Annotated in this window: 54 protein-coding genes (2 of these 54 running past the window's edge); 27 read left to right on the top strand and 27 right to left on the bottom strand. The window is 65.8% G+C overall.

The window, feature by feature from the left end:
• Together AAFG50_RS18890 and AAFG50_RS18885 are read right to left on the bottom strand one after the other, a co-directional pair.
• Positions 1-380, bottom strand: the 5' end (the start) of a protein-coding gene (locus AAFG50_RS18890) for an AraC family transcriptional regulator (RefSeq protein WP_028171022.1). Its footprint begins 502 nt before the window's first position; only the first 380 of its 882 coding nucleotides appear in the window; the start codon lies at positions 378-380; its stop codon lies off the left edge, out of view.
• 173 nt (positions 381-553) lie between these two features.
• On the bottom strand, positions 554-1,813 hold the full coding sequence (locus AAFG50_RS18885) for a serine hydrolase (protein WP_028171021.1): 1,260 nt from the start codon (positions 1,811-1,813) through the stop codon (positions 554-556).
• 278 nt (positions 1,814-2,091) lie between these two features.
• On the opposite strand from AAFG50_RS18885, the gene AAFG50_RS18880 reads away from it, so the two are divergent.
• Positions 2,092-3,483 carry an NAD-dependent succinate-semialdehyde dehydrogenase gene (locus tag AAFG50_RS18880; protein ID WP_028171020.1) on the top strand — a complete coding sequence of 464 codons (1,392 nt, stop codon included), beginning with the start codon at positions 2,092-2,094 and terminating at the stop codon, positions 3,481-3,483.
• A 91-nt stretch (positions 3,484-3,574) separates the two neighbouring features.
• On the opposite strand, the gene AAFG50_RS18875 is transcribed toward AAFG50_RS18880, so the two are convergent.
• From AAFG50_RS18875 to AAFG50_RS18860, 4 genes are all read right to left on the bottom strand, one after another.
• On the bottom strand, positions 3,575-5,797 hold the full coding sequence (locus tag AAFG50_RS18875) for a hypothetical protein (protein ID WP_166466016.1): 2,223 nt from the start codon (positions 5,795-5,797) through the stop codon (positions 3,575-3,577).
• 147 nt (positions 5,798-5,944) lie between these two features.
• Positions 5,945-6,241: a hypothetical protein gene (locus tag AAFG50_RS18870; RefSeq protein WP_028171018.1), complete on the bottom strand. Its 297-nt coding sequence runs from the start codon at positions 6,239-6,241 to the stop codon at positions 5,945-5,947.
• 239 nt (positions 6,242-6,480) lie between these two features.
• Positions 6,481-6,864 (bottom strand): glyoxalase, encoded by a 384-nt coding sequence (locus tag AAFG50_RS18865; RefSeq protein ID WP_028171017.1) that lies wholly within the window; start codon positions 6,862-6,864, stop codon positions 6,481-6,483.
• A 132-nt stretch (positions 6,865-6,996) separates the two neighbouring features.
• Entirely contained in the window at positions 6,997-7,224 is a 228-nt protein-coding gene (locus AAFG50_RS18860; protein ID WP_028171016.1) for a hypothetical protein, read from the bottom strand.
• 149 nt (positions 7,225-7,373) lie between these two features.
• On the opposite strand from AAFG50_RS18860, the gene AAFG50_RS18855 reads away from it, so the two are divergent.
• The gene (locus tag AAFG50_RS18855; RefSeq protein WP_342714206.1) at positions 7,374-7,835 is read left to right on the top strand and encodes a hypothetical protein; all 462 of its coding nucleotides are present in this window, start codon (positions 7,374-7,376) and stop codon (positions 7,833-7,835) included.
• A 63-nt stretch (positions 7,836-7,898) separates the two neighbouring features.
• Positions 7,899-8,582 carry an isoprenylcysteine carboxylmethyltransferase family protein gene (locus tag AAFG50_RS18850; RefSeq protein ID WP_028171014.1) on the top strand — a complete coding sequence of 228 codons (684 nt, stop codon included), beginning with the start codon at positions 7,899-7,901 and terminating at the stop codon, positions 8,580-8,582.
• 78 nt (positions 8,583-8,660) lie between these two features.
• Here AAFG50_RS18850 and AAFG50_RS18845 read toward each other — a convergent pair whose 3' ends face one another.
• Positions 8,661-9,557 (bottom strand): LysR family transcriptional regulator, encoded by an 897-nt coding sequence (locus AAFG50_RS18845; RefSeq protein ID WP_028171013.1) that lies wholly within the window; start codon positions 9,555-9,557, stop codon positions 8,661-8,663.
• Between the two features lie 284 nt (positions 9,558-9,841).
• On the opposite strand from AAFG50_RS18845, the gene AAFG50_RS18840 reads away from it, so the two are divergent.
• Both AAFG50_RS18840 and AAFG50_RS18835 read left to right on the top strand, forming a co-directional pair.
• Positions 9,842-10,576, top strand: a complete 735-nt coding sequence (locus AAFG50_RS18840; RefSeq protein WP_028171012.1) for an SDR family oxidoreductase — start codon at positions 9,842-9,844, stop codon at positions 10,574-10,576.
• Between the two features lie 16 nt (positions 10,577-10,592).
• Positions 10,593-11,186 carry an NAD(P)-binding domain-containing protein gene (locus AAFG50_RS18835; RefSeq protein WP_028171011.1) on the top strand — a complete coding sequence of 198 codons (594 nt, stop codon included), beginning with the start codon at positions 10,593-10,595 and terminating at the stop codon, positions 11,184-11,186.
• Positions 11,187-11,505: 319 nt separating this feature from the next.
• Here the strand turns inward: AAFG50_RS18835 and guaA are convergent, their stop codons facing one another.
• Positions 11,506-13,104: a glutamine-hydrolyzing GMP synthase gene (guaA, locus tag AAFG50_RS18830; protein WP_028171010.1), complete on the bottom strand. Its 1,599-nt coding sequence runs from the start codon at positions 13,102-13,104 to the stop codon at positions 11,506-11,508.
• Between the two features lie 150 nt (positions 13,105-13,254).
• Between guaA and AAFG50_RS18825 the strand changes: the two genes are divergently transcribed.
• From AAFG50_RS18825 to AAFG50_RS18815, 3 genes are all read left to right on the top strand, one after another.
• Positions 13,255-13,626: a nuclear transport factor 2 family protein gene (locus AAFG50_RS18825; RefSeq protein ID WP_028171009.1), complete on the top strand. Its 372-nt coding sequence runs from the start codon at positions 13,255-13,257 to the stop codon at positions 13,624-13,626.
• Between the two features lie 369 nt (positions 13,627-13,995).
• Positions 13,996-14,328: a DHCW motif cupin fold protein gene (locus AAFG50_RS18820; protein ID WP_011086763.1), complete on the top strand. Its 333-nt coding sequence runs from the start codon at positions 13,996-13,998 to the stop codon at positions 14,326-14,328.
• A gap of 267 nt (positions 14,329-14,595) precedes the next feature.
• A complete protein-coding gene (locus AAFG50_RS18815; protein ID WP_008141931.1) occupies positions 14,596-14,805 on the top strand; it encodes a cold-shock protein in 210 nt (69 codons plus the stop codon).
• A gap of 224 nt (positions 14,806-15,029) precedes the next feature.
• Here the strand turns inward: AAFG50_RS18815 and AAFG50_RS18810 are convergent, their stop codons facing one another.
• Both AAFG50_RS18810 and AAFG50_RS18805 read right to left on the bottom strand, forming a co-directional pair.
• A complete protein-coding gene (locus tag AAFG50_RS18810; RefSeq protein WP_011086762.1) occupies positions 15,030-16,331 on the bottom strand; it encodes an RsmB/NOP family class I SAM-dependent RNA methyltransferase in 1,302 nt (433 codons plus the stop codon).
• Between the two features lie 35 nt (positions 16,332-16,366).
• Positions 16,367-16,789 carry an MAPEG family protein gene (locus AAFG50_RS18805; protein WP_028171008.1) on the bottom strand — a complete coding sequence of 141 codons (423 nt, stop codon included), beginning with the start codon at positions 16,787-16,789 and terminating at the stop codon, positions 16,367-16,369.
• Positions 16,790-16,946: 157 nt separating this feature from the next.
• Between AAFG50_RS18805 and AAFG50_RS18800 the strand changes: the two genes are divergently transcribed.
• The 10 genes from AAFG50_RS18800 to AAFG50_RS18755 all read left to right on the top strand — a co-directional run bounded on the left by AAFG50_RS18800 (position 16,947) and on the right by AAFG50_RS18755 (position 25,406).
• A complete protein-coding gene (locus AAFG50_RS18800; RefSeq protein WP_028171007.1) occupies positions 16,947-17,582 on the top strand; it encodes a hypothetical protein in 636 nt (211 codons plus the stop codon).
• Positions 17,583-17,652: 70 nt separating this feature from the next.
• Complete coding sequence (locus AAFG50_RS18795) at positions 17,653-18,492, top strand: metallophosphoesterase (RefSeq protein WP_028171006.1); 840 nt, start codon at positions 17,653-17,655, stop codon at positions 18,490-18,492.
• Positions 18,493-18,634: 142 nt separating this feature from the next.
• A complete protein-coding gene (locus AAFG50_RS18790; RefSeq protein ID WP_028171005.1) occupies positions 18,635-19,930 on the top strand; it encodes an amino acid deaminase in 1,296 nt (431 codons plus the stop codon).
• Between the two features lie 11 nt (positions 19,931-19,941).
• On the top strand, positions 19,942-20,601 hold the full coding sequence (locus tag AAFG50_RS18785; RefSeq protein ID WP_028171004.1) for an amino acid ABC transporter permease: 660 nt from the start codon (positions 19,942-19,944) through the stop codon (positions 20,599-20,601).
• 10 nt (positions 20,602-20,611) lie between these two features.
• Positions 20,612-21,262, top strand: coding sequence for an amino acid ABC transporter permease (locus AAFG50_RS18780; RefSeq protein WP_028171003.1), 651 nt, complete (start codon positions 20,612-20,614; stop codon positions 21,260-21,262).
• Entirely contained in the window at positions 21,249-21,977 is a 729-nt protein-coding gene (locus tag AAFG50_RS18775; RefSeq protein ID WP_028171002.1) for an amino acid ABC transporter ATP-binding protein, read from the top strand. The genes AAFG50_RS18780 and AAFG50_RS18775 overlap by 14 nt, the downstream gene beginning before the upstream one ends.
• Before the next feature lie 31 nt (positions 21,978-22,008).
• Complete coding sequence (locus tag AAFG50_RS18770; protein WP_028171001.1) at positions 22,009-22,806, top strand: transporter substrate-binding domain-containing protein; 798 nt, start codon at positions 22,009-22,011, stop codon at positions 22,804-22,806.
• 57 nt (positions 22,807-22,863) lie between these two features.
• Positions 22,864-23,208: a RidA family protein gene (locus AAFG50_RS18765; protein ID WP_011086753.1), complete on the top strand. Its 345-nt coding sequence runs from the start codon at positions 22,864-22,866 to the stop codon at positions 23,206-23,208.
• A 63-nt stretch (positions 23,209-23,271) separates the two neighbouring features.
• The gene (locus AAFG50_RS18760; RefSeq protein WP_028171000.1) at positions 23,272-24,300 is read left to right on the top strand and encodes a succinylglutamate desuccinylase/aspartoacylase family protein; all 1,029 of its coding nucleotides are present in this window, start codon (positions 23,272-23,274) and stop codon (positions 24,298-24,300) included.
• Between the two features lie 41 nt (positions 24,301-24,341).
• Entirely contained in the window at positions 24,342-25,406 is a 1,065-nt protein-coding gene (locus tag AAFG50_RS18755) for a LacI family DNA-binding transcriptional regulator (protein WP_028170999.1), read from the top strand.
• A 10-nt stretch (positions 25,407-25,416) separates the two neighbouring features.
• Here the strand turns inward: AAFG50_RS18755 and AAFG50_RS18750 are convergent, their stop codons facing one another.
• From AAFG50_RS18750 to guaB, 3 genes are all read right to left on the bottom strand, one after another.
• A complete protein-coding gene (locus tag AAFG50_RS18750) occupies positions 25,417-25,725 on the bottom strand; it encodes a hypothetical protein (RefSeq protein ID WP_028170998.1) in 309 nt (102 codons plus the stop codon).
• Between the two features lie 163 nt (positions 25,726-25,888).
• Positions 25,889-26,911 (bottom strand): NADP-dependent oxidoreductase, encoded by a 1,023-nt coding sequence (locus AAFG50_RS18745; RefSeq protein ID WP_162185863.1) that lies wholly within the window; start codon positions 26,909-26,911, stop codon positions 25,889-25,891.
• A gap of 290 nt (positions 26,912-27,201) precedes the next feature.
• Positions 27,202-28,695 carry an IMP dehydrogenase gene (gene guaB / locus AAFG50_RS18740; RefSeq protein ID WP_011086749.1) on the bottom strand — a complete coding sequence of 498 codons (1,494 nt, stop codon included), beginning with the start codon at positions 28,693-28,695 and terminating at the stop codon, positions 27,202-27,204.
• Between the two features lie 407 nt (positions 28,696-29,102).
• On the opposite strand from guaB, the gene AAFG50_RS18735 reads away from it, so the two are divergent.
• Positions 29,103-30,593, top strand: coding sequence for an MFS transporter (locus tag AAFG50_RS18735; protein ID WP_011086748.1), 1,491 nt, complete (start codon positions 29,103-29,105; stop codon positions 30,591-30,593).
• Between the two features lie 153 nt (positions 30,594-30,746).
• Here AAFG50_RS18735 and AAFG50_RS18730 read toward each other — a convergent pair whose 3' ends face one another.
• Complete coding sequence (locus AAFG50_RS18730; RefSeq protein WP_011086747.1) at positions 30,747-31,433, bottom strand: RlmE family RNA methyltransferase; 687 nt, start codon at positions 31,431-31,433, stop codon at positions 30,747-30,749.
• Position 31,434: 1 nt separating this feature from the next.
• A complete protein-coding gene (locus AAFG50_RS18725) occupies positions 31,435-32,508 on the bottom strand; it encodes a Ppx/GppA phosphatase family protein (RefSeq protein WP_011086746.1) in 1,074 nt (357 codons plus the stop codon).
• Between the two features lie 216 nt (positions 32,509-32,724).
• Here AAFG50_RS18725 and AAFG50_RS18720 point away from each other — a divergent pair, with 216 nt between their 5' ends.
• Positions 32,725-35,097 carry a xanthine dehydrogenase family protein molybdopterin-binding subunit gene (locus AAFG50_RS18720; protein ID WP_028170996.1) on the top strand — a complete coding sequence of 791 codons (2,373 nt, stop codon included), beginning with the start codon at positions 32,725-32,727 and terminating at the stop codon, positions 35,095-35,097.
• Positions 35,098-35,197: 100 nt separating this feature from the next.
• Here the strand turns inward: AAFG50_RS18720 and AAFG50_RS18715 are convergent, their stop codons facing one another.
• Positions 35,198-35,998 carry a hypothetical protein gene (locus AAFG50_RS18715; RefSeq protein ID WP_028170995.1) on the bottom strand — a complete coding sequence of 267 codons (801 nt, stop codon included), beginning with the start codon at positions 35,996-35,998 and terminating at the stop codon, positions 35,198-35,200.
• A gap of 106 nt (positions 35,999-36,104) precedes the next feature.
• Here AAFG50_RS18715 and AAFG50_RS18710 point away from each other — a divergent pair, with 106 nt between their 5' ends.
• From AAFG50_RS18710 to AAFG50_RS18700, 3 genes are all read left to right on the top strand, one after another.
• Positions 36,105-36,608, top strand: a complete 504-nt coding sequence (locus AAFG50_RS18710) for a YaiI/YqxD family protein (RefSeq protein WP_028170994.1) — start codon at positions 36,105-36,107, stop codon at positions 36,606-36,608.
• A gap of 2 nt (positions 36,609-36,610) precedes the next feature.
• Positions 36,611-38,422, top strand: a complete 1,812-nt coding sequence (locus AAFG50_RS18705) for an ATP-binding cassette domain-containing protein (RefSeq protein ID WP_028170993.1) — start codon at positions 36,611-36,613, stop codon at positions 38,420-38,422.
• 112 nt (positions 38,423-38,534) lie between these two features.
• Positions 38,535-39,614, top strand: a complete 1,080-nt coding sequence (locus AAFG50_RS18700; protein ID WP_028170992.1) for a D-TA family PLP-dependent enzyme — start codon at positions 38,535-38,537, stop codon at positions 39,612-39,614.
• On the opposite strand, the gene AAFG50_RS18695 is transcribed toward AAFG50_RS18700, so the two are convergent.
• The gene (locus AAFG50_RS18695; protein ID WP_028170991.1) at positions 39,611-40,513 is read right to left on the bottom strand and encodes a LysR family transcriptional regulator; all 903 of its coding nucleotides are present in this window, start codon (positions 40,511-40,513) and stop codon (positions 39,611-39,613) included. The two genes, AAFG50_RS18700 and AAFG50_RS18695, sit on opposite strands and share 4 nt — an antisense overlap.
• Before the next feature lie 92 nt (positions 40,514-40,605).
• Here AAFG50_RS18695 and AAFG50_RS18690 point away from each other — a divergent pair, with 92 nt between their 5' ends.
• Positions 40,606-41,823, top strand: coding sequence for an MFS transporter (locus AAFG50_RS18690; protein WP_028170990.1), 1,218 nt, complete (start codon positions 40,606-40,608; stop codon positions 41,821-41,823).
• Between the two features lie 30 nt (positions 41,824-41,853).
• Here the strand turns inward: AAFG50_RS18690 and AAFG50_RS18685 are convergent, their stop codons facing one another.
• The 8 genes from AAFG50_RS18685 to AAFG50_RS18650 form a co-directional block, all read right to left on the bottom strand.
• Positions 41,854-43,086, bottom strand: a complete 1,233-nt coding sequence (locus AAFG50_RS18685; RefSeq protein WP_028170989.1) for an NAD(P)/FAD-dependent oxidoreductase — start codon at positions 43,084-43,086, stop codon at positions 41,854-41,856.
• 144 nt (positions 43,087-43,230) lie between these two features.
• The gene (locus tag AAFG50_RS18680; protein WP_011086737.1) at positions 43,231-44,148 is read right to left on the bottom strand and encodes an SDR family NAD(P)-dependent oxidoreductase; all 918 of its coding nucleotides are present in this window, start codon (positions 44,146-44,148) and stop codon (positions 43,231-43,233) included.
• A gap of 144 nt (positions 44,149-44,292) precedes the next feature.
• On the bottom strand, positions 44,293-44,772 hold the full coding sequence (locus AAFG50_RS18675; RefSeq protein ID WP_011086736.1) for a MaoC family dehydratase: 480 nt from the start codon (positions 44,770-44,772) through the stop codon (positions 44,293-44,295).
• Between the two features lie 132 nt (positions 44,773-44,904).
• Positions 44,905-46,623: an AMP-binding protein gene (locus tag AAFG50_RS18670; protein WP_028170988.1), complete on the bottom strand. Its 1,719-nt coding sequence runs from the start codon at positions 46,621-46,623 to the stop codon at positions 44,905-44,907.
• Between the two features lie 132 nt (positions 46,624-46,755).
• Positions 46,756-47,643: a 3-hydroxyisobutyrate dehydrogenase gene (gene mmsB / locus AAFG50_RS18665; RefSeq protein WP_011086734.1), complete on the bottom strand. Its 888-nt coding sequence runs from the start codon at positions 47,641-47,643 to the stop codon at positions 46,756-46,758.
• A 27-nt stretch (positions 47,644-47,670) separates the two neighbouring features.
• Positions 47,671-48,738 (bottom strand): enoyl-CoA hydratase/isomerase family protein, encoded by a 1,068-nt coding sequence (locus tag AAFG50_RS18660; RefSeq protein WP_011086733.1) that lies wholly within the window; start codon positions 48,736-48,738, stop codon positions 47,671-47,673.
• Positions 48,735-49,880: an isobutyryl-CoA dehydrogenase gene (locus AAFG50_RS18655; RefSeq protein ID WP_011086732.1), complete on the bottom strand. Its 1,146-nt coding sequence runs from the start codon at positions 49,878-49,880 to the stop codon at positions 48,735-48,737. The genes AAFG50_RS18660 and AAFG50_RS18655 overlap by 4 nt, the downstream gene beginning before the upstream one ends.
• Positions 49,881-49,902: 22 nt before the next feature.
• Positions 49,903-51,399 (bottom strand): CoA-acylating methylmalonate-semialdehyde dehydrogenase, encoded by a 1,497-nt coding sequence (locus tag AAFG50_RS18650; protein WP_028170987.1) that lies wholly within the window; start codon positions 51,397-51,399, stop codon positions 49,903-49,905.
• Between the two features lie 101 nt (positions 51,400-51,500).
• On the opposite strand from AAFG50_RS18650, the gene AAFG50_RS18645 reads away from it, so the two are divergent.
• Complete coding sequence (locus AAFG50_RS18645) at positions 51,501-52,409, top strand: LysR family transcriptional regulator (RefSeq protein ID WP_028170986.1); 909 nt, start codon at positions 51,501-51,503, stop codon at positions 52,407-52,409.
• Positions 52,410-52,523: 114 nt separating this feature from the next.
• Here AAFG50_RS18645 and AAFG50_RS18640 read toward each other — a convergent pair whose 3' ends face one another.
• On the bottom strand, positions 52,524-53,144 hold the full coding sequence (locus AAFG50_RS18640) for a TetR/AcrR family transcriptional regulator (RefSeq protein ID WP_028170985.1): 621 nt from the start codon (positions 53,142-53,144) through the stop codon (positions 52,524-52,526).
• A 64-nt stretch (positions 53,145-53,208) separates the two neighbouring features.
• Entirely contained in the window at positions 53,209-53,742 is a 534-nt protein-coding gene (locus AAFG50_RS18635) for a PaaI family thioesterase (RefSeq protein WP_028170984.1), read from the bottom strand.
• A 154-nt stretch (positions 53,743-53,896) separates the two neighbouring features.
• On the opposite strand from AAFG50_RS18635, the gene AAFG50_RS18630 reads away from it, so the two are divergent.
• Together AAFG50_RS18630 and AAFG50_RS18625 are read left to right on the top strand one after the other, a co-directional pair.
• Positions 53,897-54,667, top strand: a complete 771-nt coding sequence (locus tag AAFG50_RS18630; protein ID WP_028170983.1) for an enoyl-CoA hydratase — start codon at positions 53,897-53,899, stop codon at positions 54,665-54,667.
• Between the two features lie 306 nt (positions 54,668-54,973).
• A protein-coding gene (locus AAFG50_RS18625) for an acetyl-CoA C-acyltransferase (protein WP_028170982.1) crosses the window boundary here: on the top strand, positions 54,974-55,519 show its 5' end (the start). Its footprint extends 651 nt past the window's final position; the window shows 546 of its 1,197 coding nt (coding positions 1-546); it begins with the start codon at positions 54,974-54,976; its stop codon lies off the right edge, out of view.

Here is a 55,519-nt window from a genome sequence, read left to right as displayed (position 1 = left end):
TTGTCGAGAGGCCCGAAGGCCGCAAGCCACGGCTCCCAGTCGGGAGATTTCCGGAACGACGACGGCGATTGCCCGAACCGTTGCCGAAAGGCGCGGGCGAAGGCGTCCGGTGCGTCGTAGCCGGCATCCATCGCGATGTCGGTGACGCTTTCGTCGTCCCTGTAGGCCAGCCGATGCGAAGCGCGCTTCATACGGGCAAGCTGAACATAGCGATGCACGGACAGCCCGAAGGTCGCCGTGAACTGCCGGTGGAAATGAAATTTCGAGAAGGCCGCAACAGCGCTCAGCGTGTCGAGGTCCAGATCAGCGTCAAGATGCCGGTCGATATGCTCCAGCACCCGCCGCATCCGATCCTGATAATTTTGCAGCGCCGCCTTCATCGTCCCTCCTCCGTGGCGGCTCCAGTTAGTCGCTGACGGCTGCGACGTGCTCGACCGATCTTGCGCTTTGGGGACTCGTAGGATGGGTAGAGCGCAGCGAAACCCATCATCGCTGGTGCTCCGCGAGAGAAGCCGATGGGTTTCGCTATCTCTACCCATCCTACAACCTCACCTCATCCGCCCGCAATCAGCGCCTTTGCCAGCGCCATGTAGGCCGGCAGCGTCACGGGATCGTTGGCGGCGTTGCCCGCGACAGGGTGCGAGGCGTAGCGCGCGATCACCATCTCGGCCTTGGGATCGACGTAGATGCCCTGGCCGTGGACGCCGCGCGCCATGTAGGCACCGTGGGGGTTGTGCGTCACCCACCATTGATTGCGATAGGAGGCACCTGGCAACGTGGTGTAGCCGGCGGGCTTGAATTTCTCGGGATCGCCGCCGCGCGAAATGTCCTCGACAACGGACGACGGCACGATCTGGCGGCCATTAAAACGGCCGTGATTGCGCATGGTCTCGCCGAAGCGGGCGAGATCGCGCAAAGTGGTCGAGAGACCGCCGCCGCCGCTCTCGGTGCCGATGCGGTCGACGTGATAATGCGCGTCCTCCTCCGCGCCGATTTGCGTCCAGATCCGCTCGGAGAGAAGATCGGACAGCGTCAGGCCGCTGGCGCGCCGGCAGATCCAGGCCAGCACGTCGGTGTTGACGGTCTTGTAGGCGAAGGCCTTGCCGTGCTCGCCCTGCTTCTTCTGCGCGACGAGGAAATCGAAAATGGTGGTCGGGCCGTCATAATCAGGCGGGATCGGCGCCATGCCGTTGGCGCGCCGCAAGCCCCAAACATGCGAATTCCTGTCGGTGTAGACTTCGGTGTATTCGAGGCCGGTCGTCATATCCATGACCTCGTGCACGCGCGCATCGCCAAATGCGCTCGCCTTCAGCTCCGGTACATAGTCCGTGACCGGTGCCTGCGGATCGATCTTGCCCTCGGTGACCAGAATGCCCGCGAGCACGCCGGTGAAGGATTTCGTTACCGACATTCCGATATGCGGCTTGTGCGGCTTCAACGCACCGAAGTAGCGCTCGTAGATCAGCTTGCCCCGATGCAGCACGGCGATGCCGTCGGTGTAGGTCTCCTCCAGCACTTTCGCGAAGGTCATGGGACGGCCGTCCATCGTGGTCGAGGCGACCGCGCCGATGTCGTGGTCCTCGCGCGGCAGCGGCGATGCCGGTCCCGCCCCGCGCCAGACGTTCACGGTCGGCACCAATTGGCGGATATTGCTCCAGGCCCAGCGCAGCTCGGGGAAGCTGCGGAACGAGCCGTCCTGGAAGGTGATCGTCCGCTCCGGCGCCGGCGGGAAGCCCTTCATCCAGCCGAGCGTTTCGGGATCGGTCTCAGCGGCGGTTGCGGGGGCGTGATTGGCGGTGGTCGCGACGGACATGAAGGCAGGCTCCGGAGAGGACGATGTGGCTGGCGTATCATGAGACAGCGCAACCCACATCCCGCGTTTGTGCCGGGGTGCTGTGCAGTGCCCCCTGATGACGACAGGTCCGACCACCGCCCGCTCGCAGTCTCGTGAACGGCGCTGAGGCATCTCGATTGACCTGTCTCAAAGTGACGAATTGGGTTGTGATCCATCCTTTCATCAGCAGTCCCGTCGGAAGCGCATGAAGGCAGCCGGCACCAAGCACTGCACGATGCCTGGAGCGAGAACGACACATGGCCTACGCAACCACCTACCCCTACACGGGTGAAGTCCTCGAGACATTCCCCACCGCCACCGATGCCGAGGTCGCCCGCGCGATCGACGCGGCGCATGCGGCCTTCCTTGCCTGGCGCGAGACGTCCTTTGCCGCGCGCGGCGCGATCCTGCAAAAGGCAGCCGACCTGCTGCGCAAGGACGCCGACGCCTACGCAAAGCTCCTGACGCTCGAGATGGGCAAGCTGTTCACCGAAGCGAAGGCCGAGGTCGAATTGTCCGCGAAGATCTTCGAATATTACGTCCAGAATGCCGAAAGCCTGCTCCGGCCGGAGAAATTGACTGTCGCCGATCCCGCCGAGGGCGAGGCCGTCATCGTCTGCGAGCCGCTCGGCGTGCTGCTCGCCATCGAACCCTGGAACTTCCCTTACTACCAGATCGCCCGCATCATCGCCCCGCAGCTTTCGGCCGGCAACACCATGCTGCTGAAGCACGCCTCCAACGTGCCGCAGAGCGCGGCGGCGTTCGAACGGCTGATGCGCGAAGCGGGGCTGCCCGAGGGCGCCTTCATCAATCTCTACGCGACCCGCTCGCAGGTCGAGACGATCATCAACGATCCGCGCGTCCATGGCGTGGCGCTCACGGGCTCGGAAGATGCCGGCGCGGTCGTCGCCGCGCAGGCCGGCAAGGCGCTGAAGAAGTCGACCATGGAGCTCGGCGGCGCCGACGCGTTCGTCGTGCTCGCCGACGCCGACATGGCCAAGACGATCAAATGGGCGGTGTTCGGCCGTCACTGGAACGGCGGTCAGGTCTGCGTCTCATCCAAGCGCATGATCATCGTCGATGCAGTCTATGACGAATTTCTTGCGCGCTACCGCGAGGGCGTGGCCGGCCTCAGGGCGGGCGACCCCTTCGCCCCCGAAACCACGCTCGCGCCGCTCTCTTCGCAGGCCGCGGCCGACGAGATCAAGGAGAAGATCCGCCAGGCCGTTGCGCATGGCGCCAAGGCCGAGCAGGTCGGCCCGCCCGTCCCCAACCAGGGCGCCTTCGTGCAGCCGACGATCCTGACCGATGTCGCCGACGACAATCCGGCGCGCTACTGGGAATTCTTCGGCCCCGTCTCGATGCTATTTCGCGCCAGGGACGAGAATGATGCCGTGCGCATCGCCAATGATTCCCCGTTCGGCCTCGGCGGCTCGGTGTTCACCTCCGACACGAAGCACGGCGCGGACGTCGCCAGGAAGATCTCGACCGGCATGGTGTTCGTCAACCATCCGACCAAGGTCGAGGCCGACCTGCCCTTCGGCGGCATCCGCCGCTCCGGCTACGGACGCGAATTGCTGGGGCTCGGCCTCAAGGAGTTCGTCAATCACAAGCTGATCGACGTCGTCGACATCGACGCCCGGTTCTGACGGCGCGTCGTGCGTCACCCGCGCCGTGCGTGGCGCGGGTGACGTGCGATGGATGGGTCGGGCGATGGATACCCGTCGCTCCGGCTGCGGCTTACCCCTTTCGCCCCGTGCGCTTCTTTGCCTTCGCCGCGCGCTTGCGCCCCGGGGCTGCTCGCGCGGGACCGCGTTCCGCGCGGCCGCCCGTGTCGGCGGTCAGCTCGGGACGCAGCCTCGCAAGCTTGGCGCGGTCCGGCAGCAGGTCCGCGAAGCCGTCGAGCACCCGCGGCGCGGGCGCACCGTCGCCGGCGACGGCCAGTGCACCTGCCGGCGCCGCGGTCTGGCTGAGCGCCTGCAAGCGCCGGCACGCCTCGCCGAGGTGATAGGCATCGCCGCCGAGCGCCACCCATTTGCCGACCTCGGGATGCAGCACGAGATTGGCCGAATGGTTGTCGCTGGCGCTGGACGGATAGTCGACGAACACGTCGATCCCCGACTGCACGCCCACCATCACGCCCTGCGCCGACCACGACACGGCGACGTCGACGCGGTAGCGGCCCGGTCGCTCGAAGGCAAAGCCCGCCGTGCTCCAGAACACCTTCGCCGAGGCCGTGACGCTCTTGCCGGGCTCGAGCTCGCTCAATTTTGCGTGCTCGCACAGGATCACGAAGGGCCTCACCGGGCGCTCGCGCCCCTCGGCATCGGTGACCGTGATCGACGCGAACAGGGCCTCGATGCCGACGTCGTTCGGCGCGCGCAGCGACACGCCGCTGGTGTTCGTCATCGTCCAGGTCAGATCCAGCGGCTGGCCGAGCGCGACGCGGTCGGTCGTAGCCGTCACCGCAAGCGTCAGCTCGGAAGGTTCGAAGTCGTGCCGGTCGGCGGCCTGCGGCGCGCCGGTCGGGAACCAGCTTGCGAACGGCCATCCGCCCGGACGAATGACCGGATCCGGCATGTGGTTCAGGTGATGACGGACGTTGGTGTTGTGCGCGAGCTTGATCTGATCCGGGAACACGCCGGGCTCGCCGGTCGCGGGACCTCCGAGCACGTCCGCCACGCTCGGCGTCGTGGTCATGATCGAGTTGTCGGCCGCCGTCTCCTGCTCCTGGTGGATCTGGTTCAGCGTGTGCGTCAGCTCGTGGGTCGCACTGCGCAGGAACGCACGCGGCACGTCGCGCTGCTTCCTGTTCGCGGCGAGACCAAAGTTCGACGAGTCCGAGGTGGGATAGCCGTCATCGGAGAAGCTCGCGCAGCCCTCGCGGGGAACGCCGATCTGGTCGTACATGATGCCGCGCGAGCAGCCGAGCTTCGCAGGCACGACGATCATGTGCACGCGCCATTCGGCGTCCAGATTCGTCGCCGGATTGCGCACGGTCGTCATCAGCGCGTGCAGATCCGCAGAGCTCCAGCAGTTGGTCGGCACCACGCCTGATGGCACCGGGACGTTGAGCTGGTCCTGCACCACCGTGAGCTGCCAGCCGGTCCTGGCGAAGATCGTGTCGAAGAACTCCGTGCCGCCGGCGCCGTCGGGCACCGGCGCGGGCCGCACGGCGCCGACCAGCGTATCGATTTCCAGCGTCGCTCTGCGGAAGAATTTCGACACCCAGGCGAGCGTGACGCTGCCCTTGTCCACACCGCCCTCGAACAGCCGGCCCTCGTAGAACGGTCCGCCGGTCAGGGAGAACGGAAACGGCGCCGGCACCTTCGCAAGCTTCATCGTCACGGTGCGCGACGGCGTCGCCGGGAACGTGCCCTTGAACTGGCCGACCGGCGGCTGCGTGTAATTGAACTGCTCGGCGACGATGGTGAGCTCGCACTTCTTCGGCAGCGGGACCGCGACCGGCGCGGACACGCTGGTCACCCTGAGATAGGAGTGATAGCGCGCGCAGGGGAAGATGGGGATCCTCGGCCTGCGGATCGGGAACGGAATAGCCGGCTCGTCGACCGCGCTGAGCGAACCGGCGAGGCTCGTCAGCCCCGCGTCCGCTGTGGCTGCATCTCCGTCCTTGTTCCCCACCGGCGGCAACGGATGGGGGATAGGACCGATCACCGGCCGCTTCGAGTAGAGATCGCCGCTGACGATCAGATGATCCGCGCCGCCGTCTGGCGCCGAGCGATCGACGCGCAGCGTGCCTTCGAAGGACACGAAGCCGGCCGTCGGCCTGAAGTTGATCTGGTAGCAGCCTTCGCGAAAGTCGAGCCTGCATAGTCTGAACGGCGGAAACGGCTGCAGATCGGTCGCGGCCGGCTGGTCGCCGGAATCGTCGTCGCTGATGCTGATCTGACGCGACAGCGGCACCTGCGGCTTCATCGCCGGCTCGACCGATGCTCCGGTCATCTTCGCAAGGCTGCCACTCGATTCATGCTCTGAGCAATTGCACATGTCGTAATCTCCTCGTTGAAATGACGAGGCGATCGACGTGAGCATCGGGCTCGTTCGCGGGTACGCCCGCGTTATCTCAAGTCAGCTGTGGCGTGCGCAGTCCTACGCGCGCCGATAGGTCACGACACAGCCCTCGGAATCCGTAAACTCAAACCGGTCGGCCTCGAGTGAAATGCGATAGGTCACAAGTTCATCGCTGGCCGTCCCGACGACGAGTGTGTTGGAATCCTCGAGACGGTAGATTCCCGCGTCCCACCACACCATGCCCTGCCCCTCGCCGCGCATGCCGCGGTAGGTGCCGGTCGAGAATGTGAGGGTGGCGGGATATTTGTCCGCACACGCAGCCGCCGTGGTTTTGGTCCACGTACCAACCATGCTCTGTTCGTGTTTGTCAGCCATAGTGTCTCCATAGCTCTCATGAACCGACGCAATCGGCCGGTTGATGGCTATTTCAACATGTCGTTCTGGCGTGTGCAGCTCATTTCAGCTGATGTGGCGGCGGGCATCTCAATAAACCCAATTCACCACGTACAATCACAGCAGGTGTTCTGTCGCATGATTGACGCAAGCGTGCGTGTGAGATGCTTCACATGAGGGTGCGACAATTGAGCGCCGAGAGGCTTGCGTCAACGCTAGACCTACTCCGTCATCAACCGGCTCGGCCAGCCCACGCGGACGAGCAGGTCGTCGGGGCCATTTAGCGCGAATTCATACATGCCCCACGGCTTGTGCTCGGCCGCGCGGCTCGGCTCGACGATCTCCGGGCACATCGCCGCGGCAAGGCCGCGGACCCGGGGCGTATAGACGTAGACGCCAAACGGGTTGCTCCCCGGAATGAGCCAGCCTTCCACCGCCTGCTGCAAATGCACCTCGCCACCAACACCATCTGACAGCATCCGATAGTCTTCGTAGCCTTGATCGACCGGCCTGAAGAAGCCGAGCCTGTTCCACCACCGTTCCGCTGCATCGAGGTCGTTGCAGGGAATGATTGCGACTACGCTCGACGTCTGCCGCTCGTCCATGGCGCTGCTCCGTTGAATATCATGCAATGATTGCACCCTAGCAGGCGTCGATGAACTCCTGAATGCGATCCGCCACGATCCGTCCCGCGCGGCTGTCGAGGTGCACGCCATCGGTATGGAACCGCCATCCATTCATGCGCGAGACCCAAACGACGACCTAGCCGGGCGACAGGCAAGCACAGCAGGCAATCGCTTCAGCGCATTGTAGGCCAGGTCACCACCGACACCGAAGTTCTCGAACTTGACCTGCGCGTTGCGCGGCCGGGCGCGCAGCTCGGCGATCCAGTCAAAGGCCTGCCCTTTGCCTGCCGTGCTGCTCGATCCGAGGCACGCCACGGTTTTCTGCTCGAATACCGTCATGGTGCTATCGCTCCCGCCGAAGCGTGAACTCCGGCGACATGATACCGATCCCGCAGAACACCAGCCGCAGCAGACTGACAGGGAGGCATGAGCCCCCGCTTGGCGCTTGCCGTCAGCCATAAATTCTATATATTCGGAATATGCCGAATATGTCAAACAAGACCAACAAGGACGAGCAGCGGTTCACGGAGGACGTGGCACGGCTGCTCACGCCCTGGGGCGTGCCGCCCGTCGCCGCCCGTCTCTATGGCTATTTGCTTCTCTGCCCCCGCCCCGTCAGCCTCGATCAGATCACCGAAGACCTCGGGATCAGCAAGAGCAGCGCAAGCGTAGCCGCTCGACTGCTCGAGAGTTACACGCTGGCGCGTCGCCATAGCGAACCTGGGACGAAGCGCGCGCTCTATGCCGTGGCAGACGATTACGAAGCCATGGTCCGGCAGCAGAATCGTCTGCTCGACGCGTTGGCCGGGCAGTTGAACGCCGGAGCTGAAATAGCTGCGTCCAAGGCGGCAAGCGCACGCCTCAGGGAGATGGCCGACTTCTACCGGGTCATGCGTGGCGCCATGGAGGACGCCATCAGCCGCTGGACGCGTGGCCGACGACGGCAATGAGGAATCCCGCAGCGGCGCTGACCGTGCGGAAGACTCCGAACCTTCGACGGGAAAGGCAGAAAAATGGGTCTCGTTCTCAATCTCATCGTTCAGACGATCGTCTGGTTCGGCTTCATGGGCGCGATCATCTTTGTTGCTGCAGGCACGACGGACTACACCGGCGGATGGCTCTATCTCGGCGTGATGGTCTTATCCTCAGTCGTGTTTGGGACAATCATGGCGCGCGTGGATCCGAGCCTGCTCAGAGAACGCCTCAAGCCGCCCGTGCAGAAAGATCAGCCGCTCGCGGACAAGCTGATTCTCATCCCGATCCTGCTCGTCATATTTGGAGGAATGGGCTTCATGGCGGCGGATGCGGCGCGCTGGCGCTGGTCGGCAATGCCATCTTCCGTGCAGTGGGCGGGCTGGGGGCTCCTGCTGGCGGCGATGTTGTTCATTTACTGGATCATGCGCACGAACAGCTTCGCGGCGCCGGTCGTGAAACTGCAAAAGGACCGCGGGCAGGCCGTCATCACAACAGGCCCCTATGCCATCGTCCGCCATCCCATGTATTTCGGCACGCTCTTCTACGTCGCCGGGACATCGCTGGTGCTCGGCTCGTGGTGGGGACTTCCGACGGTCCCCATCCTCGCCCTGTTGTTTGGCATCCGGATCGGCATCGAGGAGCGGACGCTGCGCGCGGGCCTCGAGGGCTATGACGACTACGCGCGCCGTGTGCGCCGGCGCCTGATTCCGTTCATCTGGTGAGACGGTACGTCCTGCATGGCAACGCGAGAACGATCGCCTGCTATTGCTGACACAACATCGCCTTAGTACGACGCTGCATCAGTCGCGCGATACGGACAGCCCCGCGAGAAGCGGCGCGTACGCGGTGAGCCTGCGGGATACGAACTCGGTGAAGAGCCGCACGCGCTTCGTCTTGCGTGTCTCGCCCTGTGTGAGAAGCCAAACCGTTCCGTACATGTGCAGGTCGGTGCCCGGCACCCTCACCAGCAGGGGGTCGGCATCGCCGACGAAGCACGGCAGTGTCGTGATCCCGAGCCCTTGCCGTACGGCAGCGATCTGCGCGCCGGCATCCGTGACCCTGAACGGACCGCCCGTGGTGCGAACCTCACCCTCGCTGGCCCAATCCGGAATCCCATGCATGCTGATGACGATCCACCTGACAGGATCAGGCGCGCCCGCACGCCACGCGGCCAGTCGATCCCTGGACATGTAGACGGCGCCGAACAGCTCCGGTCCCTTCAGGCCGTGAAGATTGAGCGGCAGGGTCTTGCGGTCGTAGACGACGCGGATCGCGACGTCGGCCTCCCGGTTGGTCAGATTTGCCAACTCGCCGAACGACAGGATTTCCATCTCAATGTCCGGATGCAGACGCGCGAAATCGGCGAAATCAGGCATGAGCAGGTGTGTCGCCAGCGGCGGCGCCAGCGTCACCCGCAGAAGCCCGCGCACGCTCTGGTCGCGCCCGAAGACGCGCGTCTCCAGCAGGTGCGAAGACGTTTCCATCTGGTCCGCGAACTCGAGGACCTCCTCGCCTGCAGCCGTCAGGCGGTAGCCCGAAGGCAGCTTTTCGAACATATGGACCCCGAGGCGCTCCTCGAGCTGGGCGATGCGTCGCAGCACGGTCGCGTGGTTCACACCGAGGCGCTCGGCGGCAGCCCGCACCGAGCCTCCGCGCGCGACGGCAAGAAAGTAACGAACGTCATCCCAGTCGATCATGGTGCAATCCCGCACCGCACGGTGCGCCTTCCAAAGCCCGTGTCCAACACATCGAGCGGCGTCTCGTATTTGGGTAGCACGGGCAGCGATCACAGCCCCATGCCGGCAAGTACGGCCCAATTCCGACCGGCGGACACCGCTCGTCGCGGCTGGCGTCGATCGTCCAGCCGGTTCGATTTCGCACCACCGATGTGCGCGCTTCCGCACTCAACACCTGACCCCTGCGGACCCATTTCGAGGTTCTCGGAGGCAGATGCTGCCCCGACACCACGAATGGAGAAGTCATGGGAAAGCTTGAAGGTAAGGTCGCAGTCGTCACGGGTGGATCGAGCGGTATGGCGCTGGCGAGCGCCAGGCGGTTCGTTGAAGAAGGCGCCTATGTTTTCATCACGGGCCGGAGGCAGCAGGCGCTCGACGAGGCCGTCAAGCTGATTGGCCGGAACGTGATCGGCGTGCGCGGCGACGCGGCCAATCTCGACGACCTCGACCGTCTGTTCGACACGGTCAAGCGGGACAAGAGTAGGATCGACGTCCTCTACGCGAGCGCCGGCATGGGGGAAGCCGTTCCGCTCGGCGAGATTACCGAGCAGCATTTCGATGCAACCTTCGGCCTGAATACGCGCGGCACGCTGTTCACGGTTCAGAAGGCGCTGCCGCTGTTCCGCGATGGCGGATCGATCTTCATGACCGGGTCCGTTGCGTCGGTGAAAGGCTTTCCCGGTTACGGCGTGTATGCGGCGAGCAAGGCGGCGTTGCGCTCATTTGCACGCACCTGGCTCAACGAACTGAAGGGCAGAAACATCCGGGTGAACGTGCTGAGCCCGGGGCCGATCGCCACACCGATGCAGGACCAGGTTCTCACCGAGGACGCGAAGCGGATGTTCGAATCCCTGATCCCCAGGGGAACGATGGGTCGTCCTGAGGAAATCGCGGCGGTCGCGCTGTTTCTGGCGTCAGACGATTCAAGCTTCGTGAACGGGGTGGAGTTGTCCGTCGACGGCGGCTTCTCGGCCATCTGAAAACAGGAGACGTATGATGAGCTACGCAATCATAGGATTCGGCAAGATAGGCCAGGCCCTCGCCCACGCCTTCGCCCGCAAGAACATCGACGTATCAGTTGCAAGCCGCCGGCCGCCCGAGGCGTTGGCGCCGCAGGCTCGGGCGATTGGCCCCACGGTCGTCGCCAGGTCGCTGCGGGACGCGCTCGAGGCCGACACGATCATCCTGGCGGTCCCGTTCGGGGAGCATCGCGCGGTTGCGAAGGCCCTGCCGAACTGGAAAGGCAAGACAATCATCGACGCGACGAACGGCTTTGGAGAAGAGCTGGACGGTCTTCTCTCCTCCGCCGTCGTCGCAAAGGCGTTCACCGGCGCCAGGCTCGTGAAAGGTTTCAATCACCTGGGTGCGGCCACCCTGGTGACCGATCCGGTCGTCGAGGGCGGCCACAGGGTCGTCTTTCTGTCCAGCGACGACGAGGACGCGACCGCTCCCGTGGCGGCCCTGGCCAAGCAACTCGGCTTCGCGCCCGTCAAGCTCGGAAAGCTCAACGAGGGCGGCGCGCTGGTGCACGCACGCGGCCGCACCTGGGGCCCGCTGGTCTTCCAGGATTTGTTCAGGAAGGAGCAGTAATCGATCTATGGCTGTGATCGACGCCGAGAACCGGTCGCGCGCTGACTTCTTCGAATATTACGGTGACAGTGAATTCAACTCGCAAGCCTTCTTTAGCGAGCGATAGTCAAATGCACTGTCACCGTAATCCCGATCCCTCAAACTGAGACTTCGGCTCACCGCTTCCGACCTTTCTGCACGCCGCAGTACGCCACATTGCGCTGTTCGCGGAAGCGCGATAGTTTTCAGACCTCGATCAGGCTTATGTGACGACGCGACCGGGAAGAAATGAGATAGACGCTCCAAAACCACGCCAAACTGCCCGATGACAACCGGTCCCCTACTCCCACTCAATCGTCCCGGGCGGCTTGCTGGTCACGTCGTACACCACCCGGTTCACGCCCTTCACCTCGTTGATGATGCGCGTGGCGGTCTCGCCTAAGAACTTCATGTCGAACTGGTAGAAGTCCGCGGTCATGCCGTCGGTGGAGGTGACGGCGCGCAGACCCACGACGTAGTCGTAGGTGCGGCCGTCGCCCATGACGCCCACCGTCTTCACGGGGAGCAGCACCGCAAAAGCCTGCCAGATGTCGTCGTAGAGGCCGTGCTTGCGGATCTGGTCGATGTAGACGGCATCGGCCTTGCGCAGGATGTCGAGCTTGTCGCTTGTGATGTCGCCGGGGCAGCGGATGGCAAGGCCCGGGCCCGGGAACGGGTGGCGGCCGACGAAGATTTCGGGAAGGCCGAGCTCGCGCCCTAGCTTGCGGACCTCGTCCTTGAACAGCTCGCGGAGCGGCTCGACGAGCTTCATGTTCATGCGTTCAGGGAGACCGCCGACATTGTGGTGCGACTTGATGGTGACCGAGGGGCCGCCGGTGAAGGAGACGCTCTCGATCACATCAGGATAGAGCGTGCCTTGCGCCAGGAAGTCGGCGCCGCCGATCTTCTTGGCCTCGGCCTCGAACACCTCGATGAAGAGGCGGCCGATGGTCTTGCGCTTGGTCTCGGGGTCGGTGACGCCTTCGAGTTCGCCCAAAAACTGCTTCGACGCATCCACGTGCACGAGCGGGATGTTGTAGTGGTGGCGGAACAGGTCAACCACCTGCTCGGCCTCGTTGAGGCGCATCAAGCCGTGATCGACGAACACACACGTCAGCTGGTCGCCGATGGCTTCGTGGATCAGCACCGCCGCGACGGCCGAATCGACGCCGCCGGACAGGCCGCAGATCACCTTGCCCTTGCCGACCTGGGCGCGGATCTTGGCAATCTCCTCTTCGCGGAAGGCGCGCATGGTCCAGTCGCCGGTGAGGCCGGCGATCTTGCGCACGAAGTTGCGGATGAGCTTGGCGCCGTCGGGCGTGTGCACCACTTCGGGGTGGAACATCAGGCCGTAGTACTTGCGCTTCTCGTCCTGGATGATCGCGAAGGGCGCGTTCGGCGAGGTGCCGGCCACCGAGAAGCCCGGCGGCATCTTGGTGATGCGGTCGCCATGGCTCATCCAGACCTGGTTCTTGCTGCCTGATGACCAGACGTCCTCGAACAGCTTGCTCTCGGCCTTCACCTCGACATCGGCGCGGCCGAATTCGCGGTGATGGCCGCCCTCGACCTCACCGCCGAGCTGCGCCGCCATGGTCATCTGGCCGTAGCAGATGCCCATCACGGGCACGCCGGAGGCGAAGATCAATTGCGGGGCGCGGGGCGAGCCGGCCTCGTGCACCGACTCCGGCCCGCCGGAGAGGATCACCGCCTTCGGCTTCATCTCCAGAAAAGCCTGTTCGGCCTTGTTGAACGGGACGATCTCGCAATAGACGCCGTCCTCGCGCACGCGACGCGCGATCAGCTGCGTCACCTGGCTGCCGAAGTCGACGATGAGAATCTTGTCATGCGCCGAGGCCACGGAGGGCGTCGACGCGGAGCGGTCGTTCTGTGCTGCTGTCATGGCAAGCAGATACGCGACCACGCCCCGGCCCGCAACCGCGCAGGTTTGCGCGCCCACATTCTTCTTTGGGCATGGACAAACGGATATAGGTAAGTATTATTGACCTAATTTGCCCCACCCTTCAACCAGGGGCCGATCAGGGAGAATGCCATGTCACAGCACCATCAGCCATCGACGCTTGCCGCGCTCGGCCGGACCTGGGTCGAGGCCTGGAACGCGCGCGATCTCGAACGCGTGCTGACGCTCTATGACGAGGACACCGTGATGACCTCGGACCGCATCCCGGTGATGGGATTCGATGCCTGCGGCACCGTGCGCGGCAAGGATGCTTTGCGGGCCTATTGGGGCAAGGCGCTCGGGCTGCTGCCGGAGCTGCACTTCTCGCTGATCGATGTGTTCGTCAGCCCGGATAGCGTCGTGGTGTTTTACGCGAACGAGCGGGGCAAGAAGATCTGCGAGTATCTGCGGGTGAATGACGCGGGTCTGATCGTGCAGGGGTCGGCGAACCATCTGGTGGGGTGACGTCTCGCCGTGTTGAACGGTGCCGCCCCACCCACCGCCGTCATTCCCCGCAAAAGCGGGGAATCCAGTACGCCGCGGCTTCTCCGTATCACGGCACGGCCTCTGGAATACTGGATCGCCCGCTCCAGTGCGCAAGTGCGCACAAGGCGGGCGATGACACCGTGAGCGGGGCGCGAGCGTGCCCCCAGCCCGTCATCGCGAGGAACTCGCGACAAAATTGCGGAGCAATTTTGCGCTGACGCGACGAAGCAATCCAGACGGCCTCCGCGGATGCATTTCTGGATTGCTTCGCTGCGCCCGCAATGACGGAGACTGCGGCGGCAGCGTACGCTAACACCGGCATTGCCGGCTCTGAGACAGGACCTCCCAATGAAACTCCCCACCTCCCCCTTCACCGTCACCGACTGGAGCAAGGTCGAGCCGACCAAGCATGCCGGCGAGACCGGCCAGGCGCTGTGGCGCACGCTCAACATCGGCGATCTCCGGGTGCGGATGGTCGAGTATTCGCCGGGTTATCTCGCCGACCATTGGTGCGACCGCGGCCACGTCATCTTCGTGGTCAAGGGCGAGCTCGATTCGGAGCTGCGCGACGGCCGCAAGTTCAAGCTCACGGCGGGGATGAGCTACCAGGTCTCCGACTTCGGCGACGCCGCGCACCGGTCCTCGACGGCCACCGGAGCGACGCTGTTTATCGTCGATTGAGATGCGCCGGAGCGGTTAATTTGCACCGCAAAATAGAAAATCCGGGCGAGGTGCCGGGTGGCGGGTGGTGCCTTGAAGTGGCCCAAAATTCTCGCTATATTGTGATCATCGATACTTGGCCGAACGACTGGGCCGCTTCGCCTCGTCTAAGACAGGCGCGCACGCTTCAGATGATTTCTCCAAAACATCGACTCATCAGGACTATGGGCGCAGTGCTGCGTACCGGTCCGCGTGCGTATCCTCTCTAACTAACTAAAGGAAATTCCCATGGCTATGGGCACCGTGAAGTGGTTCAACACCCAAAAGGGTTATGGTTTCATCCAGCCGGACGACGGCCAGAAGGACGTGTTCGTGCACATCAGCGCCGTCGAGCGCGCTGGCCTCTCCTCCCTCAACGAGGGTCAGAAGGTCTCGTTCGACATCGTCGCCGACCGTCGCAGCGGCAAGTCGTCGGCTGATAATCTCCGCGTCGGCTAATCGCCAACGCACCAGCGCTTCTGACCACGGACGTACCGGCAGAGCGCGAGAACTGGAAAGCCCCGTGACCGGGATTCGGTCTGCGGGGCTTTTGTTTTTGGGGGGCCCAACGGCCGTCATTCCGGGGCGCCCGGAGGGCGAACCCGGAATCCATCGCGCGGCGGCCCCTGCGGCTCGATGGATTCCGGGTTCTCGCTTCGCGAGCCCCGGAATGACAACGTTGATCAGGCGGTCTTCTTCAGCACCGAGACGAAGAAGCCGTCCGTCCCCGTCCGGCGCGGCGTCATCAGCCAGCCCTCGGGCGATTGCAGCGCGGCTTTTGCGAAATCTTCCGCCTTGTCCCAGAGCACGCTCGCGATCTGCTCGGGTGGGACCACCGCGAACTCCGGGTGACGGCCGATGAACGCCCTCACCTGCTCGCCGTTCTCTTCCGCCAGCACCGAGCAGGTGATGTAGGCGATGCGGCCACCTAGCTTCACCAAGGGCACGGCGCGCTCCAGCACCTCGGCCTGGTCGCGCAGGCGAATCTCCAGCGCACCCGGCCGCATCCGCCATTTGGCGTCGGGGTTGCGGCGCCAGGTGCCGGTTCCCGTGCAGGGGGCGTCGATCACAACGAGATCGGCCGTGGCACTGATGTCGGCCAGCGGATCGGCCTCGCCCTTGGGCGTGCGGACATCGGCATTGTGGACGCCGGCGCGCGACAGGCGTTCGTGAATGGGCGCAAGCTGCCGCTTGTCACTATCGGTCGCGATCAGCCGGCCCTTGCCCTGCATCATGGCGGCGAGCGCCAGCGTCTTGCCGCCGGCGCCGGCGCACAGATCGATCACCTGCTCGCCGGGTTTTGCCGCGGTGAACTGGGCCGCAAGCTGCGATCCCTCATCCTGCACTTCAACGGCGCCCTTGATGAAATCCTCCTCGGCCTGGATGCCGGGGTTGCGCGCATCGGCGGAAAGCTCGATGCGCAGGCCGGTTGCAGACCAGGGCGTCGGTTTCGCATGAAGATGAGCAAGCGCCCGCAGCACCTTGTCACGATTGGACTTTAGCGTGTTGACGCGCAGGTCCAGCGGCGCCCGGCTCGCCATCGCGGCCGCCTCCGCCGCACGGTCCTCGCCGAACACCTTTGCCAGATGCGGATCGAGCCATTCGGGGTAGTCGCCGGCGATCGCAGCGGGAGCGTCCCTGAGGGAGCGATGGCTGAGCGCCGCCTGCTCGGCCTCCGTCAGCGGCGCCGGCGCAAACCGGCTGCCGTCGAACAGGGCGGCCATGGTGGCCGCGTCCATGTCGCGCTCGAGGCGGAGCATGCCGATCAGCCGCGCCCGCGCGGTGTCGGCGTCCATCAGGAAGGCGCTCGAGGCATAGCGGCGCAGCACGTCCCAGACGAGGCCGGCAATCGCGGCGCGGTCGCCGGAGCCGGCGAAGCGGTGCGCGGTGCCCCACTCCTTCAGTGCCTTGGCCGCGGGCACGCGGTCTCTCTCGATGGTATCGATCAGTTCGATGGCTGCGGACAGCCGGGCAGCTGGGGTCATTTCAAATCTTTCAGATGAAATCCGACCGTTAAAAGTCAGATCAACAAGAGCATTCTCAGCGCGAAGTAGATCCACATCACCAGCAGCACCAGTACGCCGGCGAGCCAGATCGTCGAGCGGCGGCCGAGATCGTTCGAGGAGACGAACACGCCGGCATGGGCGAACCGTGTCACCACGAACACCCATGACATCAGCACGATGAAGAGATCGACATGGCGCAAGGGGAGCGCCAGCGCGATCAGGGCGTAGAACAGCAACGGCAGCTCGAACTGGTTGCGGTAGCAATTGGCGATTTGCGTGGTGCTCTTGGGCCAGTTCGGCTCGCCCAGCGCAATGTCGCGGATCTTGGTCTCGCCCGAGACCAGCGCCTTGCGGCGCCCGAAGACCATGCCGATCAGAAGCGCGAAGGTGAGACCGACCTGCACGAAGACAGGCAGCAGGACCATTTGGACAGACATCGGAACTTTCCCGTAAGGCGGAACACCGCGGACCGTCATTAGCCGCGACTTCTGACGCTGACAATCAGCGAGTTGAACCGGTGTTCCCGCTCTTGCGACCAACCACCGATTGTTAAAGCAATTTCGTCCCCTTTGGGGCGCAAGGCGAGCGACCGCCATGAACACCCTCTCCGGCCTGATCGGCCCCCTTGCCGAATCCGCCAGCGACCGGCTCGGCATCCTGATGTCGGCGCTGTCAGGTATCGCGATGGCGCTCGCGGTCGCGCTGGCGATGACGGTGTATTTCCGCCTGGGCTATCGGATGAGCTATTCCCCTTGGCGCGATGTCGTCAGGCATGGCCTCGCCACGCTCGCCGCCGTCGCCTTGTTCGCCTTCGCCGCCTACGACGTGCGCCACGCTGCGCTCGCCTATCTCGGCCTCAACCCGTCCAAGCCTGCGGTCGAGTTCGAGATCCGCATGCCCAGGGAGACGCTGACGGCTGTATCCGACACCCAGATCGAGCTGCATACCGACCGCAACCAGACGCTGGCGCTGGTCGACGGCGTGCGCGACCTCGCCGACGGCCGCGCACTGCTGCGCGGCGCGGTGGCGCTCAACCACCGCACCGCCGACCGCGTGCTGGTGGTGAACCTGCCCGGCAAGGGCACGTTCGAATTCCGCCTCCGCCTTCCTGCCGAGCCGCATCGCTCCGAGCAGTTCGGCCCCTGGCATCTCGCCGACCGCATCGCCTCGCCGGTGACGGGCAGCATCGCGCCGCAGGACGCCTACATGATCCGCTATCGCGTGCTTTAAACATTGTTCGATCGCGGATGATGCGCGCGGCGTCATCGTTCCGACGTGCGACAACGCCTATGCTGGCGCCATGTCCGAATTTCGCCTGACGCAGATTTCCGACACCCATCTCGGCCGGCGCTTTCCCGGCCTTGCCAACTTCCACCGCGTCTGCGAGCACATCGACGCTGACCGGCCCGATCTCGTCGTCAACACCGGCGACGTCTCCTTCGACGGCCCGACCAGCCGCGATGATGTCGTATTCGCCAAAGGCCTGCACGACGCCCTGCCCGTGACCTGCCGTTACCTCCCCGGCAATCACGACATCGGCGACAATCCGACCGCGATCGGGCCGGCGCCGAAGCCGCCGGTCAGCGAGGCATACCGCCAGCAATTCCGCGACATCATCGGCGAGGACCATTGGTCGTTCGAGGCGGCGGGCTGGTGCTTCATCGGCCTCAACACGCTGGCGATGAATTCCGGGCTCGCCTTCGAGGCCGCGCAGTTCGACTGGCTAACCCAGGAGATCGCACGCACCAATGGCAGGCCGGTCGCGCTGTTCCTGCACAAGCCGGTGTTCCTCAACCTGCCCGACGATCCAGAGACGCCGGAGACCTCGATCCGCTACGTGCCGCAGCCGGCGCGGGCGCGGCTGATCGAGATGTTTGCGCGTGTCGATCTGCGCCTCATCGCCAGCGGCCACGTGCACCAGCGCCGCGACTTCACGTTCCGCCACACGCGCCACGTCTGGGCGCCGTCGGTCGGCTTCAAGATCAACGACCAGCGCCAGGACCGGATCGCGATCAAGGAGACCGGCCTCGTCGAGTACCGCTTCCGGGGCGACAGCCTCGAGGTCCGCCACGTCAGGGCGGCAGGCCAGATCGACATCGATATCGAGGAAGTCCTCCTCCAGATGGGCGGCGAGCACTAGCCCAATCCGACGGCACTCACCCCTACTTTCATACCTATTTGCACTGAACTTGGCCCGTGGATGGCTAAAATCCGTTAATGACAACGTTGTCATTCGGACATATCGTTCATTCCGGCGGTCGAGGGCCGCTGAGGGAGCGACAATGCAGTTCTTGTCCCGGTGGGATAGCCAGCGCCTTTCGACGACCACGCGGGGCATTCCCCTGGTCGATGGCGTAGCCACTGAGGACATCGGCGGCCAGCGCTGGTCGCCTTCGCGCGGCGATCTTGCCCTGCCCGCCCTCACCCTTGATGAAGCCGCCTTCGCGGCCAACCGCGACCTCTTCCTGACATGGTGCGCCAGCGCCGGCGTCAGCGTCGCGCCCCACGCCAAGACCCCGATGTCGCCCGAGCTCGCCCGCTCGCTGCGCGCAGCCGGCGCCTGGGGTACGACGGTCGCCAACGTCCAGCAGGCCGCCGTGCTGCTCGCGAGCGGCGAGCGGCGCCTGCTGCTGGCCAACGAGATCGGCGGGCTGGCAGCCGGTCGGCGGCTCGGCGCGCTGCTCAGCGCCTATCCCGACGCCGAATTTCACGCCTTCGCGGATTCACCCGCCGCTGTCGCCGCGCTCGCCGAAGCGGCACGGATCGCGGAGCGCCGCGAATTGTCCGTGCTGGTCGAGCTCGGCGCAGGCCGCGCCGGCGCGCGCGATCGCGCCGCCATCGAGGCGACGATCGCAGCCGTGCTCGCCGTCGACCGGCTCGTGCTCGGCGGCGTTGCGACCTATGAGGGCGCAGCCGCAACGCCCGATGCCGACGAGACGATGCGCGCGATCGCGGCACTGATGGAGCGCACCATCGAGACTTTTGCGCTGGTGCGCGCCGCCGCCCCGCAGCGGCCACTGATCATCAGTGCCGGCGGCTCGGCCTTTTTCGACATCGTCGCGCGCGCGCTGGCGCCTGGCGCGCAGGCTGACGGCAACGCCAGCGTGATCCTGCGCTCCGGCGCGCTGTTCTTCGCCGATCACGGCATCTACGCCCGCGCCTTCGCGGAAATAGATCGGCGCGGCGGTCTCCTCATCGACGGTCTGCACCACTCCGCCGTAGAAGGCTTTCGCCCTGCACTGACGCTCTGGGCCGAAGTCTTGTCGCGCCCCGAGACAGGCCTTGCGATTGCCGGCTTCGGCATGCGCGACGCCTCGTTCGATCAGGGACTGCCGGTCCCGTTGCGCGTATTCCGCGACGGCATCGAGCAGCAAGGGCTCGACGCTGCGCTGACGGTCACGCGCCTCAACGACCAGCATGCGTTCCTGTCCGTCGCCCCCGAAAGCGTCCTTGCCGTCGGCGACATCATCGCCTTCGGCATCTCGCATCCCTGCACCTGCCTCGACCGCTGGCGGGTGATCCTCGGGCTCGACGCCGATGGTGTGGTCACGCGCGCCCTCCCCACCCAGTTCGGCTGAGAGCGCACGCAATGAACTTCCTGCCGCTCTGGCGCTATCAGAACGAGCTCATCGACGGGGCCATCGTCACGCTCGAGCTGACGGTGATCGCGGCGCTGGCCGGGCTCCTGATCGGCGTTGCCGGCGCGGTCGCGCTGAACGGCCGCATCACGCCGCTGCGCTGGCTGGTGCGCGGCTATATCGAGCTGTTCCGCAACACGCCGTCGCTGATCCAGATCTTCATCGTCTTCTTCGTGCTGCCGAACTTCGGCCTGAAGCTGCCGGCCTTCGAGGCGGCTGCCGTCGCGCTGTCGCTGTATTTCGGCGCCTACTCGGTCGAGATCATCCGCGCCGGCCTCGACTCCGTGCCGAAGAACCAGATTGAGGCCGGCCAGTGCCTTGGACTATCGGGCTGGCAGGTGTTCCGTCACATCCTGCTGCCGCCGGCGCTGCGCAACGCCTATCCGGCCGTGACCAGCCAGTTCGTGCTGCTGCTGCTCGGCACCTCGCTCGCCTCGCAGGTCGCCGCCGACGAACTCTTCCATGTCGCAGGATTCATCGAGAGCCGCACCTACCGCAGCTTCGAGGTCTATGCGGTGATCTGCGCGGTCTATTTCGCCATGGCGATGTCGTTCAAGGCGCTGTTCGCCATCATCGGCTTGGCGGCCTTCCGCTGGCCGCGGCGGCGCTGAGGGGATAGCGATGCGATCCTTCACCCTCATCGATTTCGTCTCGCTGTTCGCGGCGCTGCGCTGGACCGTCGCGCTGGTCGTGCTCGCGCTCGCCTTCGGCGCGCCGCTGGCGCTCGGGCTCGCCATGGGCCGCATCAGCCGCTTCGCCGGCTTGCGCTGGACGATGGCGGCGTGCATCCAGGTGATCCAGAGCGTGCCGCTGCTCGGGCTGCTGTTCTTCTTCTATTTCGGCATGCCGGTGTTCTTGGGCATCCAGGTGCCGGCGCTCGTCGCCGTGACCGTCGCCTACACGCTCTACACCGCCGCCTTCCTTGGCGAGATCTGGCGCGGCGGTCTGGAGGCGGTGAAGCAGGCGCAATGGGAGGCCGGCGCCTGTCTCGGCCTCTCCGCCTGGCAGCAATTCCGCCACATCATCGCGCCGCAGGCGCTGCGGCTGTCGCTGCCGCCGACCGTCGGCTTCCTGGTGCAGCTCATCAAGGGCACCTCGCTCGCCTCGATCCTCGGCTTCGTCGAGCTCGCCCGCGCAGGCCAAGTGGTGAGCGCGGCGACGTTCCAGCCGCTGCTCACCTACGCGCTGGTCGCCGCGATCTATTTCGCGCTGTGCCTGCCGCTCACGCTTTGGTCCCGCTCCCTGGAGGCCCGCCTCGATGGCTCTCGTTGAAATCCGCGACGTGCACAAGACATTCGGCAAGGTCGAGGTGCTCAAGGGCGTCTCGCTCGACGTCGAGGAAGGCGAGATCGTCACGATCATCGGCCGCTCGGGCTCGGGCAAGTCGACGCTGCTCCGCTGCATCAATGCGCTGGAGAGCGTCGATTCCGGCGAGATCCGCGTCGAGGGCGAGCGGGTCCATACGAAGATGCCCGACCTCAAGAAATTCCGTCAGCGCGTCGGCATCGTGTTCCAGGCCTTCAACCTGTTTCCGCATCTGAAGGTCGAGCGCAACATCACGCTGGCCCCGCTGCTCACCGGCCGCATCGACAAGGCCCGCGCACGCACGCTGGCCCAGGACGTGCTCACCCGCGTCGGCCTTGCCGAGAAGATCGACGCCTGGCCCGAGCAGCTCTCCGGCGGCCAGCAGCAGCGCGTCGCGATCGCGCGCTGCCTCGCCATGGCGCCTCACCTCATGCTGTTCGACGAGGTGACCTCCGCGCTCGATCCTGAACTCGTCGGCGAGGTGCTTAAGGTGATGGAGGCGATGGCGAAGCAAGGCATGACCATGATCCTGGTCACCCACGAGATGGGCTTTGCCCGCAACGTCGCCAACCGCATCGTCTTCATGCACCAAGGCCGCGTCTGGGAACAGGGGCCGCCGGCAAAACTGTTCGCCAACCCTGAGACCCCCGAGCTCGCCAGCTTCATCGCCTCCGCGAAATGATCATCCAGCCATCCGCCACCAGGAGAGAGTCATGAGACAACTGAAATCCCTCTTTGCGATCGCAGCCACGGCACTCGCAGTGCTCGCCGCGCCGAACCTCGCACACGCCGACAAGCTGCAGGATGTGCTCGGCTCCGGCAAGCTGCGCGTCGGCATCCTGACCGATGCCGCGCCCTGGGGCTTCAAGGACGACAAGGGTGAGATCGCGGGCTTAGATGCCGATCTCGCCCGGCTGATCGCCGCCGACATGGGCGTGAAGCTCGAGCTCGTGCCGGTGACCGGCGCCGCGCGCATCCCGAGCCTGCTCTCCGACAAGATCGACATGCTGATCGCGGGCCTCGGCGCCACGCCCGAGCGCGCCCAGCAGGTGATGTTCTCGCAGCCCTATGCGGTGGTGAATCTCGGCGTCTACGGCGCGAAGTCGCTGCCCGCCGCGACCGGCAAGAAGCCCGACAATCTCGACGGCCGCAGCGTTGCGGTGGCCAAGGGCTCGACGCTCGACGTCTGGCTCACCGACAACGCACCGAAGGTGAAGCTGGTGCGCTTCGAGGACACCCCGGCCGCGCTCGCCGCATTCCTCGCCGGACAGGCCGACACCTTCGCCGAGAACAGCGCCATTGCGCTGAAGGTGCAGGACCAGAACCCGACCAAGGAGGTCGAGTTGAAATTCCTGATCCGCCAGTCGCCGGCCCATGTCGGCGTGCGCCAGGGCGAGCAGAACCTGCTCAACTGGATCAACACCGATATCTTCTTCAACAAGCTCAACGGCAAGCTCGGCGCACTTCAGCTGAAATGGTTTAGGGAAGAGCAGTCGCTGCCGACGCTGTAAGTTCAAAAGCGGCTCCCGCGCCCGCGCGGGAGCCGCTTTTCACAAGGAGACTTCGAGATGATCAAACGTTACGTCGTCGGCTCGCGCATGAGCCAGGCCGTCGCCGCCGGCGGCATGGTGCATATCGCAGGTCAAGTTGCGGACGACCGCAAGGCCGGCATCGTGTCGCAGACGCAGCAGGTGCTCGCCAAGATCGACGCGCTGCTCAAGGAAGCCGGCACCGACCGCTCCAAGCTGATCGCGGTCAACGTCTTCCTGCCGCATATCACCGACTTCGACACCATGAACTCGGTCTACGATTCCTGGATCGATCCGGCCAATCCGCCGGCGCGCGCCTGCGTCGAAGCCCGTCTCGCCGATCCCGATTTGCGCGTCGAGATGACCGCGGTCGCCTTGCTGTAAACGCGGCGCTCTTCCTTCAACCTTCGGCCGGCTTCGGCGACGACGCGGCCCTCAGGGCATCCCATGCATACCGGACTTTTCCACGAGATCGATTTCGAGAAGGACCAGAAATGGTCCGGCCATCTAGGCATTCCCTTCTCGATCGATCGATCGCCCTACTTCCAGCTCAAGATCCCGATCTTCCGGATCAAGAACGGCGCCGGCCCAAAACTTCTCTTGATGGCCGGCAATCACGGCGACGAATACGAGGGCGAGATCACGCTGACGCGGCTGTATCGCCGGCTCGATGCCAAGGCGGTCAAGGGCGAGATCACCATCCTGCCCTTCGCCAATCTTCCTGCCGTGATGGCGGCGCGACGGCGCTCGCCGCTCGACGAGGGCAATCTCAACCGCGCCTTCCCGGGCGATGCCGGGGGCACGCCGACGTTCCGCCTCGCGCACTTCCTCGAGCACGAGCTGTTTCCGCGCCATGACGTCGTCTTCGACATCCATTCCGGCGGCACGTCGATGGCGCACGTGCCCTGCGCCCTGATCGAGCGGCAGGGACCGCCCGAGATGTTCGGCCAGGCACTGCGCCTGATGGAAGGATTAGGGATGCCCTTCGCCTTCGTCGCCGAGAACGGCGCCGCTGCGCCGACCTCGATGGCGGCGGCCGCGCGCGCCGGCGCGATCGGACTGTCAGGCGAGTTCGGCGGCGGCGGCACCGTCACGCCGCAGACGATGGCGTTCACCGCGCGCGCCGTCGACCGGCTGCTGCTCGCGCTCGGCATCGTCCAGGCCCCGGTGCTGGGGCCGCACGCGCCGGTCGAGCGTGCCACCGAGTTGCTGGCGCTGCAAAGCCATGCGCAGGCGGTGTTCGCGACACGGCGCGGCTGGTTCGAGCCCGCCGTCATGGTCGGCGCGCGCGTTGCGGCCGGCGACGTCGCCGGCTGGTATCATGATTTCGAGCGGCCGGAGCTGCCGGAGGAAGTGTTGCGCTTCCCGGCCGATGGCATCGTGATCTCGCAGCGCCTGCACACCGACAGCCAGAGCGGCGACTGCCTGGTCCAGGTCGGCCGGGCGCTGTCGCGCGACGAGCTGCCAGCGCGCTGAGCTTTGGAGACGATAGCGACTTCGACTACCCTCGGGATTCGATGACCGATCCGGCAAAGCCGAGCTATGACGACGTGGTGCGCATTCCGGCGCCGCCCGGCCGCGCCAGCGCGACCGGACGGCCGCCGCGCATCGCGGAGGTGGCGGAGCGCGCCGGGGTATCGCCGATCACGGTGTCGCGGGTGCTGCGCCACCCCCAGAAGGTCAATCGAAAGACCCGCGAGCGCATCCTCGAAGTGATCGAGGCAACCGGATACGCCTCCAACCCGCATGCGCGCGCGCTGCGCTCGGGCCGCTCGAACGTGGTCGTCGCCTTCGTCTCCAACATCCTCAGCCAGCAGTTCGGGCTCGCCGTGCGCAGCTTCGCGGCCACGCTCGAGCCGGAAGGATTCGAGGTGCTCGTCGGCCAGACCTCCTACTCCTATGTCAAGGAAGTCGCGATGATCCAGTCGCTGCGCGGCATCCGCCCCGCCGCGGTGATGTTCACCGGCGTGATCGAACTCGAGGAAAATCGCGCCGCGCTTGCGGAGCTCGGCATTCCCGTGATCGAGACCTGGGCCTTTCCGCGCGATCCCATCGACATGCTGGTCGGCCTGCCCAATGCGGATGCCGGTGCGATGGCGGCGCGCAGGCTGGCTGAGGCCGGACATCGCCGCGTCGCTTTCATCGGCCGCAGCAGCGGCCGCGGCGCGCTGCGCCGCGACGGTTTTCGCGCGGCAGCGGCGCAGCTCGGCCTCGAGATCGTCCACGAGATCGGCGTTGGCGAGATCACAGGCCTCATAGACGGCCGCGCCGCCTTCACCGCCCTGCTCGATCGCGGCGACCGCGTCGATGCCGTGTTCTGCGCCAACGATCTGCTCGCGACCGGCGCGCTGATCGAGGCCCGCGCGCGCGGCCTGTCGGTGCCGCGCGATCTCGCCGTGCTCGGCTTCGGCGACAACGACGTCGCCGATCAGATCACGCCCGGCCTCACCACCATCTCGTTCGATGCGGCGGCCGTGGGGCGCATCGCGGCCGAACTGCTGCTGGCGCGCCTGTCGGGCACGCAGCTTGCCGAACAGCGGCTCGCCGTCGACCTGTCCCTGATCGAGCGCGGCAGCGTCTGAGGATTGCGGCTTACGCGACGCTCTTGAGGTCCTGCTGGATCGCAGCCAGCAAGGATTCCAGCGCTGCGCTGTTCACCGGCCTCGCCTCGGCCATCTCGGGCTGTACGTTGGCGGACTGGACGCCGGCGGGCTGCGCAGCTTTGAGCGGACGCTTCGGGAACGGCGGCGGTGTCGGCATCGCGGGCCGGGTCAAATCGCCCTCGTCCTCGGCATGAACGAACTTGCCATGGATGACGTCGTCGCGGCGGCCCATGACGAACATGGTCGTCCAATAGCCGGCGGCCAAAAGGATTACGCAGAAAACACTGATCTCTAACATCGCAACACCCAAAATATGCGCGATGATTCAATGCCTTCGCTCGCCGGTCAATGAACCGGCGGTCACACCTGCGGCTTTTGCGGGCCGGGTGTGACCTTTTGGTGACTCTTTCTTAACCATCCACCGCCCGGAGGGCGTCGGCGGCGCAACCAGGCCCTCGCTATCAGGCCTTATCTTGCCCGACCCGCACCAGCTGCTTGCCGAAATTGGCGCCCTTCAGGAGCCCCATGAAGGCACCGGGGGCGCTCTCCAGGCCCTCGGTGACGAACTCCTTGTATTTCACCTTGCCGTCGCGGACCCAGGTGGACATGTCGCGCAGGAAGTCGCCATGGCGCGCGGCGAAGTCGGAGACGATGAAGCCGCGGAAGGTCAGCCGCTTGGTCAGGGTCGCGCGCATCATGCTGGCGGCCCATTTCGGCGGCTTGGCCTCGGTGTCGTTGTAATGGGCGATCAGGCCGCAGACCGGCACGCGCGCGAACGGATTGAGCAGCGGGAACACCGCTTCGAACACGGCGCCGCCGACATTCTCGAAATAGACGTCGATCCCCTTCGGGCAGGCGTCCTTCAGCTTGGCCGCAAGATCGGGATCGCGGTGATCAATGCAGGCATCGAAGCCGAGCTCCCTCACCACGTAGTCGCATTTGTCCTTGCCGCCCGCAATTCCAACCGCCCGCGCGCCCTTGATCTTGGCGATCTGGCCGACGGCGGAGCCGACTGCACCGGAGGCACCGGCGACGACGACAGTCTCGCCTTCCTGCGGCTTGCCGATGTCGAGCAGGCCGGTATAGGCGGTCATGCCGGGCATGCCGAGCACGCCGATCGAGGTCGAGATCGGACCGAGCTTGGGATCCACCTTGATCAGGCCCTTGCCGCTGGAGATCGCGTGCGTCTGCCATCCGGTACGGGCTCGCACGATGTCGCCTTTGGCGAAGTCCGGGTTGTTGGACGCCGCGACCTCGCTGACCGCCTCGCCCTCCATCACGCCGTCGATCGGCACCGGCGCGGCATAGGACGGACCGTCACTCATGCGGCCGCGCATATAGGGATCGAGCGACAGCCAGATCGTGCGCAGCAGGACTTCGCCCTGCCCCGGTGTCGGGACAGCGAATTCCTCAATGCGGAAATCGGACGGCTTGGGTTCGCCGACGGGACGCGCGGCGAGAACGATGCGTTTTGCTTGGGACATCATGGCTTCCTCCTGAATGCTTGTTGCAGTCATTTAGGAGGTAGGTGGGAATGAAGCAAATCCCACATTCGCTGTCATCGCGAAAGCGGGCGATCCAGTAGTCCAGGGGCGGCTGTGATTGAACCGAGAAGCCGCGGCGTACTGGATTCCCCGCATTCGCGGGGAATGACACCGTCATTGAGGCGAGCGCGCAAACCACTCATTGTCATTCCGGGGCGATGCGAAGCATCGAACCCGGAATCTCGAGATTCCGGGTTGCCTTCGCGCCCCCGGAATGACGGCAGAGGCGACTAACCCCCGCCCGGATAGTTCGGGCTCTCGCGGGTGATCGTGACGTCGTGGACGTGGCTTTCGCGCAGGCCTGCACCGGTGATGCGGACGAACTGCGCCTTGTCGTGCAGCTCCTTCATGTCCTTTGCGCCGACATAGCCCATCGCGGCGCGCAGGCCGCCGGCGAGCTGGTGCATGACGTGGCCGACCGCGCCCTTGTAGGGTACCTGGCCCTCGATGCCTTCAGGCACGAGCTTGAGCGTGTCCTTGATGTCCTGCTGGAAATATCGGTCCGCCGAGCCGCGCGCCATTGCGCCGACCGAGCCCATGCCACGATAAGCCTTGTAGGAACGGCCCTGCCACAGGAAGACTTCGCCGGGCGTCTCGTCGGTGCCGGCGAGCAGCGAGCCGACCATGGCGATGTCGGCACCGGCGGCGAGTGCCTTGGCGAGGTCGCCGGAGAACTTGATGCCGCCATCGGCGATGACGGGAATGTCGGCCTTCTTTGCAGCCTCCACCGCATCCATGATCGCGGTGAGCTGGGGAACGCCGACGCCGGCGACGATGCGGGTGGTGCAGATCGAGCCGGGGCCGATGCCGACCTTGATGCAGTCCGCGCCAGCATCGATCAGCGCCTGCGCGCCTTCGGAGGTCGCGACGTTGCCGGCGACGACCTGCACAGAGTTGGACAGACGCTTGATGCGGTTCACTGCGTGCAGCACGTGACGGGAATGGCCGTGCGCGGTGTCGACGACGACGAGGTCGACGCCGGCGTCGATCAGCCGCTCGGTGCGCTCGAAGCCGGTGTCGCCGACGGTGGTGGCGGCGGCAACGCGAAGGCGGCCCTGCGCATCCTTGCAGGCGAGCGGATGGGCGACCGCCTTTTCCATGTCCTTCACGGTGACGAGGCCGACGCAGCGATATTGCTCGTCGACCACGAGCAATTTCTCGATGCGATGCTGGTGCAGCATCCGCCGCGCCTCGTCCTGGCTGACATTCTCGCGCACCGTGACGAGGCCTTCATGCGTCATCAGCTCGGAGACTTTTTGCCGGCGGTCGGTGGCGAACCGCACGTCGCGGTTGGTGAGGATGCCGACCAGCTTGCCCGGCGTGGACTTGCCCGCGCCGGTGACGACGGGAATGCCGGAGATGCCGTGATCGCTCATCAGCTTGAGCGCATCGTCGAGCGTCGCCTCGGGGCTGATGGTGAGCGGGTTCACCACCATGCCCGACTCGTAGCGCTTGACCTGGCGTACCTGGGCGGCCTGCCCTTCGGGGTCGAAATTGCGGTGGATGACGCCGAGGCCGCCGGCCTGCGCCATGGCGATCGCCATGCGGGCCTCGGTGACGGTGTCCATGGCGGAGGCCATGATCGGGATGTTGAGCGGAATGGCGCGGGTGACGCGGGAGCGGATGTCGACCTCGCCCGGCATGACGTCCGAGAGGCCTGGCTTCAACAGCACGTCGTCGAACGTAAGGGCTTCGCGGATGCCTTGAACTTGCACCGTGGCCATCTGCCAACTCCTTCCTGCGGCCCTGCCGCAAATAGCTATGGATGAGCGCCGCCCTCGGCGTACCTTGCGGCATCGCCGGAGAATCGGAGCCCATCGGTGGGGTTGACGCGGGTCGATAGCACGGCCGCGTGACGAATCAAAGCAAATCGAGCCGCTGGCCAGCCATGCACAGGCTTTTTACCCAAATTCAGCGGGGATAGCCGGGCGGCGGCGACCCCTCGTCATTCCGGGGCGCGACCAAGGGCGCGCCCCGGAATGACGAGGGAGCGAGTGCAACCGCCGTCGAGGGTCACATGGTTATTACCCAGGATTTAGGTGCCATGCGTTGATCCGCAATGGTCGCCGCCGGGCGGCGGTGTTAAGCCGCAAGCCTCGCCCTTCCTTCCGATTTTCGTTACCAATCCGTCATGGTCGACAAGCAACGCGTCATTCCGCTGATCGTGGCCACTGCTCTCTTTATGGAGAACATGGACTCGACGGTGATCGCCACCTCGCTGCCGGCGATCGCGGCCGACATCGGCACCAGCCCGCTGACGCTGAAGCTCGCGATCACCTCCTATCTGCTGTCGCTCGCGGTGTTCATCCCGGCGAGCGGCTGGACCGCGGACCGGTTCGGCGCGCGGATGGTGTTCGCGATCGCGGTCGGCGTCTTCATGGTCGGCTCGGTCGGCTGCGCGCTCTCGACCTCGGTCACGGATTTCGTGTTCGCGCGCATCCTCCAGGGCATGGGCGGGGCGATGATGACGCCGGTCGGGCGCCTCGTGCTGCTGCGCTCGGTGGACAAGAGCGCGCTGGTCAATGCGATGGCCTGGGTGACGGTCCCTGCCCTCATAGGCCCTGTGATCGGCCCGCCGCTCGGTGGTTTCATCACGACCTACGCGTCCTGGCACTGGATCTTCCTGATCAACATCCCGATCGGGCTGCTCGGCATCTTCATGGCCTTGCGCTTCATCGATCCCATCAAGAGCGAGGAACGCGAGCCGTTCGACCTCTACGGCATGGTGCTCGCGGGGATCGGGCTCGCCGGCATCGCCTTCGGCCTGTCGGTGGCCGGCCTCAACCTGCTGCCCTGGAGCACGGTCGCCGCGCTGATCGCCGGCGGCGCGATCTCGATGACGCTCTATGTCATTCATGCCCGGCGCACGGGATCGCCGGTGCTGGACTTCTCGCTGCTGACCTTGCCGACGCTGCGTGCGGCCGTGCTCGGCGGCTTCCTGTTCCGCCTCGGCATCGGCGCGCTGCCGTTCCTGCTGCCGCTCCTGATGCAGATCGGCTTCGGCCTGTCGCCGTTCCATTCGGGCCTCGTCACGTTTGCTTCCTCGCTCGGCGCCATGGGCATGAAGACGCTGGCGGCACGCATCATCCGCACCTTCGGCTTCCGCAATCTGATGACGGTGAACGCGATCGTCAGCGCGTTCTTTCTCGGCGTCTGCGCGCTGTTCACGGTGACGACGCCGTTGCTGATCATCATGGTGATCCTGGTGGTCGGCGGCTTCTTCCGCTCGCTCGAGTTCACCGCGATCAACACGGTGGCCTATGCCGAGGTCGAGACTGGGCAGATGAGCCGCGCCACCACGCTCGTCAGCGTCAACCAGCAGCTTGCGGTCTCCGCCGGCGTCGCCGTCGGCGCAGCGTCCGTCGAGACGACGATGTGGCTCAGCCATGTCAGCGAGCTCAACGCCACCGTGTTCGCGCCGGCCTTCGTCGTGGTCGCGCTGACCTCGGCGGCGTCGAGCTGGTTCTTCTGGCAGATGCCCGCCGACGCCGGCCACGAGATCTCCGGCCGCAAGGCGACCGAAATCGCGAGCCGCAAGGGCGCCGGCAAGGGCGCGGCCAAGGCCGCCGTGAAGGCAGCGACGGAGGATACGCAGGACGTGCGCGACCAGCGGCTGGGATAAAAAACGCGCTCCGTCATTCCGGGGTGATGCCACGGGACCGCGCAAGCGCGGCCCGGAGCATCGAGCCCGGAATCCATTGTGCCGCAAGAGTCCTGGGAGAAATGGATTCCGGGCTCGCCTCTTCGAGGCGCCCCGGAATGACGGAGTTCGTTGCTACGCCTTCGCCCCGCCGCGAAACCCGGTCGCCAGCACGTAACGTTCCGACGAATCCTGCCGGCTCGCCGCCGGCTTCACATGGCGCACGGTGGCGAAGTCGCGCTTGAGTTGGGCGAGCAGATCGGCATCGGCGCCGCTCTGGAACGTCTTGGCGAGGAAGGTGCCACCGGGCTTGAGCACGTCGCACGCAAACGCCGCCGCGGTCTCGATCAGGCCGACGATGCGGAGCTGGTCGGTCTTGCGGTGACCGGTGGTGTTGGCGGCCATGTCGGACATCACGACATCGGCGCCGCCCCCCAGCATCGCGGTAAGCTTTGCCGGCGCGTCATTGTCCATGAAGTCGAGCTGCGCGAACTCGACGCCGGCAATCTCGGGCATCTCCAAAAGGTCGATCGCAACGACCTTGCCCTTGCCGTCCACCGAGCCGACCCGCTTGGCGGCGATCTGGCTCCAGCCGCCCGGCGCGGCCCCAAGATCGACCACGGCCATGCCGTGCTTCAGCAGCCGAAACTTGTCGTCGATCTCGAGCAGCTTGAATGCCGCGCGCGAGCGATAACCCGCCGCCTTGGCTTTCGCCACATAGGGATCGTTGAGTTGCCGCTCCAGCCACAGCTTCGACGACAATTTGCGCTTGCCGCCGGTCTTGACCTGGACGTGCAAGCGGCCGGTGGTGTCCTTGGCCATCTCACCAGCTCCTGAGCGCGCCGTCCTCGCGCATCATCTCGACCAGCATGCCTTCGCGCAGGCCGCGGTCGGCGACGCGCAGGCGCGGCAGCGGAAAGGCGCGGCGGATCGCGTCGAGGATGGCGCAGCCCGCAAGCACGAGATCGGCGCGCTCGACGCTGATGCAGCTGTTGTTCGCGCGCTCCTCGTAGCTCATGCCGAGCAGCTTGTTGATGGTCGCGGTGATGTCGGAATCGTTCATCCAGATGCTGTCGATGCGGCGACGGTCGTAGCGCGCCAGATTGAGATGGATGCCGGCGAGCGTCGTCACCGTGCCTGAGGTGCCGAGCAGGTGCATGTCGGCGAGATCGACGCCGTGCTGTTCGGCGAACGGCGCAACGTGGTGTGCGACCTCCCGCTCCATCGCGTCGTAGATCTCCGGCGTCACGTCGCGGCCGCCGAACTGCTCGGCGAGCGTGACCACGCCGAACGGGATCGACATCCAGGCCTTGATGCGCGGCTCCGGATTTTCCGGATCGCGCTCGATCCGCACCAGTTCGGTCGAGCCGCCGCCGATGTCGAACAGGATCGCGCCGCGCCCCCTGGGGTCAACCAGCGGCGAGCAGCCGAGCACGGCGAGCGATGCCTCGGTCTCACGGTCGATCACCTCGAGCTCGATGCCGGTCTCGGCCGCGACGCGGCTGCGAAAACCCTCCGCGTTCGAGGCCGCGCGGCAGGCTTCGGTCGCGATCAGCCGCAGCCGGCGCGCTTTCCGCAAGTTGATCTTGTCGCGGCAGATGCTGAGCGCCGCGATGGCGCGCTCGATCGCGGCCTCGCTGATGGAGCCGGTCGCCGAGACCCCCTCGCCGAGCCGGATGATGCGCGAGAAGGAATCGACCACGCGAAAGCCGTCGCTGGTCGGACTGGCGATCAGGAGCCTGCAATTGTTGGTTCCGAGGTCCAGCGCCGCGTAGACGCCGGTTCCCGGCGCTTGCGCGGCGACGGCCGGTTCAGTGGCCAACGCCACCGCCGCCATCGACCCCTCGAGCTCACCGTGCGGCCCATGGCCGTCGCGGAGCCGCGTGTGGTCATTCATACAAACTGTCTTTCCGCGGCCCGCTGGGGCCGAGCTGGAATTGCTTTTTCGCCTGAAACATTAGCAGCGCGGCAGGCCTGCGCAACAACGCATCACATGGCACCATGCCCATTCGTGCGTTGTCGTGAACGGGACCGTGGGTTATTTTTGAGGGGTCCGGCCCCCCCCCAAGCGCCCCCCCAAAACGCGCAATTGCCGGCTTTTCAGGTCAATTCCATGCAAGAACACACCAAATCGTCCACGCTCGAAAACGCTATTGCACTGCAAAAATACGGCGTCGGGCAGCCCGTCCGCCGCAAGGAGGACGACACGCTGGTGCGCGGCAAGGGCCGCTACACCGACGATTTCAACCTGCCCGGCCAGGCCTACGCCGTGGTGGTCCGCTCGACCCACGCCCATGGAATCATCCGTGGCATCGGCCTCGATGCCGCCAAGGCGATGCCGGGCGTGCTGGGGGTCTGGACCGGGACGGACCTCGATGCCGCCGGCTACGGCCCCTTCACCTGCGGCCTGCCGCTGAAGAGCCGTGACGGCTCGCCCCTGCTCCAGACCAACCGCCAGCCGCTGGCGACCGACAAGGTTCGCTTCGTCGGCGATCCCGTCGCCTTCGTGGTGGCGGAGACATTGGCCCAGGCGCGCGATGCGGCCGAGGCGGTCGAGCTCGATATCGAGCCGCTGCCGGCTGTGACCGACCCCGAGGAGGCCGCCAAGCCCGGCGCGCCGCAGCTCTACGACCACATCCCGAACAACGTCGCGCTGGACTACCATTATGGCGACATGGAGCAGGTGAACGCGGCCTTCGCCAGCGCCGCTCACATCACCAAGATCGACATCGAGAACACCCGCGTCGCCGTGGTCTCGATGGAGCCGCGCGTCGGGCTCGCCTCCTACGACAAGAAGGCCGAGCGCTACACGCTCCAGGTTCCGACGCAGGGTGTCGCCGGCAACCGCGCCAACCTCGCCAAGAACCTGAAAGTGCCGAACGAGAAGGTGCGCATTCTCACTGCCAATGTCGGCGGCTCCTTCGGCATGAAGAACATCAACTACCCCGAATACATGTGCATCCTGTACGCGGCCAAGGCGCTGGGACGGCCGGTGAAGTGGCTGGACGAGCGTTCGACCAGCTTCCTGTCGGACAGCCACGGCCGCGCGCAAAAGATCCATGCCGAGCTCGCGCTCGACGCCGAGGGGCATTTCCTCGCGGCCAAGCTCGAAGGCTACGGCAATCTCGGCGCCTACATCACCGGCGTTGCGCCGGGCCCGCTCTCGCTCAACACCGGCAAGAACTTTTCCAGCGTCTACCGCACGCCGCTGATGGGCATCGACATCAAGACGGTGCTGACCAATACCACGCTGATGGGCGCCTATCGCGGCGCCGGCCGGCCCGAGGCGAACTACTACATGGAGCGGCTGATCGATCGCGCCGCCGACGAGATGGGCATCAACCGGCTGACGATGCGCAAGCGCAACTTCATCAAGCCGACCCAGATGCCGTTCCCGGCGTCCTCCGGCGTCACCTATGACAGCGGCGACTTCCAGGCCGTCTTCAACAAGGCGCTCGAAATCTCCGACCACGAGAATTTCGCCAAGCGCAAGAAGGAGAGCAAGAAGGCCGGCAAGCTGCGCGGCATCGCCGTCGGCTCCTATCTCGAGGTCACGGCGCCGCCGAGCCCCGAGCTCGGCAAGATCGTGTTCGATCCCGACGGCAGCGTGCAGCTCATCACCGGCACGCTCGACTACGGCCAGGGCCACGCCACTCCGTTCGCGCAGGTTCTGTGCGAGCAGCTCGGCGTGCCCTTCGAGAGCGTCAAGCTGGTGCAGGGCGACAGCGACATCGTCCACACCGGCAACGGCACCGGCGGCTCGCGCTCGATCACCGCGAGCGGCATGGCGATCGTGGGAGCTGCCAAGCTCGTGATCGAGAAGGGCAAGCGCGCCGCCGCGCACATGCTGGAGGCGTCCGAAGCCGACATCGAGTTCGAAGGCGGCAGCTTCACCATCACCGGCACCGACCGCAGCATCGACATCATGGAGCTCGCCAAGAAGCTGCATGACGGCAAGGTGCCGGACGGCGTGCCTGATAGCCTCGACGTCGATCACACCAGCGAGCCGGTGCCCTCTGCCTTCCCGAACGGCTGCCACGTCGCCGAGGTCGAGATCGATCCCGATACCGGCGTGGTGCAGATCGTGCGCTACAGCGCGGTGAACGATTTCGGCACGGTGATCAACCCGCTGCTGGTCGCAGGCCAGCTCCATGGCGGCGTCGTCCAGGGCATTGGACAGGCGCTGATGGAGCACGTCCGCTACGACGAGAGCGGCCAGCCGATCACGGGCTCGCTGATGGACTACGCCCTCCCCCGCGCCGAGGACGTGCCGTTCATGACGGTCGGCGATCACCCGGTGCCGGCCACGACCAATCCGCTCGGCAGCAAGGGCTGCGGCGAAGCCGGCTGCGCCGGCAGCCTGTCGACCGTGGTGAACGCCGTGCTCGATGCGCTCTCCGACCACGGCATCAAGCACATCGACATGCCGCTGACGCCGGAGCGCGTGTGGCGTGCGATCCAGGATGCGAAGGGCAAGGCGGCGTAGGAGTTGTTTGTCGTTCCGGGGCGATGCGAAGCATCGAACCCGGAACCTCGAGATTCCGGGTTCGGTCCTGCGGACCGCCCCGGAATGACGACGCTGGATGTTACGCCGCAGCCTCCTCGCGCGGCTGGTAGATCGCGGTGTGCTGGCAATGCGCCAGCGGTGTCGTGCCGTTGGCGACGACCAGCGCGTCGAGCTCGACGAAGCGGTGGCCCTTCTTCTCGTAGTTCGCGGTGACCTTGGCCCGCGCAACGATCTCGTCGCCGGCGCGCGCGGGCGACAGCAGCTGCATGCGGCTGCCGACGTGGATCCACGGGCCCAAAATGGTATTGTCGACGAGGACGCGATTCATCACGCGCTGGATCAGGCCGGGATGGCCGAGCCCCTCGCGCGCGAAGATCGGATCGGTTTCCCTGATATCGGCGAGATAGTCCGCGGCGGCCTGCCCGATCCATCGGCGCGGCTCTGTGCCAAGCCATTTGCCGGTCTCGAACGTCGCCGGGCTGACCGGCTTGCGCTCAGCGACCGCGGGGACCGCGAGATAGTCGCTCAAATCCACCGCAGGCGCAGCCGCCGGCAGCGAGGCCGTCCCGGTGGCGCAGAGCTCGGTACGGCTGAACACCTCGATCGTGAGCAGGCCATTGTGCTCGGTCGCATCGACATCGGCCGTCTCGCCGTCATAGACCGGCTTGATGAAGCGGGCCTCCACCAGTCCGCGGGTGAGGAAATCGCGGCCCCAGCGCGCCAGCGGCACATGCATCATGTAGGCGAAGACGTCGACGCCGGGCACCAGCCCGCCCGAGAAGCCGAAGCGGCGCGCCACCTTGTCGTCATGCATCTTGTTCTCGGATTGTTTGGCGGTGTTGTAGGCCTCGACGCGGTAGGTTTCGAGCCGGTTCGGCATGGCTGGCCTTCCCCAAAATTCCTGTTGTTTCGGATCGATCGTAGGCCCCGGGGAACACCGGTCAATCCCCTCGCCTTTGCGGCCCGAATGGGGTACCACCCCGCCAATGACTGACACGCCCACCCGCATCTATGTCGACGCCGACGCCTGTCCGGTGAAGGACGAAATCTACCGCGTCGCGCTCCGGCACGGCGTGCCCGTAAGCGTGGTGGCTGGCAACTTCATCCGCGTGCCGCAGGACCCCTTGATCGAGCGCATCGCGGCGGGAGCCGGCATGGATGCCGCTGACGACTGGATCGCCGAACGCGCCAGGCCCGGCGACGTCGTCGTCACCTCCGACATTCCGCTCGCCAGCCGCTGCGTGAAGGCGGGCGCCGACGTGATCGCGCCGAACGGCAAACCGTTCACCGAAGAGTCGATCGGGATGACGCTGGCGGTACGTAATCTGATGACGGATTTGCGCTCGGCAGGCGAAGTCACCGGCGGCCCGCGATCGTTCGCGCCGCGCGACCGTTCGACGTTCCTCTCGGCGCTCGACCAGACGCTGCGCCGGATCCAGCGGCGCCGCACCGATGCGGCCGTAACGAGCCAGAATTCAAGTCAGGTCTGACGATGGCGCCGCCGCTGATCCAACTCAAGGACATCAAGCTGACGTTTGGCGGCACGCCGCTCTTGAACGGCGTCGAGCTCAACGTTGCGACTGGCGAGCGGGTCTGCCTGATCGGCCGCAACGGCTCGGGCAAATCGACATTGCTGAAGATCGCAGCCGGCCTGGTCGAGCCCGACGGCGGCACGCGCTTCGTGCAGCCGGGCGCCACGATCCGCTATCTGCCGCAGGAGCCTGACTTCGGCGACCACAAGACCACGCTCGCCTATGTCGAGGCGGGACTTGCGCCCGGCGACGACCAGCATCAGGCGCGCTATCTGCTCGAGCAGCTCGGGCTGACCGGCGACGAGAACCCGCACAACCTCTCCGGCGGCGAAGCTCGCCGAGCCGCGCTCGCATGTGTGCTTGCGCCCTCACCCGACATCCTGCTGCTGGACGAGCCGACCAACCATCTCGATCTCTCCACCATCGAGTGGCTGGAGCAGGAGCTCGACAGCCGCCGCAGCGCGCTGGTGCTGATCAGCCACGACCGCCGCTTCCTCACCAACCTCTCGCGCTCGACCGCCTGGCTTGACCGCGGCCGGATCAAGCAGATCGACCGCGGCTTTGCCTCGTTCGAAGCCTGGCGCGACGAGGTGCTGGCGGAAGAAGAGCGCGACCAGCACAAGCTCGACCGCAAGATCGTCGACGAGGAGCACTGGCTGCGCCACGGCGTCTCCGGCCGGCGCAAGCGCAACGTCAAGCGGCTTGCCAATCTGCACACGCTGCGCGACCAGCGCCGCAACTATCGCGGCACCGCCGGCGGCGCCAATCTCGCAGCCGCCGAGGCTGAGCAGTCCGGCAAGCTGGTGATCGAAGCCAAGGGCATCACCAAGGCCTACGGCGAGCGCAAGATCGTCGACAATTTCTCCACCCGCATCCAGCGCGGCGACCGGCTCGGCATCATCGGGCCGAACGGCGCCGGCAAGACCACGCTGGTCAATCTGCTCACCGGCGGCATGCAGCCTGACAGCGGCACCGTGCGGCTCGGGGCCAATCTGGAGATGGCAACCCTCGACCAGCACCGTGAAAGCCTCGACCCCAAATCGACGCTGGCGGAGGCACTGACCGGCGGCCGTGGCGACCAGATCATGGTCGGGGGCAAGCCGAAGCATGTCGTCGGCTACATGAAGGACTTTCTGTTCGCGCAGGAGCAGCGCGGCACGCCGCTGGAAGTGCTCTCCGGCGGCGAACGCGGCCGGCTGATGCTGGCGCGCGCACTGGCCAAGCCCTCGAACCTGCTGGTGCTGGACGAGCCAACCAACGATCTCGACCTCGAAACGCTGGACGTGCTCGAGGACATGCTCGGCGACTACGAGGGCACCGTCATCCTGATCAGCCATGACCGCGACTTCCTCGACCGCGTCGTCACCTCGGTGATCGCGCCTGAGGGCAACGGCAAATGGATCGAATATGCCGGCGGCTACAGCGATATGCTGGCGCAGCGCGGCGCGGACTTGAAGCGCGAGACGGCGAAGGCGCAAGTCCCCGCGGAGAAGAAAGAGGAGCGGATCGCTATTCCCGCTGCCGCGCCAAAGCGGCGATTGAGCTTCAACGAGAAGCACGCGCTGGAAACACTTCCGAAGAAGATGGAGACGTTGCAGGCCGACATCGCCAAGCTGCAACGCGTGCTCGACGATCCCAACCTCTACACCAAGGATCGCAAGACATTCGACGACACCTCCGCCGCCATCGCCAAGGCGCATGACGAATTGTCCGCCGCCGAAGAGCGCTGGCTCGAACTGGAAATGCTCCGCGAAGAAATCGAACAGGCTTGAACCGTAGGATGGGTAGAGCGAAGCGAAACCCATCGACACTTGCCCGGTTGCTGCAAATGATGGGTTTCGCTGCGCTCTACCCATCCTACAGGACCGAATATAGAGACATCACATGACCACTCCTCTCGCCGCCAAGATCGCCCGTGAATACGGCACCCCCTGCGCCGTCATCGACATGGACAAGGTCGAGCGCAACATCGCGCGGATCCAGAAGGCCTGCGATGACGCGGGCGTCGCCAATCGCCCCCACATCAAGACGCACAAGAACCCGACCATCGCGAAGATGCAGGTGGCGGCGGGCGCGAAGGGCATCACCTGCCAGAAGCTCGGCGAGGCCGAGATCATGGCCAATGCCGGCATCAACGACATCCTGATCAGCTACAATCTGCTCGGCGAAGAGAAGATGGCGCGGCTCGGCGCGCTGCAGGCGAAGGCGAACATGACGGTGGCCGCCGACAATTCGACGGTCGTTGCCGGTTTGCCCAAGGCGGCCGCAGCATCAGGCCGTCCGCTCTCGGTGGTGGTCGAATGCGATACGGGCCGCAAGCGCGCCGGCGTCGAGACGCCGGCCGAGGCGATTGCGCTGGCGCGCGAGATCGCAGGGTCCAAGGGGCTCGAATTCGCCGGCTTCATGCTCTATCCGACCGAGACCGGCTGGGCCGACGCGCAGAAATTCTACGACGAGGCGCTGGCCGGCGTGCGCGCGCACGGGCTCGATGCAAAGATCGTCTCGACCGGCGGCACGCCGAACCTCGTCAATCTCGGCAAGCTCAAGGGCGGCACCGAGCATCGCTTCGGCACCTATATCTACAACGACCGCATGCAGGTCGCGGCCGGCTCCGCCACCTGGGACGACTGCGCGCTGCACATCTATTCGACCGTGGTGAGCCGCGCCGCGCCCGAGCGCGGTATCCTCGACGCCGGATCCAAGACGCTGACCACGGACACCGGCGGGCTCGACGGCCACGGCCTGATCCTGGAGCACCCAGAAGCCAAGATCGCGCGCTTTGCCGAAGAGCACGGCTTCCTCGACCTCTCCCGCAGCAACACGCGCCCGAACGTCGGCGACGTCGTGCGGATCATTCCCAATCATGTCTGCGTCGTCGTCAACATGATGGACGAGGTCGTGATGGTGCGTGGCGAGGAGATCATCGGCACGCTGCCGGTGGCGGCGCGGGGGAAGCTGCGCTAACTCCCGATCAGCGCCTGGAGCTCCCGGTCCAGTCCATCGCGGAACAGCTTGATCGGCCGCTCCAGACGGCCGGCGGGCGCACGATGGACCATCCAGGCGCGCACGGCGGGCTTGAAGTCGCGCGCCACCACCGGCTTGAGCTTGTCGCGAAACGCGCTGCGTTTCAGGGCGATCGGAGTGACCAGCCCGACGCCGAGGCCGCGCGACACCAGCGACAGGCGGAGCTCGCTGTCCAGCGCTTCCACGGCGATGCTGAACGGCAGATGCTCCGCGTCGAATTTTCGTTTCAGCGAGTCGCGAAAGCCGCAACCGTCCTGGTTGATCACCCACGACAGCTGCGACAGCCGTTCAAGATCGACGATGCGCGGGATCTTCATGTCGCGCGCAACGACGAACACGACGGGCTGCGCGCCGAGATCGTCGGCGGCGAGATCGGAAGGCGGGACCGCGCCGTCGGGCAGACAGATCGCGGCCGCATCGAGCTCGTTGCGGCAGACACGCTCGAGCTGGTTCGGCGACCAGCCGGAGACGACACGCACGGCCAGCGCGGGAAATTCGGCACGCACCGCGTCGAGCGGTCCGGTCAGCCCCGCCTCCGAGAGGAACGGCGTCAGGCCGAGCCGGAATTCGCCGCGCACCACGCCGTCATTGGCGACCCCTGATTTGAGATCGTCCAGCATCCGGAGCAGGCGCCGGCCCTGCTCATACGCTTCATGGCCCGCCGCGGTCGGTTTCAGCGGCTTGGAGAGCCGGTCCAGAAGCTTCGCCCCCAGCATCTCCTCGAGGTTCTGGATACGCCGCGTCACGCCGGGCTGCGTGAGATTGAGGCGCGCCGAGGCCGCCACGATCGATCCGGTCTCGACTACCGCAACAAACGCCACAAGGTCATGGGTGTTCATAACTAACTCGCATATTCTTTATAGACTTATTTGAATTGTAGCATATTAGACCCGCGGCTTAAAGGGACCTGCACTGAGCCCCGCGAGGTCCCATGACGATTTCAGAAACCCCCACGCTTGCGTCGCGAAACCAACTCGCCGAACGGCCCCTGATCTGGCTTGGCGCCATCACTGCCGGTGTCGTCGTCACCAACCTGTTCGCGCCGCAGATCCTGCTCGGGCAGATCGGGCGCTCCTTGTCCATGCCGGCGTGGCAGGCGGGCCTGATCAGCACGTTGACGCTGCTCGGCTATGCCCTCGGCCTGTTGCTGCTGGTGCCACTGGTCGATCTCGTCGAAAACCGGCGCGTCATCCTGCGCACGCTCGGCTGCGCTATCCTTGCCGCGCTCGCCACGGCGTTTGCGCCGAAGCCGTTCCTGCTCTTGCTTGGCACCTTCGCCCTCGGCGCCTCCTGCGCGGCGATTCAGATGATGGTTCCGCTGGTTGCGTCAATGGTGGCGCCGGAGCGGCGCGGACAGGCCATCGGCGAGGTGATGAGCGGATTGATGATCGGCATTCTGCTGTCGCGGCCTGCGGCGAGCCTGATCGCCGATCTCTGGAGCTGGCGCGCCTACTACGTCGTCTCCGCCGCCCTGATGGCGCTGCTGGCCGGCGCGCTCGGCCGCTACCTTCCAGTCCTGCAATCGCCAGCGCGCGCAAGCTACGGCGAATTGCTGCGCTCATTTCCCAGGCTGCTGCGCGAAGAGCCCGTGCTGCGCGTGCGCGCCTGGACCGCATCGCTGGTCATGGCCTCCTTCACCGCCTTCTGGTCGGCGGTCGCGCTGCGACTGCCGGAGGCGCCGTTCGGCCTCGATGCCAAGGGAATTGCCGCTTTCGCGCTGATCGGCGTCGTTGGCGCCGCCGCGACGCCGATGGCCGGCCGGTGGGGGGATAGGGGATGGGCACGCTCGATGTTTGTTGCGGCCCATCTGCTCATCATCGGCTCGCTCGCGCTCTGCGCCTGGGCCGGCGCGCTGGAGTCCCGCATTGCCGCCCTCCTCGTGCTCAGTCTGGGCACCATCCTGCTCGATGTCGGCATCACCACCGACCAGACGCTCGGCCGCCGGGCCATCAACCTGTTGCGGCCCGAGGCACGCGGCCGCATCAACGGCCTGTTCGTCGCGCTGTTCTTCATCGGCGGCGGTGTCGGTGCCGCCGCGGCATCGCTGGCATGGACCCTTGGCGGCTGGACGATGGTCTGCGCGGTGGCGGCGAGTTTTGGGGTGCTCGGCCTGGTCACGGATCTCGTCAGCCGGACGGGGACGTCATGAGCGCCTCTATCAGCGAGCCTCGACAGGGTTCTATGAGCGCTTCAGGCACCCCAGCACACCCCTGCCCGCGGCAGCGCCGGTCGCGAACGACGCCTGCAGCAGATAGCCGCCGGTCGGCGCCTCCCAGTCCAGCATTTCGCCGGCGGCGAACACGCCCGGCAGCTTGCGGATCATGAAGTCCGCGTCGAGCTCGTCAAACGAAAGGCCGCCTGCAGTCGAGATCGCGCGATCGATCGGGGCAACGCCGGTGAGCTGAACCGGAATTGCGTTGATCAGGTGTGCGAGCTCGGCCGGCGAGAACGATGCCAGCGGCCGGCCGGATGCGATCGCGGCCTCCTGCATCAGGCCGATCCCGACCGGCGATACTTGCGCGGCCTTGCGCAGGAAGTTTGCGAGCGATTGCTTGCCGCGCGTACCTGACAGGCGCGTGGTCAGCGCGGCGGCGGCGAGGTCGGGCCGCAGTGCGATGGTCAGCGTCGCCTGCCCGATCCCCAGCACCGCCTCGCGCAGCTCCGCCGACAGCGCGTAGATCGCGCCGCCTTCGATGCCGCTGCGGGTGATCATCGCTTCGCCGCGCACCGTGTGTGCACCGATCGTCAGCGCCACGCCCTTGAGCGGCTGGCCCTCGAAACGGTCACGGAACAATTCGGACCAGGCGACGGTGAAGCCGGAATTGGCCGGCCGCAGCTTTGAGATGGCAATGCCGTTGGCCGCAAGGATATCGACCCAGCCGCCGTCCGACCCGAGCCGCGGCCAGCTTGCGCCGCCGAGCGCAAGCACCGTGGCATCGGCCGCAACGACGGAGGCGCCGCTCCGGGTTTGGAACAACAGCCGCCCTTCCCCATCCCATCCGGTCCAGCGATGGCGAAAGGCGAACCGTACGCCGCTGGCGTCCAGTCGCCGTAGCCAGGCGCGCAGCAATGGCGAGGCCTTGAATGCCTTCGGAAACACGCGGCCGCTGGTGCCGACAAAGGTCGGCTCGCCCAGCGCCTCGCTCCAGGCGCGTAGCGCGTCGGGTGGAAACGCTTCGATCGCGGCCTGCAGCTTCGCCGCCGCCTCGCGATAGCGCGGCATGAACTGCGGCAGAGGCTCGCTGTGAGTGAGGTTGAGCCCGCCGCGGCCCGCCATCAGGAATTTGCGGCCGGCGGATGGCATCGCGTCGTAGACGGTGACGCGCGCGCCACCCTGCGCCAGCACCTCGGCCGCCATCAGCCCGGCCGGACCTGCGCCAATGATGGCAACGTGGGATTCGGGTGCGGTCATGGTGGGAATTTAGGCCAGATTCTAGCGCCCAGCTCGTCGTTCCAGGGCGCGCCTTCTTGGGCGCGAACCCGGAATCCATTAGACGACGGATTCTGAGGCACGATGGATTCCGGGTTCGCGCTACGCGCGCCCCGGAATGACAACTCAGAGCTTGATGCCGGCCCTGGCCGCGGCCTGCGCAACATACTTCTGCGTCTGCTCGAAGGCGCCCTGCAAAGCCTTCGCCTTCGACATGTCGCTGATCTCGGCGAAATGCGCGGCGACCGCGTCCGGCGTCCATTCGGACTCCGGCAGGTTGATGCCTTCGCTCTCGACAATCTTGATCACGGCGAAGGAGCCGGCACCGGCGCCCATGATGGTGCGGGTGGGCGCATCCTCACTGAGCATGTACTCGACAGCGGGCGTGATCGCGTTCGGCTTCATCAGTTGCAGCGCCTGCGGCGGCAGCAGCTCTTCGGTCATGCGGGTCGCCGCGGTCGGCGAGATGATGTTGACGCGGATGTTGGTCTTGCGGCCCTCTTCCGCCAGCACGTTCATCAGGCCGACCATGCCGGACTTCGCCGCGCCGTAATTGGCCTGGCCGAAATTACCGTAAAGGCCGGAGGACGACGTGGTCAGCACGATGCGGCCGTAGTTGCGGTCGCGCATGCCGGCCCAGGCCGCCTTGCAGCAGTAGAAGGTGCCGACGAGGTGCACGTCGAGCACCTTCTGGAAATCGGCCGCCTCCATCTTGCCGAACGACTTGTCGCGCAGGATGCCGGCATTGGCGCACAAGAGGTCGACGCTGCCCCATTCCTTCGTGGCACGCTCGACCATCGCGGTGACCTGCTCGAAGTTCGAGACGTCGGCACCGTCGGCCATCGCGGTGCCGCCGGCTTTGCGGATCTCCTCGACCACGGCTTCCGCCGGCGACAGCGAGCCACCAGTGCCGTCGCGCGCGCCGCCGAAATCGTTGACCACGACCTTCGCGCCGCGGCTGGCCAGTCCCAGCGCATGCGCCCGTCCGAGGCCATTGCCCGCGCCGGTGACGATGGCGACGCGTCCGTCAAACCTGATTGCCATTGTGCTTCCTTTCTTCCTTCTCCCCTCGTGGGAGAAGGTGGCGCGAAGCCACCCTCTCCCACAGGGGGAGTGGGTAAGAGCGCTCCGCGAGAGATCGGACAGCTTTTGAGCAGCGTTGAAGGACCGGGTCAAGCCCGGCCAGACCTACGCGAAATAGATCAGGCCCAGCCACTCGGCGACCAGCGCCGGCTTGTCCTCGCCCTCGATCTCGACAGTGACATTGGTGCGGGACTGCAGCTCGTTCGGCTTGCGCAGCTTGGCTTCCGCCAGCACGAAACGGCCACGGACGCGCTTTCCCGAGCGCACCGGCGAGATGAAGCGCAGCTTGTCGAAGCCGTAATTGACGCCCATCGTGGTGCCGGCGATGACCGGCATCACCTCATAGGACATGATCGACAGCAGCGACATGGTCAGGAAGCCGTGCGCGATGGTGGTGCCGAACGCGGTCTCCTTCTTTGCCCGTTCAGGGTCGACGTGGATGAACTGGTGATCCTCGATCACGTCGGCATAGGTGTCGATGCGGGGCTGGTCGATCAGGTGCCATGACGACACGCCGATCTCCTTGCCGACCATGGCCTGATAGGCGTCCAGCGTAATCGGCGGCTTCTTCCAGACTTCGTTCATTGATAGCTCCAGATGGCGTCATTCTGGGGCGATGCGCAGCATCGAGCCCGGAATCCACTGTGCCACAGAGTTTGTCGCCGAATGGATTCCGGGTTCGCGCTCCGCGCGCCCCGGAATGACGAAGGTACCCACTTAACTCTCGCTCCGGGTTTTCGGCAGCTCCGGAAAATCCTCCTCGCGGAATTCCCGGCCACGCAGCGGATCGCCCCGATCATCGTCGCGCTCGAGACGTCGTAGCTGCACGCGGCGGATTTTGCCAGAGATCGTCTTCGGCAGCTCGGTGACGATTTCAAGGCGGCGGATGCGCTTGAACGGCGCAAGTCGGGTGTGCAGGTGCTTGAAGATCGAAAGCGCCGTCTCCGGTGTTCGCTCCGACCCCGAAGTCAGCAGCACGAACGCCTTGGGGATTGCCAGCCGGATCGGATCCGGGCTCGGCACCACGGCAGCCTCGGCGACGAGTTCATGCTCGAGCAACACGCTTTCCAGCTCGAACGGACTGATGCGGTAATCGGACGATTTGAACACGTCGTCGGAGCGGCCGACGAAGGTGAGATAACCATCTTCGTCTTCGAACACGACGTCGCCGCTGCGATAGAGTGCGCCCTCGGCACCCGAGAGCTTGCCGTCGTCGCCCTGATAGCCCTGCATCAGGCCGGCGGGACGGTTCGCCCCGAGCACCAGCGTCACCTCGCCTTCCTTCGCCGGGTTGCCGTCGGCATCGCTGACCTGCACGCGATAGCCCGGCAGCGGGCGGCCCATCGAGCCGACCTTGATGTTTTGCCCCGGCGAGTTGCCGGCAAGCGCGGTGGTCTCGGTCTGGCCGTAGCCGTCGCGGATGGTAAGGCCCCAGGCCGCCTGCACCTGGTCGATCACCTCGGGATTGAGCGGCTCGCCGGCGCCGCAGACCTCGCGCAACGCGACCTTGAACGAGGCAAGGTTCTCCTGGATGAACAGCCGCCACACGGTCGGCGGCGCGCATAGCGTGGTGACACCGCAGCGGCCGATGGTGGCGAGCAGCGCCTTCGCATCGAAGCGCGGCTGGTTCACCACGAACACGGTGGCGCCCGCGTTCCACGGCGCGAAGAAGCAGCTCCAGGCGTGCTTGGCCCAGCCGGGCGAAGAGATGTTGAGATGGACGTCGCCGGGCTTCAGCCCGATCCAGTACATGGTGGAGAGATGGCCGACGGGATAGCTGCGCTGGCTATGCAGCACCAGCTTCGGCTTTGCCGTGGTGCCCGAGGTGAAATAGAGCAGCATCGGGTCGTCGGCGTGGGTGGGGCCGTCGGGCACGAAGCTATCCGGAGCCTCTGCCGCCTCATCGTAAGCGAGCCAGCCATCGGAGGCCGCGCCGACCACGATGCGGACGACATTCTCTGCACCGAGGCTCGCGAACTTCGCGACCTGATCCTGCGCGGCCACCACGGCCTTCGCCTTGCCGCGATCGAGCCGGTCGCGCAGCTCGTCGGCGGTGAGCAGCGTGGTGGCGGGGATGACGACGACACCGAGCTTCATCGCAGCGAGCATGGTCTCCCACAGCGGAACCACATTGCCGAGCAGCAGCAGGAGATGGTCGCCACGCCTCAGGCCCTGCGCTCGGAGGAAGTTGGCGACCTGGTTGGAACGGCGCGACAGCGCCGCGAAGGACAATTTCGTCTGCCGGTCCTGTGCGGCATCGACGATCCAGAGCGCGGGGCGATCCTTGCTCTCCGCATTCGCCGCCAGCTCGGCGTCGAACCAGTCGAGCGCCCAGTTGAAGGGGGCCGGATCGGGCCAGCGGAAGCCTTTGACCGCCGCCTCGTAATCCGTGCGGTGTTGTAGAAGAAACGCGCGCGCTTCCTGAAATGTCGTCATGGTCCGGGCCCGTCCAATTGACCTGCGAGCGTAGCCCGGATGGAGCGGAGCGCAATCCGGGGCCGGCTACGCAATTGGCAGAAGCTGTCCCGGATTTCGATTCGCTCCATCCGGGCTACGGGCAAAGCCTCGCTATTTTCCAGCGAGGCCGCGAACGTGCTTGATAATTCCGGAAAAATCCACCCCGCCCTGCCCCGCCTTGTCGAAGGCCTGGTAAATCTCCTGCGCATGCTGGCCGAGCGGCGTCGCCGCGCCGGCGGCCTTGGCGGCATCCTGCGCCAGGGTCAGGTCCTTCACCATCAGTGCCGAGGCGAAACCCGGCTTGTAGTCGTTGTTCGCCGGAGAGCTCGGCACCGGGCCCGGAACCGGGCAATAGGTCGTCAGCGACCAGCACTGGCCCGACGAGGTCGAGGCGACGTCGAACAGCGCCTGATGCGAGAGGCCGAGCTTCTCACCCAGCGCGAAGGCCTCGCTCACAGCGATCATGGAAATGCCGAGGATCATGTTGTTGCAGATCTTGGCCGCCTGGCCGGCGCCGGCGCCGCCGCAATGCACGATCTTCTTGCCCATGTTTTCGAGCACGGGCTTTGCCGCGGCGAACGCCTTGTCCTCGCCGCCGCACATGAAGGTGAGCGTCGCCCCCTTGGCGCCGCCGGTACCGCCGGACACCGGCGCATCCACCGAGAGCACGCCGTTCTTGGCGGCAAGCGCGTGTGCCTGCCGCGCGCTCTCGACGTCGATGGTGGAGGAGTCAATGATCAGCGCGCCCTTGGTCATGACAGGGACGACCTCGTTCCAGACGCCGAGCACATGCTTGCCGGCCGGCAGCATGGTGACGACGACATCGGCGCCCTTCACTGCGCCCGATGCGCTGTCGGCAATGCCGGCGCCATCGGCCTTGGCCTGCGCGCGCGAGGCCTCGACGAGGTCGAACGCGACGACCTTGTGGCCGGCCTTGACCAGATTGGCCGCCATCGGGCCGCCCATGTTGCCGAGACCGATGAATGCGATCGTGGCCATTGTCGTTTCCTCCGCTTGAGACTGTTGTTAGTTGAACTTGAGTTCGTCGGCGCCAATCTCGGCGAGATACGGCGCAAGCAATTCCGGCGTCACATCCTCGATCCGCGGCGGCGACCAGATCGGATTGCGGTCCTTGTCGATCACGGCGGCGCGTACGCCCTCGCGGAAATCGTCGCTGCGGAAGACCTCCAGCGCGGCGCGATATTCGCGCACCAGACATTCTTCCAGGCTCGACGCGGCGCGTGCCAGCCGCAGCAGCTTCAGCGTCACCACCATGCCGCGCGGCGATTTTTCGCCGAGCGTCTTCAGTGTCGCCAGAGCAAATTCGGAACCGTCGCGCTTGAGCGCGGCGACGATGTCCTCCATCCGGTCGAAGCCGAACAGCGCATCGATCATCGGCTCCTTTGCCGCGACCGGCCCGGCGGTCTCGCCGGTCGCAAAGCCGTTGATGAGCTTGCCGACCTCGGCCGCGGTTGCACCGGAGCGCAGCTTCGTCAGCGCATCCCGCAGCTCCGGCCATTTCGCCGCCGGCACCACCCAATCGGCGAACTTCGCGTGGATCGCGTCCGGCCCGTTCATGGTCTGGCCGGTCAGGCCGAAATAGGTGCCGATCTCGCCCGGCGAGCGCGACAACAGATAAGTGCCGCCGACGTCCGGGAAGAAGCCGAGCCCGACCTCGGGCATCGCGAGTTTGGTGCGATCGGTGACGACGCGGTGGCTCGCATGCGCGGAGAGCCCGACGCCGCCGCCCATCACAATGCCGTCCATGAAGGCGACATAGGGCTTTGGAAACCTCTTGATCCGGGCGTTGAGGATATATTCCTCGCGCCACAGGATCTTGCCGAGGTCGCCATGAACCTTCGAGCTTTCCCAGAGCGTGCGGATGTCGCCGCCGGCACACAGGCCGCGCTCGCCGGCGCCCTCCAGCACGATCACGGCGACGGCCGCATCGGTCTCGAAGCGGTCGAGCGCGGTCTCGATGTCGCGAAACATCTCGAGCGTCACGGCATTGATGGCCTTGGGACGGTTGAGCCTGATGACGCCGGCCGATCCCTCGACGCGGGCGACCAGATCGCCCTCTTCCGCTGCCGTCATCGCGCGCCCTCGATCAGTTTGCGCGCCACGATGAGCCGCATGATTTCATTGGTGCCTTCGAGGATCTGGTGCACGCGCAGATCGCGCACGATCTTCTCGATGCCGTATTCGCTGAGGTAGCCATAGCCGCCGTGAAGCTGGAGCGCCTGGTTGGCGACCTCGAAGCCGACATCGGTGCCGAAGCGCTTGGCCATCGCGCAGAGCATGGTGGCGTCAGGATCCTTGCGGTCGAGCGCCGCTGCGGCCCGCCACAGGAACGTGCGCGCGGCCTCGAGTTCGATCGCCATGTCGGCAAGGCGGAATTGCAGCGCCTGGAATTCGTCGAGGCGTTTTCCAAACGCCTTGCGCTCCTTCATGTAGTTGCGCGCCTTGTCGAGCGCGGTCTGCGCGCCACCGAGCGAGCATGCCGTGATGTTGAGACGGCCGCCATCGAGGCCGGCCATCGCGATCTTGAAGCCGACGCCCTCCTCGCTCAGCCGGTTGGCGACCGGCACGCGGGCGTTCTCGAACATGACGGCGCGGGTCGGCTGCGCATTCCAGCCCATCTTGCGCTCGTTGGCACCGAAGGAGACTCCCGGTGTGTTGCCGTCAATGACGAGCGTCGAGATGCCGCCGGGGCCGTCGCCGCCGGTCCTGACCATCGCGACCAAAAGGTCGGTGCCGCCGGCGCCCGAGATGAACTGCTTCTGGCCGTTGAGCACATAATGGTCGCCATCGCGCACCGCGCGGGTGCGCAGCGCCGCCGCATCGGAGCCGGCGCCCGGCTCGGTCAGGCAGTAGCTCGCGATCAGCTCCATGGTGCAGAGCTTCGGCAGCCATTTGTGGCGCTGGGTGTCGCTGCCGTAGGCATCGATCATCCAGGACGCCATGTTGTGGATGGAGATGAAGGCCGACGTGGTCGGACAGCCCGTCGCCAGCGCCTCAAAGATCAGCGCCGCGTCGAACCTGGTCATAGCGGAGCCACCGACATCCTCGCGGATGTAGATACCGCCCATGCCGAGCGTCGCCGCCTCGCGCATCACATCGACGGGGAAATGCTTCTCCTCGTCCCAGCGCAGCGCGTGCGGCGCGATCTTTTCCGCCGCAAACGCCAACGCCATGTCGCGAACCGCGATCTGATCCTCGTTCAGAGCGAACTGCATGGGTGCCTCGCTCTTGAGAGGATCACTTCATCAGCGGGATCGAGAACTCCGCGCCTTCCTTGACGCCGGACGGCCAGCGCGAGGTCACCGTCTTGGTCTTGGTGTAGAAGCGGACCGAGTCCGGGCCGTGCTGGTTGAGATCGCCGAAGCCGGACTTCTTCCAGCCGCCGAAGGTGTAATAGGCAATCGGCACCGGGATCGGCACGTTGATGCCGACCATGCCGACATTGACCTTGGCCGCGAAGTCGCGCGCCGCGTCGCCGTCGCGGGTGAAGATCGCAACGCCGTTGCCGTAGTCATGTTCGGACGGCAGCGCCAGTGCTTCCTTGTAGTCGTGCGCGCGCACCACCGAGAGCACCGGGCCGAAGATCTCTTCCTTGTAGATCCGCATGTCCTTGGTGACGTTGTCGAACAGCGAACCGCCGAGATAGAAGCCCTTCTCGTAGCCCTGCATCTTGAAGCCGCGGCCGTCGACGGCGAGCGTGGCGCCTTCCTTGATGCCGATGTCGATGTAGCCCTTGACCTTCTCGACCGCCTCGCGCGTCACCAGCGGACCGTAATCGGCCGACGGATCGATCGAGGTGCCGATCTTCAAGGACTCGACGCGCGGGATCAGTTTTTCCATCAGGCGGTCGGCGGTGGACTTGCCGACGGGCACCGCGACGGAGACGGCCATGCAGCGCTCGCCGGCCGAGCCGTAGCCGGCGCCGATCAGCGCATCGACCGCCTGGTCCATGTCGGCATCGGGCATGATGATGGCGTGGTTCTTGGCGCCGCCGAAGCACTGGCAGCGCTTGCCGGTCTGCGCGGCGCGCTCATAGATGTACTGCGCGATCGGCGTGGAGCCGACGAATCCGACGGCCTTGATATCAGAATCGTCGAGGATGGCGTCGACCGCTTCCTTGTCGCCGTTGACGACGTTGAGGATGCCGGCTGGCAGGCCCGCTTCCATCATCAGTTCGGCAAGCAGCATCGGCACGCCGGGATCGCGCTCGGAGGGCTTGAGGATGAAGGCATTGCCACAGGCGATCGCGGGCGCGAACTTCCACATCGGGATCATCGCCGGGAAATTGAACGGCGTGATGCCGGCGACGACGCCGAGCGCCTGGCGCATCGAATAGATGTCGATGCCGGGGCCGGCGCCTTCGGTGTACTCACCCTTCATCAGATGCGGGATGCCGCAGGCGAACTCGGCGACCTCGAGGCCGCGCTGGATGTCGCCCTTGGCGTCCGGCACGGTCTTGCCGTGCTCACGCGCCAGCAGCTCGGCGAGCTTGTCGTAGTCGCGCTGGACCAGCTCGACGAATTTCATCATGACGCGGGCGCGGCGCTGCGGGTTGGTCGCGGCCCATTCCGGCTGCGCGGCGCGGGCGTTCTCCACGGCAGCGCGGACCTCGGCCTTGGACGCCAGCGCCACCTTGGCTTGGACGTCACCGGTCATCGGCTCGAAAACGTCGGCGGTGCGGCCCGAGGTACCTTTGACCTCCTTGCCGCCGATGAAATGTCCGATTGAACGCATGGAAATATCTCCTTCAGGCCAGCCTGTTCGCTTTGACAAATCCTATCGACCTGCATTTTATAGGATTCAAGTCTGATATATTGCACCATAGATGTGCGAAAATGCTGGATCAAGGTAGCATCGACTGGGACGACTTTCGCTTCGTGCTGGCAATCGTGCGGGGCGGCTCGGTTTCGGCTGCGGCAAAACAGCTCGGCGTCGACCATGCCACGGTGATCCGTCGCGTCGACAGGCTGGAAAAGCACCTCTCGGCCAAGCTGTTTGACCGGCGCAAGACCGGCTATCTCCTCACCGAGGCCGGCCAGCGCGTCGCCGACAGCGCGGAAGCGATGGAATCGACCATCGTCGCCAACCAGGAGCAGGTCGGCGGCTCCGTGGCGCGGCTGACCGGAACGGTGCGGATCGGTGCGCCCGATGGCTTCGGTACCGCCTTCCTGGCGCCGCGGCTGGCGCCCTTCGCGGACCGGTATCCCGATCTCGATCTGCAACTTGTGGCTACTGCGCGGCTGTTCAGTCTCTCCAAGCGCGAGGCCGACATCGCGATCAGCCTGACCATGCCGAAGGAGGGCCGCATCGTCGGCCGCAAGCTGCTCGACTACCGCCTCGGGCTCTATGCCGCCCCCGCCTATCTCGACCGCTTCCCGCCGATCGTCTCGCGCGAGGTGCTGCCGCAGCACCGCTTTGTCGGCTACATCGAGGAGCTCCTGTTCACGCCGGAGCTCGACTATCTGCCGCAGGTGTCGCCGCGGATTTCCGCACGCTTCCGCAGCGCCAATCTGATCGCACAGCTCAACGCCACGCTCTCGGGCTTCGGCATCGCGGTGCTGCCGCATTTCATGGCGAGCGACTATCCGCAGCTCGTCGCGGTGCTGCCGGAGGAGATCTCGATCACGCGGACGTTCTGGATGCTGATGCACGCCGACAGCAAGGACCTCGCCCGGATCAGGGCCGTGGCGGACTACATCGGCGAGATCGTGGAGCGCGAGCGCGCGTTGTTTGCGGGGCGGTAAGCACCGATCCCGTAGGGTGGGCAAAGCGAAGCGTGCCCACCATGCCAACTACGATCACGGAGAGACGGTGGGCACGGCGCAAGAGCGCCTTTGCCCACCCTACGGCATCTCGGCCTAACTCTGCTTCGCCTTCTTCACCGCCGCCACCTTCGGCTCACGCTTCGCACCATCCAGCGCGCTGTCCCTGCCCGCCTTCAGCACCTCGTCCGACAGTTCGCTGGAGCCGGCGATGCGCGCCAGCAGCATGGTGCCGGCCATCGTCGCCAGCGTCGCGATCGCCTGCTTGCGCGCCGCCTTGCGCGGCAGGTTCGGGATGTAGTCGGTCATCATCTCGATCATCTCGTCGAGCTTGCCGGCGAAGGCCTTTCGCGTCTTCGGGCTCTCGCGGGCGATCTCGGCGCCCAGCGCGGGAATCGAGCAGCCATGGCCGGGATTGTCGCGATGCAGCGCGGAGAGATAGGTCTCCGCGATCAGCGCCAGCCGTTTCTCGGGAGAGACCTCGCCACTGATCTTGCGCCAGTGCTCCATCGAGCGGTCCATGGCGTAGGCAAAGGCCTCGATCACCAGCGCCTCGCGGGAATCGAAATGCGCGTAGAAGCCGCCATGGGTCAGGCCCGCCTCCTTCATGAGGTCGGCGACGCCGATGCCGTGCGCACCCTTTTCGCGCAGCCGCACGGAGGCCTTCTTCACGATGCGGTCGTGGGTTTCCTGCTTGTGTTCCCGGGAATAGCGCATGCGGGTCTCATTGAATGTCGGAGATCATTTCATAACACAAGAATGGACCGGACGGTGAATTAATTCATGTTAAGATATTGCCAATCATGGAAAAGGTTGCAGTTGCATGGACCGCGAGCGCCCCCTTGCCGTCGCGGACGAACCCCTCGGTGTAGCTGGTCTGCCGTCCCAGCTTGATGATCTTGCCCTCGGCCGTGATCAGCCCGGACCGGACCGACAGCGGACGCAGGAACGTCATTTTCAGATCGAGGGTCACGGACGACTGCCCGGCCTCCAGCCGGGTCGAAATGGCGCATCCCATGGCGGTGTCGATCAGCGCCGCGGCCGTCGCGCCATGCAGCAGGCCGATGGTATTTTCGAGATCCTCGCGCGGCTCCAATTGCATCACGATCCGGCCCGGCTCGACCACCGCCATGGTGAAGCCGATCAGCTTTGCGAAGGGCGGCGGCGGCAGCCGGCCGTCGCGAATGCCCAGCATGGCGTCCATGCCCGACAGGCCCATCGCCGCTTTCGCGACCGGCGCAGGGACCTGCCAGTCCACCACACGCTCGCGCCGCTGCGTGGGCGAAAACAGGTCGAGTTGATCGATGTCGGTCATGGCAGCCTCTTTGTATGACATTCATCATGCTATGCCACGAACTTCGCGCTGGCAACTCCGTCTCCCCGGCCCGCTTGACAAGCAGCGCGTTTCGGCCCGGAAGTGATCCCGACCGGTGCGCCCGCGCACGTCCAACAAACGTCGAGATCCCACGATGGAAATGCTCAACAACCACTGCGGCGTGACGCGCGATGCGCGCGGCGTCGTTCACGTCGCGATTTGCAACGCCGGCTCGCTCAACATCCTCGGCTCGCCCGTCACCGACGCGGTGCGCGAAGGCCTGCAACAGCTCGCCTCCGATCGCAGCATCCGCGTCGTGGTGCTGCGCGGCCAGAGCGAGAAGAGCATGATCGGCGGCGCCGACATCAAGGAGATGGCCAAGCTCGAGCAGGCATCGGCCGAAGCCTTCATCAGCCGCCTGCGCGATCTCTGCGAGGCCGTGCGCCAGTTCCCCGCCCCCGTGATCGCGCGCATGCCCGGCTGGTGCCTCGGCGGCGGGCTCGAGGTGGCGGCCGCGTGCGACTTCCGCATCGCCGCGCATGATGCGCATTTCGGCATGCCGGAGGTCCGCGTCGGCATTCCCTCGGTGATCCACGCCGCGCTGTTGCCGCGCCTGATCGGCTGGGCCCGCGCGCGCTGGCTGGTGATGACGGCAGAGAACATCGACGCAGCCACGGCGCTCGCCTGGGGACTGGTCGACAAGGTGGCGCCCGAGGGCGGGCTGGATGCAGCCGTCGAGCACACGGTGAAGGCGCTGCTCGAATGCGGCCCCGAGGCGTTGCGGTCGCAAAAGGCGCTGCTGCGGCAATGGGAGGAACTGCCGCTGACGGAGTCGGTGAACCTCAGCGTCAAGGTGTTCGGCGAGTCGTTCCTGACCGACGAGCCGACGCGCCTGATGCAGGCGTTCGTGAACAGGAAGCGGTAAGCGCTGGACGGGGTGCTTCGTTCCGCATGACGCTGTCATCGCCCGCGCGGCGGGCGATCCAGTATTCCAGAGGCTGCGGTGATTGAGCCGAGAAGCCGCGGCCTTCTGGATGCCCTCGCCTTCGCGGGGCAGACATCGTCATTGGGGGAGCGCTTTCGTTCCTAGAGTCACAGCCCCTCCTCCGATCGCAGGAGGAAATCTCATGCGAACCACAAGATTTTCTCATCCCAGCCGCCGTTGCATTTTTTGCGCCGCATCATATGATGAGCATAATCCTACTTAGCCGTCATCGCAGGGAGTCCCATCATGGCCGAAGCCGCCGATCCCGTCGTCATCGTCTCCGCCGCCCGTACCCCGCTCGGCCGCTTCATGGGCGAATTGTCGCCGCTGGCCGCGCATAAGCTTGGATCGCATGTGATCGGCGCTGCGCTGGAGCGCGCCAAGCTCGCGCCTGAGAAGGTCGATGAGGTCTTCATGGGTTGCGTGCTGCCCGCAGGACAAGGCCAGGCCCCGGCACGCCAGGCGGCGCGTGCGGCCGGCCTGCCCGATGCGACCGGCGCCACCACGGTCAATAAGGTCTGCGGCTCCGGCATGAAGGCGACCATGCTGGCGCACGACATCATCCGCGCCGGCTCCGCCGGGATCGTCGTCTCCGGCGGCATGGAGAGCATGAGCAACGCGCCCTATCTTCTCGCCAAGGCACGCGGAGGCTATCGCGTCGGCCATGACCGCATCATCGACCACATGATGATGGACGGGCTGGAGGACGCCTACGAGACCGGCCGATCCATGGGCGATTTCGGCGAGGCCACGGCAGAGGCCTACCAGTTCACCCGCAAGGACCAGGACGCC

It is taken from the genome of Bradyrhizobium sp. B039, assembly GCF_038965675.1.
GTDB lineage: Bacteria > Pseudomonadota > Alphaproteobacteria > Rhizobiales > Xanthobacteraceae > Bradyrhizobium > Bradyrhizobium diazoefficiens.
This window is presented reverse-complemented; position numbering and strand designations above follow the sequence as displayed.

Excerpts from the sequence above, each read along its gene's own strand:
- AAFG50_RS18885 (WP_028171021.1), bottom strand. The coding sequence starts at position 1,813 with ATGTCCGTCGCGACCACCGCCAATCACGCCCCCGCAACCGCCGCTGAG.
- AAFG50_RS18880 (WP_028171020.1), top strand. The coding sequence starts at position 2,092 with ATGGCCTACGCAACCACCTACCCCTACACGGGTGAAGTCCTCGAGACA.
- AAFG50_RS18875 (WP_166466016.1), bottom strand. The coding sequence starts at position 5,797 with ATGACCGGAGCATCGGTCGAGCCGGCGATGAAGCCGCAGGTGCCGCTG.
- AAFG50_RS18870 (WP_028171018.1), bottom strand. The coding sequence starts at position 6,241 with ATGGCTGACAAACACGAACAGAGCATGGTTGGTACGTGGACCAAAACC.
- AAFG50_RS18865 (WP_028171017.1), bottom strand. The coding sequence starts at position 6,864 with ATGGACGAGCGGCAGACGTCGAGCGTAGTCGCAATCATTCCCTGCAAC.
- AAFG50_RS18860 (WP_028171016.1), bottom strand. The coding sequence starts at position 7,224 with ATGACGGTATTCGAGCAGAAAACCGTGGCGTGCCTCGGATCGAGCAGC.
- AAFG50_RS18855 (WP_342714206.1), top strand. The coding sequence starts at position 7,374 with ATGTCAAACAAGACCAACAAGGACGAGCAGCGGTTCACGGAGGACGTG.
- AAFG50_RS18850 (WP_028171014.1), top strand. The coding sequence starts at position 7,899 with ATGGGTCTCGTTCTCAATCTCATCGTTCAGACGATCGTCTGGTTCGGC.
- AAFG50_RS18845 (WP_028171013.1), bottom strand. The coding sequence starts at position 9,557 with ATGATCGACTGGGATGACGTTCGTTACTTTCTTGCCGTCGCGCGCGGA.
- AAFG50_RS18840 (WP_028171012.1), top strand. The coding sequence starts at position 9,842 with ATGGGAAAGCTTGAAGGTAAGGTCGCAGTCGTCACGGGTGGATCGAGC.
- AAFG50_RS18835 (WP_028171011.1), top strand. The coding sequence starts at position 10,593 with ATGAGCTACGCAATCATAGGATTCGGCAAGATAGGCCAGGCCCTCGCC.
- guaA (WP_028171010.1), bottom strand. The coding sequence starts at position 13,104 with ATGACAGCAGCACAGAACGACCGCTCCGCGTCGACGCCCTCCGTGGCC.
- AAFG50_RS18825 (WP_028171009.1), top strand. The coding sequence starts at position 13,255 with ATGTCACAGCACCATCAGCCATCGACGCTTGCCGCGCTCGGCCGGACC.
- AAFG50_RS18820 (WP_011086763.1), top strand. The coding sequence starts at position 13,996 with ATGAAACTCCCCACCTCCCCCTTCACCGTCACCGACTGGAGCAAGGTC.
- AAFG50_RS18815 (WP_008141931.1), top strand. The coding sequence starts at position 14,596 with ATGGCTATGGGCACCGTGAAGTGGTTCAACACCCAAAAGGGTTATGGT.
- AAFG50_RS18810 (WP_011086762.1), bottom strand. The coding sequence starts at position 16,331 with ATGACCCCAGCTGCCCGGCTGTCCGCAGCCATCGAACTGATCGATACC.
- AAFG50_RS18805 (WP_028171008.1), bottom strand. The coding sequence starts at position 16,789 with ATGTCTGTCCAAATGGTCCTGCTGCCTGTCTTCGTGCAGGTCGGTCTC.
- AAFG50_RS18800 (WP_028171007.1), top strand. The coding sequence starts at position 16,947 with ATGAACACCCTCTCCGGCCTGATCGGCCCCCTTGCCGAATCCGCCAGC.
- AAFG50_RS18795 (WP_028171006.1), top strand. The coding sequence starts at position 17,653 with ATGTCCGAATTTCGCCTGACGCAGATTTCCGACACCCATCTCGGCCGG.
- AAFG50_RS18790 (WP_028171005.1), top strand. The coding sequence starts at position 18,635 with ATGCAGTTCTTGTCCCGGTGGGATAGCCAGCGCCTTTCGACGACCACG.
- AAFG50_RS18785 (WP_028171004.1), top strand. The coding sequence starts at position 19,942 with ATGAACTTCCTGCCGCTCTGGCGCTATCAGAACGAGCTCATCGACGGG.
- AAFG50_RS18780 (WP_028171003.1), top strand. The coding sequence starts at position 20,612 with ATGCGATCCTTCACCCTCATCGATTTCGTCTCGCTGTTCGCGGCGCTG.
- AAFG50_RS18775 (WP_028171002.1), top strand. The coding sequence starts at position 21,249 with ATGGCTCTCGTTGAAATCCGCGACGTGCACAAGACATTCGGCAAGGTC.
- AAFG50_RS18770 (WP_028171001.1), top strand. The coding sequence starts at position 22,009 with ATGAGACAACTGAAATCCCTCTTTGCGATCGCAGCCACGGCACTCGCA.
- AAFG50_RS18765 (WP_011086753.1), top strand. The coding sequence starts at position 22,864 with ATGATCAAACGTTACGTCGTCGGCTCGCGCATGAGCCAGGCCGTCGCC.
- AAFG50_RS18760 (WP_028171000.1), top strand. The coding sequence starts at position 23,272 with ATGCATACCGGACTTTTCCACGAGATCGATTTCGAGAAGGACCAGAAA.
- AAFG50_RS18755 (WP_028170999.1), top strand. The coding sequence starts at position 24,342 with ATGACCGATCCGGCAAAGCCGAGCTATGACGACGTGGTGCGCATTCCG.
- AAFG50_RS18750 (WP_028170998.1), bottom strand. The coding sequence starts at position 25,725 with ATGTTAGAGATCAGTGTTTTCTGCGTAATCCTTTTGGCCGCCGGCTAT.
- AAFG50_RS18745 (WP_162185863.1), bottom strand. The coding sequence starts at position 26,911 with ATGTCCCAAGCAAAACGCATCGTTCTCGCCGCGCGTCCCGTCGGCGAA.
- guaB (WP_011086749.1), bottom strand. The coding sequence starts at position 28,695 with ATGGCCACGGTGCAAGTTCAAGGCATCCGCGAAGCCCTTACGTTCGAC.
- AAFG50_RS18735 (WP_011086748.1), top strand. The coding sequence starts at position 29,103 with ATGGTCGACAAGCAACGCGTCATTCCGCTGATCGTGGCCACTGCTCTC.
- AAFG50_RS18730 (WP_011086747.1), bottom strand. The coding sequence starts at position 31,433 with ATGGCCAAGGACACCACCGGCCGCTTGCACGTCCAGGTCAAGACCGGC.
- AAFG50_RS18725 (WP_011086746.1), bottom strand. The coding sequence starts at position 32,508 with ATGAATGACCACACGCGGCTCCGCGACGGCCATGGGCCGCACGGTGAG.
- AAFG50_RS18720 (WP_028170996.1), top strand. The coding sequence starts at position 32,725 with ATGCAAGAACACACCAAATCGTCCACGCTCGAAAACGCTATTGCACTG.
- AAFG50_RS18715 (WP_028170995.1), bottom strand. The coding sequence starts at position 35,998 with ATGCCGAACCGGCTCGAAACCTACCGCGTCGAGGCCTACAACACCGCC.
- AAFG50_RS18710 (WP_028170994.1), top strand. The coding sequence starts at position 36,105 with ATGACTGACACGCCCACCCGCATCTATGTCGACGCCGACGCCTGTCCG.
- AAFG50_RS18705 (WP_028170993.1), top strand. The coding sequence starts at position 36,611 with ATGGCGCCGCCGCTGATCCAACTCAAGGACATCAAGCTGACGTTTGGC.
- AAFG50_RS18700 (WP_028170992.1), top strand. The coding sequence starts at position 38,535 with ATGACCACTCCTCTCGCCGCCAAGATCGCCCGTGAATACGGCACCCCC.
- AAFG50_RS18695 (WP_028170991.1), bottom strand. The coding sequence starts at position 40,513 with ATGAACACCCATGACCTTGTGGCGTTTGTTGCGGTAGTCGAGACCGGA.
- AAFG50_RS18690 (WP_028170990.1), top strand. The coding sequence starts at position 40,606 with ATGACGATTTCAGAAACCCCCACGCTTGCGTCGCGAAACCAACTCGCC.
- AAFG50_RS18685 (WP_028170989.1), bottom strand. The coding sequence starts at position 43,086 with ATGACCGCACCCGAATCCCACGTTGCCATCATTGGCGCAGGTCCGGCC.
- AAFG50_RS18680 (WP_011086737.1), bottom strand. The coding sequence starts at position 44,148 with ATGGCAATCAGGTTTGACGGACGCGTCGCCATCGTCACCGGCGCGGGC.
- AAFG50_RS18675 (WP_011086736.1), bottom strand. The coding sequence starts at position 44,772 with ATGAACGAAGTCTGGAAGAAGCCGCCGATTACGCTGGACGCCTATCAG.
- AAFG50_RS18670 (WP_028170988.1), bottom strand. The coding sequence starts at position 46,623 with ATGACGACATTTCAGGAAGCGCGCGCGTTTCTTCTACAACACCGCACG.
- mmsB (WP_011086734.1), bottom strand. The coding sequence starts at position 47,643 with ATGGCCACGATCGCATTCATCGGTCTCGGCAACATGGGCGGCCCGATG.
- AAFG50_RS18660 (WP_011086733.1), bottom strand. The coding sequence starts at position 48,738 with ATGACGGCAGCGGAAGAGGGCGATCTGGTCGCCCGCGTCGAGGGATCG.
- AAFG50_RS18655 (WP_011086732.1), bottom strand. The coding sequence starts at position 49,880 with ATGCAGTTCGCTCTGAACGAGGATCAGATCGCGGTTCGCGACATGGCG.
- AAFG50_RS18650 (WP_028170987.1), bottom strand. The coding sequence starts at position 51,399 with ATGCGTTCAATCGGACATTTCATCGGCGGCAAGGAGGTCAAAGGTACC.
- AAFG50_RS18645 (WP_028170986.1), top strand. The coding sequence starts at position 51,501 with ATGCTGGATCAAGGTAGCATCGACTGGGACGACTTTCGCTTCGTGCTG.
- AAFG50_RS18640 (WP_028170985.1), bottom strand. The coding sequence starts at position 53,144 with ATGCGCTATTCCCGGGAACACAAGCAGGAAACCCACGACCGCATCGTG.
- AAFG50_RS18635 (WP_028170984.1), bottom strand. The coding sequence starts at position 53,742 with ATGACCGACATCGATCAACTCGACCTGTTTTCGCCCACGCAGCGGCGC.
- AAFG50_RS18630 (WP_028170983.1), top strand. The coding sequence starts at position 53,897 with ATGGAAATGCTCAACAACCACTGCGGCGTGACGCGCGATGCGCGCGGC.